58 protein-coding genes, 2 tRNA genes and 1 pseudogene (1 of these 61 only partly in view) are annotated in these 56,445 nt (G+C 69.3%); 34 read left to right on the top strand and 27 right to left on the bottom strand.

Features of this window, described 5'->3' with window-relative positions; translation table 11 throughout:
* The 16 genes from ACF1FZ_RS28205 to ACF1FZ_RS28130 form a co-directional block, all read left to right on the top strand.
* Positions 1–441, top strand: the 3' portion of a protein-coding gene (locus tag ACF1FZ_RS28205) for a hypothetical protein (protein ID WP_391776201.1). It extends 45 nt beyond the left edge of the window; the window shows 441 of its 486 coding nt (coding positions 46–486); its start codon lies beyond the left edge, outside the window; the stop codon is at positions 439–441.
* 8 nt (positions 442–449) lie between these two features.
* On the top strand, positions 450–2,126 hold the full coding sequence (locus tag ACF1FZ_RS28200; RefSeq protein ID WP_391776200.1) for a terminase: 1,677 nt from the start codon (positions 450–452) through the stop codon (positions 2,124–2,126).
* A gap of 19 nt (positions 2,127–2,145) precedes the next feature.
* The gene (locus ACF1FZ_RS28195; RefSeq protein WP_391776199.1) at positions 2,146–3,582 is read left to right on the top strand and encodes a hypothetical protein; all 1,437 of its coding nucleotides are present in this window, start codon (positions 2,146–2,148) and stop codon (positions 3,580–3,582) included.
* Positions 3,575–4,378, top strand: a complete 804-nt coding sequence (locus ACF1FZ_RS28190; RefSeq protein WP_391776198.1) for a hypothetical protein — start codon at positions 3,575–3,577, stop codon at positions 4,376–4,378. The genes ACF1FZ_RS28195 and ACF1FZ_RS28190 overlap by 8 nt, the downstream gene beginning before the upstream one ends.
* Before the next feature lie 60 nt (positions 4,379–4,438).
* On the top strand, positions 4,439–5,182 hold the full coding sequence (locus tag ACF1FZ_RS28185; protein ID WP_391776197.1) for a hypothetical protein: 744 nt from the start codon (positions 4,439–4,441) through the stop codon (positions 5,180–5,182).
* A gap of 18 nt (positions 5,183–5,200) precedes the next feature.
* Positions 5,201–5,602, top strand: coding sequence for a head decoration protein (locus ACF1FZ_RS28180; RefSeq protein ID WP_391776196.1), 402 nt, complete (start codon positions 5,201–5,203; stop codon positions 5,600–5,602).
* A gap of 15 nt (positions 5,603–5,617) precedes the next feature.
* Positions 5,618–6,673: a major capsid protein gene (locus ACF1FZ_RS28175; RefSeq protein ID WP_391776195.1), complete on the top strand. Its 1,056-nt coding sequence runs from the start codon at positions 5,618–5,620 to the stop codon at positions 6,671–6,673.
* Positions 6,673–7,005, top strand: coding sequence for a hypothetical protein (locus ACF1FZ_RS28170; RefSeq protein ID WP_391776194.1), 333 nt, complete (start codon positions 6,673–6,675; stop codon positions 7,003–7,005). Before ACF1FZ_RS28175 ends, ACF1FZ_RS28170 begins: the two co-directional genes overlap by 1 nt.
* A 3-nt stretch (positions 7,006–7,008) precedes the next feature.
* A complete protein-coding gene (locus ACF1FZ_RS28165; protein WP_391776193.1) occupies positions 7,009–7,416 on the top strand; it encodes a hypothetical protein in 408 nt (135 codons plus the stop codon).
* The gene (locus ACF1FZ_RS28160; protein ID WP_391776192.1) at positions 7,413–7,766 is read left to right on the top strand and encodes a hypothetical protein; all 354 of its coding nucleotides are present in this window, start codon (positions 7,413–7,415) and stop codon (positions 7,764–7,766) included. The genes ACF1FZ_RS28165 and ACF1FZ_RS28160 overlap by 4 nt, the downstream gene beginning before the upstream one ends.
* Positions 7,767–7,768: 2 nt before the next feature.
* A complete protein-coding gene (locus ACF1FZ_RS28155; protein ID WP_391776191.1) occupies positions 7,769–8,041 on the top strand; it encodes a hypothetical protein in 273 nt (90 codons plus the stop codon).
* Positions 8,038–8,439, top strand: coding sequence for a hypothetical protein (locus tag ACF1FZ_RS28150; RefSeq protein WP_391776190.1), 402 nt, complete (start codon positions 8,038–8,040; stop codon positions 8,437–8,439). The genes ACF1FZ_RS28155 and ACF1FZ_RS28150 overlap by 4 nt, the downstream gene beginning before the upstream one ends.
* Positions 8,436–8,672: a hypothetical protein gene (locus tag ACF1FZ_RS28145; protein ID WP_391776189.1), complete on the top strand. Its 237-nt coding sequence runs from the start codon at positions 8,436–8,438 to the stop codon at positions 8,670–8,672. Before ACF1FZ_RS28150 ends, ACF1FZ_RS28145 begins: the two co-directional genes overlap by 4 nt.
* Entirely contained in the window at positions 8,669–8,869 is a 201-nt protein-coding gene (locus tag ACF1FZ_RS28140; RefSeq protein ID WP_391776188.1) for a hypothetical protein, read from the top strand. The genes ACF1FZ_RS28145 and ACF1FZ_RS28140 overlap by 4 nt, the downstream gene beginning before the upstream one ends.
* Complete coding sequence (locus ACF1FZ_RS28135; RefSeq protein ID WP_391776187.1) at positions 8,870–9,430, top strand: hypothetical protein; 561 nt, start codon at positions 8,870–8,872, stop codon at positions 9,428–9,430.
* A gap of 113 nt (positions 9,431–9,543) precedes the next feature.
* Complete coding sequence (locus ACF1FZ_RS28130) at positions 9,544–9,900, top strand: hypothetical protein (RefSeq protein WP_391776186.1); 357 nt, start codon at positions 9,544–9,546, stop codon at positions 9,898–9,900.
* 131 nt (positions 9,901–10,031) lie between these two features.
* Here ACF1FZ_RS28130 and ACF1FZ_RS28125 read toward each other — a convergent pair whose 3' ends face one another.
* Positions 10,032–10,256 carry a hypothetical protein gene (locus tag ACF1FZ_RS28125; RefSeq protein ID WP_391776185.1) on the bottom strand — a complete coding sequence of 75 codons (225 nt, stop codon included), beginning with the start codon at positions 10,254–10,256 and terminating at the stop codon, positions 10,032–10,034.
* Positions 10,257–10,349: 93 nt separating this feature from the next.
* Between ACF1FZ_RS28125 and ACF1FZ_RS28120 the strand changes: the two genes are divergently transcribed.
* The 12 genes from ACF1FZ_RS28120 (at position 10,350) to ACF1FZ_RS28065 (ending at position 22,363) form a co-directional block, all read left to right on the top strand.
* Complete coding sequence (locus ACF1FZ_RS28120) at positions 10,350–13,844, top strand: phage tail tape measure protein (RefSeq protein WP_391776184.1); 3,495 nt, start codon at positions 10,350–10,352, stop codon at positions 13,842–13,844.
* Positions 13,844–14,653 (top strand): hypothetical protein, encoded by an 810-nt coding sequence (locus tag ACF1FZ_RS28115; protein WP_391776183.1) that lies wholly within the window; start codon positions 13,844–13,846, stop codon positions 14,651–14,653. The genes ACF1FZ_RS28120 and ACF1FZ_RS28115 overlap by 1 nt, the downstream gene beginning before the upstream one ends.
* A 4-nt stretch (positions 14,654–14,657) precedes the next feature.
* Positions 14,658–15,749 (top strand): DUF5047 domain-containing protein, encoded by a 1,092-nt coding sequence (locus ACF1FZ_RS28110; protein WP_391776182.1) that lies wholly within the window; start codon positions 14,658–14,660, stop codon positions 15,747–15,749.
* Positions 15,746–16,342: a hypothetical protein gene (locus ACF1FZ_RS28105; protein ID WP_391776181.1), complete on the top strand. Its 597-nt coding sequence runs from the start codon at positions 15,746–15,748 to the stop codon at positions 16,340–16,342. The genes ACF1FZ_RS28110 and ACF1FZ_RS28105 overlap by 4 nt, the downstream gene beginning before the upstream one ends.
* Positions 16,343–16,361: 19 nt before the next feature.
* Positions 16,362–16,997 carry a hypothetical protein gene (locus ACF1FZ_RS28100; protein WP_391776180.1) on the top strand — a complete coding sequence of 212 codons (636 nt, stop codon included), beginning with the start codon at positions 16,362–16,364 and terminating at the stop codon, positions 16,995–16,997.
* A gap of 9 nt (positions 16,998–17,006) precedes the next feature.
* Positions 17,007–17,558, top strand: coding sequence for a hypothetical protein (locus ACF1FZ_RS28095; protein WP_391776179.1), 552 nt, complete (start codon positions 17,007–17,009; stop codon positions 17,556–17,558).
* A 62-nt stretch (positions 17,559–17,620) separates the two neighbouring features.
* Positions 17,621–18,532, top strand: coding sequence for an N-acetylmuramoyl-L-alanine amidase (locus tag ACF1FZ_RS28090; RefSeq protein ID WP_391776178.1), 912 nt, complete (start codon positions 17,621–17,623; stop codon positions 18,530–18,532).
* A 9-nt stretch (positions 18,533–18,541) separates the two neighbouring features.
* Entirely contained in the window at positions 18,542–18,772 is a 231-nt protein-coding gene (locus ACF1FZ_RS28085; protein WP_391776177.1) for a hypothetical protein, read from the top strand.
* A gap of 23 nt (positions 18,773–18,795) precedes the next feature.
* Positions 18,796–19,092: a hypothetical protein gene (locus ACF1FZ_RS28080; protein ID WP_391776176.1), complete on the top strand. Its 297-nt coding sequence runs from the start codon at positions 18,796–18,798 to the stop codon at positions 19,090–19,092.
* A gap of 848 nt (positions 19,093–19,940) precedes the next feature.
* Positions 19,941–21,161: a helix-turn-helix domain-containing protein gene (locus ACF1FZ_RS28075; protein WP_391776175.1), complete on the top strand. Its 1,221-nt coding sequence runs from the start codon at positions 19,941–19,943 to the stop codon at positions 21,159–21,161.
* Positions 21,162–21,235: 74 nt separating this feature from the next.
* Positions 21,236–21,496: a hypothetical protein gene (locus ACF1FZ_RS28070; protein ID WP_391776174.1), complete on the top strand. Its 261-nt coding sequence runs from the start codon at positions 21,236–21,238 to the stop codon at positions 21,494–21,496.
* Positions 21,497–21,862: 366 nt separating this feature from the next.
* Positions 21,863–22,363, top strand: a complete 501-nt coding sequence (locus ACF1FZ_RS28065; RefSeq protein WP_391776173.1) for a hypothetical protein — start codon at positions 21,863–21,865, stop codon at positions 22,361–22,363.
* A 42-nt stretch (positions 22,364–22,405) separates the two neighbouring features.
* Here the strand turns inward: ACF1FZ_RS28065 and ACF1FZ_RS28060 are convergent, their stop codons facing one another.
* Positions 22,406–22,645, bottom strand: a complete 240-nt coding sequence (locus ACF1FZ_RS28060; protein WP_391776172.1) for a helix-turn-helix domain-containing protein — start codon at positions 22,643–22,645, stop codon at positions 22,406–22,408.
* Between the two features lie 198 nt (positions 22,646–22,843).
* Here ACF1FZ_RS28060 and ACF1FZ_RS28055 point away from each other — a divergent pair, with 198 nt between their 5' ends.
* Complete coding sequence (locus ACF1FZ_RS28055) at positions 22,844–23,032, top strand: hypothetical protein (RefSeq protein WP_391776171.1); 189 nt, start codon at positions 22,844–22,846, stop codon at positions 23,030–23,032.
* Positions 23,033–23,116: 84 nt separating this feature from the next.
* On the opposite strand, the pseudogene ACF1FZ_RS28050 reads toward ACF1FZ_RS28055, so the two are convergent.
* The 14 genes and pseudogenes from ACF1FZ_RS28050 to ACF1FZ_RS27985 form a co-directional block, all read right to left on the bottom strand.
* Positions 23,117–24,118 (bottom strand): annotated as a pseudogene (locus ACF1FZ_RS28050) (ComEC/Rec2 family competence protein); the annotation flags it as partial.
* On the bottom strand, positions 24,115–24,795 hold the full coding sequence (locus ACF1FZ_RS28045) for a helix-hairpin-helix domain-containing protein (RefSeq protein WP_391776170.1): 681 nt from the start codon (positions 24,793–24,795) through the stop codon (positions 24,115–24,117). The pseudogene ACF1FZ_RS28050 and the gene ACF1FZ_RS28045, both read right to left, overlap by 4 nt.
* Before the next feature lie 751 nt (positions 24,796–25,546).
* Complete coding sequence (locus ACF1FZ_RS28040) at positions 25,547–26,392, bottom strand: DegV family protein (protein ID WP_391776169.1); 846 nt, start codon at positions 26,390–26,392, stop codon at positions 25,547–25,549.
* A 170-nt stretch (positions 26,393–26,562) separates the two neighbouring features.
* A complete protein-coding gene (locus tag ACF1FZ_RS28035) occupies positions 26,563–27,255 on the bottom strand; it encodes a hypothetical protein (protein ID WP_391776168.1) in 693 nt (230 codons plus the stop codon).
* A 179-nt stretch (positions 27,256–27,434) separates the two neighbouring features.
* Positions 27,435–30,308, bottom strand: a complete 2,874-nt coding sequence (gene leuS / locus ACF1FZ_RS28030) for a leucine--tRNA ligase (RefSeq protein WP_391776167.1) — start codon at positions 30,306–30,308, stop codon at positions 27,435–27,437.
* Between the two features lie 883 nt (positions 30,309–31,191).
* Positions 31,192–31,264, bottom strand: a tRNA-Ala gene (locus tag ACF1FZ_RS28025).
* Positions 31,265–31,423: 159 nt separating this feature from the next.
* Positions 31,424–31,657 carry a hypothetical protein gene (locus ACF1FZ_RS28020; protein ID WP_391776166.1) on the bottom strand — a complete coding sequence of 78 codons (234 nt, stop codon included), beginning with the start codon at positions 31,655–31,657 and terminating at the stop codon, positions 31,424–31,426.
* Between the two features lie 441 nt (positions 31,658–32,098).
* A tRNA-Ala gene (locus tag ACF1FZ_RS28015) sits at positions 32,099–32,171 on the bottom strand.
* Between the two features lie 116 nt (positions 32,172–32,287).
* Complete coding sequence (locus ACF1FZ_RS28010) at positions 32,288–32,941, bottom strand: histidine phosphatase family protein (RefSeq protein ID WP_391776289.1); 654 nt, start codon at positions 32,939–32,941, stop codon at positions 32,288–32,290.
* Positions 32,938–33,369: a ribosome silencing factor gene (gene rsfS / locus ACF1FZ_RS28005; RefSeq protein WP_099172529.1), complete on the bottom strand. Its 432-nt coding sequence runs from the start codon at positions 33,367–33,369 to the stop codon at positions 32,938–32,940. The genes ACF1FZ_RS28010 and rsfS overlap by 4 nt, the downstream gene beginning before the upstream one ends.
* Before the next feature lie 60 nt (positions 33,370–33,429).
* Positions 33,430–35,133 (bottom strand): LCP family protein, encoded by a 1,704-nt coding sequence (locus tag ACF1FZ_RS28000; RefSeq protein WP_391776165.1) that lies wholly within the window; start codon positions 35,131–35,133, stop codon positions 33,430–33,432.
* A 19-nt stretch (positions 35,134–35,152) separates the two neighbouring features.
* Positions 35,153–35,770 carry a nicotinate-nucleotide adenylyltransferase gene (nadD, locus tag ACF1FZ_RS27995; RefSeq protein ID WP_391776164.1) on the bottom strand — a complete coding sequence of 206 codons (618 nt, stop codon included), beginning with the start codon at positions 35,768–35,770 and terminating at the stop codon, positions 35,153–35,155.
* A 38-nt stretch (positions 35,771–35,808) separates the two neighbouring features.
* On the bottom strand, positions 35,809–35,970 hold the full coding sequence (locus ACF1FZ_RS27990) for a hypothetical protein (protein ID WP_359472215.1): 162 nt from the start codon (positions 35,968–35,970) through the stop codon (positions 35,809–35,811).
* An 84-nt stretch (positions 35,971–36,054) separates the two neighbouring features.
* Positions 36,055–36,207: a hypothetical protein gene (locus ACF1FZ_RS27985; RefSeq protein ID WP_391776163.1), complete on the bottom strand. Its 153-nt coding sequence runs from the start codon at positions 36,205–36,207 to the stop codon at positions 36,055–36,057.
* Positions 36,208–36,317: 110 nt separating this feature from the next.
* Between ACF1FZ_RS27985 and ACF1FZ_RS27980 the strand changes: the two genes are divergently transcribed.
* On the top strand, positions 36,318–37,463 hold the full coding sequence (locus tag ACF1FZ_RS27980) for a M48 family metallopeptidase (protein ID WP_391776162.1): 1,146 nt from the start codon (positions 36,318–36,320) through the stop codon (positions 37,461–37,463).
* Here ACF1FZ_RS27980 and ACF1FZ_RS27975 read toward each other — a convergent pair.
* From ACF1FZ_RS27975 to proB, 5 genes are all read right to left on the bottom strand, one after another.
* Positions 37,396–38,517 (bottom strand): hypothetical protein, encoded by a 1,122-nt coding sequence (locus ACF1FZ_RS27975; protein WP_391776161.1) that lies wholly within the window; start codon positions 38,515–38,517, stop codon positions 37,396–37,398. The genes ACF1FZ_RS27980 and ACF1FZ_RS27975 overlap by 68 nt on opposite strands.
* Positions 38,518–38,919: 402 nt before the next feature.
* Positions 38,920–39,528 (bottom strand): hypothetical protein, encoded by a 609-nt coding sequence (locus tag ACF1FZ_RS27970; protein WP_391776160.1) that lies wholly within the window; start codon positions 39,526–39,528, stop codon positions 38,920–38,922.
* Positions 39,529–39,603: 75 nt separating this feature from the next.
* A complete protein-coding gene (locus ACF1FZ_RS27965) occupies positions 39,604–40,887 on the bottom strand; it encodes a glutamate-5-semialdehyde dehydrogenase (RefSeq protein ID WP_391776159.1) in 1,284 nt (427 codons plus the stop codon).
* A 161-nt stretch (positions 40,888–41,048) separates the two neighbouring features.
* Positions 41,049–41,534, bottom strand: coding sequence for a hypothetical protein (locus tag ACF1FZ_RS27960; RefSeq protein ID WP_391776158.1), 486 nt, complete (start codon positions 41,532–41,534; stop codon positions 41,049–41,051).
* Between the two features lie 129 nt (positions 41,535–41,663).
* On the bottom strand, positions 41,664–42,782 hold the full coding sequence (gene proB, locus ACF1FZ_RS27955; RefSeq protein ID WP_391776157.1) for a glutamate 5-kinase: 1,119 nt from the start codon (positions 42,780–42,782) through the stop codon (positions 41,664–41,666).
* A gap of 295 nt (positions 42,783–43,077) precedes the next feature.
* Here proB and ACF1FZ_RS27950 point away from each other — a divergent pair, with 295 nt between their 5' ends.
* Complete coding sequence (locus ACF1FZ_RS27950) at positions 43,078–44,502, top strand: polysaccharide pyruvyl transferase family protein (protein WP_391776156.1); 1,425 nt, start codon at positions 43,078–43,080, stop codon at positions 44,500–44,502.
* Positions 44,503–44,532: 30 nt separating this feature from the next.
* Here the strand turns inward: ACF1FZ_RS27950 and ACF1FZ_RS27945 are convergent, their stop codons facing one another.
* From ACF1FZ_RS27945 to rplU, 6 genes are all read right to left on the bottom strand, one after another.
* Complete coding sequence (locus tag ACF1FZ_RS27945; RefSeq protein WP_391776155.1) at positions 44,533–45,759, bottom strand: glycosyltransferase family 2 protein; 1,227 nt, start codon at positions 45,757–45,759, stop codon at positions 44,533–44,535.
* 250 nt (positions 45,760–46,009) lie between these two features.
* Positions 46,010–48,202 carry a hypothetical protein gene (locus ACF1FZ_RS27940; protein ID WP_391776154.1) on the bottom strand — a complete coding sequence of 731 codons (2,193 nt, stop codon included), beginning with the start codon at positions 48,200–48,202 and terminating at the stop codon, positions 46,010–46,012.
* Positions 48,203–48,338: 136 nt separating this feature from the next.
* Positions 48,339–49,838 carry an SDR family NAD(P)-dependent oxidoreductase gene (locus ACF1FZ_RS27935; RefSeq protein WP_391776153.1) on the bottom strand — a complete coding sequence of 500 codons (1,500 nt, stop codon included), beginning with the start codon at positions 49,836–49,838 and terminating at the stop codon, positions 48,339–48,341.
* A gap of 276 nt (positions 49,839–50,114) precedes the next feature.
* A complete protein-coding gene (gene obgE / locus ACF1FZ_RS27930) occupies positions 50,115–51,551 on the bottom strand; it encodes a GTPase ObgE (RefSeq protein ID WP_391776152.1) in 1,437 nt (478 codons plus the stop codon).
* A gap of 141 nt (positions 51,552–51,692) precedes the next feature.
* A complete protein-coding gene (rpmA, locus tag ACF1FZ_RS27925; protein ID WP_014045902.1) occupies positions 51,693–51,950 on the bottom strand; it encodes a 50S ribosomal protein L27 in 258 nt (85 codons plus the stop codon).
* Between the two features lie 14 nt (positions 51,951–51,964).
* Entirely contained in the window at positions 51,965–52,285 is a 321-nt protein-coding gene (rplU, locus tag ACF1FZ_RS27920) for a 50S ribosomal protein L21 (protein WP_018551604.1), read from the bottom strand.
* 356 nt (positions 52,286–52,641) lie between these two features.
* Here rplU and ACF1FZ_RS27915 point away from each other — a divergent pair, with 356 nt between their 5' ends.
* The 3 genes from ACF1FZ_RS27915 to ACF1FZ_RS27905 all read left to right on the top strand — a co-directional run bounded on the left by ACF1FZ_RS27915 (position 52,642) and on the right by ACF1FZ_RS27905 (position 56,309).
* Positions 52,642–53,253 carry an acyltransferase gene (locus tag ACF1FZ_RS27915; RefSeq protein ID WP_391776151.1) on the top strand — a complete coding sequence of 204 codons (612 nt, stop codon included), beginning with the start codon at positions 52,642–52,644 and terminating at the stop codon, positions 53,251–53,253.
* Positions 53,254–53,424: 171 nt separating this feature from the next.
* Complete coding sequence (locus ACF1FZ_RS27910; RefSeq protein WP_391776150.1) at positions 53,425–55,017, top strand: hypothetical protein; 1,593 nt, start codon at positions 53,425–53,427, stop codon at positions 55,015–55,017.
* A gap of 110 nt (positions 55,018–55,127) precedes the next feature.
* On the top strand, positions 55,128–56,309 hold the full coding sequence (locus ACF1FZ_RS27905) for an acyltransferase family protein (RefSeq protein ID WP_391776149.1): 1,182 nt from the start codon (positions 55,128–55,130) through the stop codon (positions 56,307–56,309).
* Positions 56,310–56,445: the final 136 nt, after the last annotated feature.

Below are 56,445 nucleotides of genomic sequence, written 5' to 3'. Positions count from 1 at the left end.
AACGCCGACGCGATCCCGCAGACCGTACTCAGGTGGGAGCGCGCCGAGCCGCCCGCCCTGCCCGACTTCACAGTCGAGAAGGGCGAGCAGCTCGTCGAGTTCCACTGGCCTGAGCGCACCCGCGAGTGGTGGCAGATGTGGATCGACAGCCCGCAGGCCGAGCACTTCGGTACGTCCGATTGGCAGTACCTGCTCGACACCGCCCTGATTCACGCTCGGCTGTGGCGGGGTGATCTGTCGGCGGCCGGCGAACTGCGATTGCGCGTTGCGGCGTTTGGTGCGACGCCGGCGGACAGGGCGCGGCTGCGCATGGTGTTCGCCGAGGCGGACGGCGCCGACGGTGGCAGCGGCCGGTCCGGGGGCCCGTCGGCTCGTGAGCGGTACGGGGCGGCGAAGTTGCGGTCACTGCCTGGTGGGAAAGCGGCGACTGCCGAGGAGTAGGGGGCGTCATGCCGTGGCGCGGCCCCGAGTTCGAGGGCGAGCGCCCGACGCTCGGGTACTACGTCCTCGACTGGATGATCGAGAACCTCGCACAGCCTGGCCGGGACGACGGGTCTCCGTTCATCCCGACGCAGGAAGAGGCCGACTTTCTGTGCGATTTCTACGAGCTGCACCCGGTGACCGGCAAGCGGATCGTTCACCGGGCTCTGCTCTCCCGCCCCCGCGGGTGGGGTAAGTCACCGTTCGTCGGGGCGATCGCGCTCGCCGAGGCGTGCGCCGACGTCGTTCCGGACGGGTTCGACGCGTACGGCGAGCCGATCGGCCGGCCGTGGCACTCAATCCGTACGCCGCTCGTCCGTATTGCCGCGGTGACCGAGCAGCAGACCGACAACACGTGGGTGCCGCTGCTGGAGATGGCGCGTGGCAGATCGCTGTCGACCGACTACGGGCTCGATGTCCTCGACACCGTGATCTACCTGCCGCGCGGGCAGGTCTCCCCGATCACGTCCTCAGCGACGAGCGCGAAGGGTGACCCCGCCTGTTTCGCGTCGCTCGACCAGACGGAGGAGTGGAAGGAGTCGAACGGCGGCGTCCGGCTCGCGAAGGTGATGCGGTTCAACGCGGCCAAGTTGGGCGGCAGCATCATCGAGACGCCGAACGCTTTCACCCCGGGCGAGGGGTCCGTCGCGGAGAACTCGGCGGCCGACTACCAGGCGATCATCGACGGCCGGTCGAAGGCGCGCGGAATCCTGGTCGACCACCGGGAGGCGCCGCCCGAGACGGACATGACCGACGAGGAGTCGCTCGTCGCCGGCCTGCGGTACGCGTACGGGGACAGCAGCGATCACCCCGACGGGTGCGTGCTGCACGATCCGCCGTGCGCGCCGGGATGGTCGCCGATCGAGCGGCTCACGTCGGAGTTCTACGACACGTCGAACGAGCCGCAAGACTTGCGTGCCGACCTGCTGAACCAGATCACCCACGCCTCGGACGCGTGGCTGTCGCAACCCGAGGTGCGCGCGGCGACCGACCTCGGCCGGGCGGTCGAGCACGGAGAGCGCATCGTGCTCGGTTTCGACGGGTCGCGGAAGCGGTCGCGCGGCGTGACCGACGCGACGGCGCTGATCGGCTGCCGGCTCAGCGATGGGCACCTATTCGAGATCGGGGTGTGGGAGCAGCCGAAGGGGTGGAAACCCACTGCCGACGCCCCGAAGGAGGGGTGGCAGGTCCCGGTCGTCGAGGTGCTCGCGCGGGTTCACGAGACGTTCGACCGGTATGACGTGATCGGGTTCTACGCCGACCCGGCGAAATGGGAGTCTCACGTCGCGGACTGGGAGGCGGCATATGGGCCGCAGCTGCTCGTGCAGTCGACCCGGAACCATCCGATCGAGTGGTGGATGACTGGCGGTCGCAGCACGTTGATCGTGCGGGCGCTGGAGAAGTTTCACACCGCGTTGACCGAGCGCGAGCTCACCCTCGACGGCTCGTCGGCGCTCGTGCGGCATCTGCTCAACTCCCGGCGGCGCAAGACGCGGTCGGGGATCCAGATCATGAAGGCGAACCCCGACAGCCCCGACAAGATCGACGCGGCGGTGGCCGCAGTGCTGGCGTGGCAGTGCCGCCTCGACGCGATTGCCGCCGGCCTCGCCGTCGAGGTCGAGGAAATGGGCGGCTACACGTTCTGACAGCCCGAGAGGGGGCGACGTGCTCGACGAAACACCGGAGATCGACAACCCCGACTTCTGGCTGCTGCGCCTCGGCCGGCGGATGCGCAAGCGCGAGAGGCTGCTCGACGAGTGGTGGCGCTACTACCGGGGCCGGCCGCCGCTGCCGGAGCTGCCGAAGAACGCGCAGCAGGCGTTCCTCGACTTTCAGCGCAAGGCCAGGACGAACGTCTGCCAGCTGATCGCGAACGCGTCCGTGCACCGGCTCACCGCGCTTGGCGTGACCGGCCCGGACGGCGAGCCGGACACCCGGGCGTCGCTGTGGTGGCAGAAGAACCGGCTCGACTCCCGGCAGAAACTCGTGTGGCGGGTCGCCATGTCGCAGAGCGTCGGGTACATGCTCGTCGGCGAGCACCCGACCCGGACCGAGGAGAACGGGCGCCCGTCGCCGCTGGTCACGGCCGAGCACCCGCGTGAGTGCATCGTCGAGTACGACCCCGAGACCGGTGAGCCGCTCGTCGGGCTGAAGGCGTACCACTCCGATATCGACGGTTACGGCTACGCGGTCGTGTTCTTCGACGACACCCGATTTCCGTACAAGACGAAAGAGCGGTGCGGGCGGCGCCTGCCGTGGGGACCCGATTCGTGGGTGCCCGTCGGCGGCGACCAGGGCGAGCAGCACGACCTCGGCATGCTGCAGCTGGTCGAGTTCGCCCGCATGCCGGACCTCGGCGAGGATCCCGAGCCGGAGTTCGCCGGGGTCACGGACATTCAGGATCGACTGAACCTCGGTGTCCTGAACCGCATGGCGACATCGAGGAACGCAGGGTTCCCTCAGAAGTGGATCAAGGGTCACAAGTTCGCGAAGAAGGTAGATCCCACGACCGGGCTGCTCACGGTCGATCAGCCATTCGTGCCCGGCCCGTCGGCAATTTGGGTCAGCGAGGGCGAGAAAGCCGAGTTCGGGCAGCTTGCCGCCGCCGACCTGAGCGGGTTCTTGAAAGAGCACGAGTCCGATGTGCGCGACGCCCTGATCCTGTCGCACACCCCCGCGTACTACTACGCCGGGCAGCTCGTGAACATCAGCGCCGACACGATCGGCGCGCTGGACATCCTGCACGTGGCCAAGATGCGCGAGCACATCAGCGCGTTCGGCGAGGGCCTCGAAACGGTCATGGCGCTCTGTGCGGCGCAGGCCGGGGTACCCGAGGACTACACCGAGGCCGAGGTGCGGTGGGCGAACCCGGCACATGCCTCGCTCGCCGTCCGGGCCGACGCGGCAACGAAGTTCAAGAGCATCGGGTACCCGCTCGACGTCATCGCCGAGGAAATGGGCGAGACGCCGGCCACGGTCCGCAGGATCACGGCCGGCGCGGCGTCGCAGGCGCTGCTCGCCGCCTCGCTGCTCCCGGCCCCGGGCGCAGCGCCCTCGGCGGGCAACGTCCCGGACGACGACGGCGGGGTGCCCGGTGGGTGAGGCGCTGCAGGCTGCTCTCACCGAGCGGTACGACGCACTGTCGGGCTCGCTGCGCGACCGGCTGATCTCGTTCGTCCTGTCCGCATTCGACTCGCTCGGGGACTACCGCGACGCCGACGCCGTGGTGTTCATCGAGCGGGTACTGCCGGTCGTGCTCGGTGTGCAGCAGAAGATGGGACAGATCACCGACGCGTACCTGTCGACGATGATCGCGGACATGATGGGCGGTGCTGCGGCGCCGGCCGGGATGGCGATTTCGGAGGAACTGCGCGGGGTGCCGCCGGGCGAGGTGTACAGGCGTCCGTTCGTCCAGATGTGGACGGCACTCAGCCGCGGGCACGACTTCGTAGACGCGGTGGGGCAGGGCCGTACGCGTCTGCTCAGCATCACCGAGACCGACCTGCAGCTCGCCCGCACGCACGCCGCGCAGCAGTCGATGCAGCGTGGCGGTGTTCGGTTCTTCCGCCGGCGCCTCACGAGCGGGCGGAACTGCGCGCTGTGCACGATCGCCTCGACGCAGCGGTACCGGGTCGAGAACCTCATGCCGATTCACCCGGGCTGCCACTGCAAGCCGGAGCCGCTGCCCGGCAACCGGGATCCGGGGCACGTCATCGATGAGCAGCTGCTTAAGGATGCGCACGACGCGATCGCCCGGGACTTGGGCGAGTCCGACCGCGGCGGCCGCTCCCCCGACTATCGCGACGTGATCATCACGCGCGAGCACGGCGAGTATGGCCCTTTGCTGGCCGTCCGCCGCAACAACTTCACCGGCCCGGACGACATCCCGGCCGCGTGATCGTACGGCGCCGACACGGCGCACCTCTTGCTCACCCACCCCGACACGGGAGACACCACCATGCGCATGCGCACCCTGCCCCGTCATGCCCGGACCGGGCAGACCGCCGTCGGATGGCGTAAGCCGCGGCCCGGCGAGCCATCGACCGGGCTGTTCCCGGTGTGGCCGATCCTCGGTGGCGCCGAGGACGACGACGACAGCGGCGCCGATCCGGAAGACGACCAGGACGACAGCGACGACGACGAGCCCGACACGGACAAGGACGTCGACAAGGTCGACCACAAGGCCGAAGCCGAGAAGTACAAGGCGCTCATGCGCAAGCAGGAAGCGCGGGCCAAGACGAACGCGGCCGCGGCGAAGGAACTCGCCAGGATCAAGCGCGAGGGAATGAGCGACCTCGACAAGAAGGTCGACGAAGCGGTCGCAGCAGCCCGAGCCGAAGAGCGTGTGAAGAGTGGCGTGCGGGTGGCACGGCAGGCGTTCCTCGCCTCGGCATCCGGCCGGCTGGAGAACGCGAAGGACGTCGCCGACGAGCTCAACCTGAAGAAGTACGTCGATGAGGAGGGCGACGTCGACGAAGACGCGATCGCCGAGCTCGTCGACAAGCTTGCCCCGAAGAAGTCCGGCAAGGACGACGCCGACCAGGACGACGCCGAGCGCGACACGCGCCGCCGCCGCCGGCCGGGGAGCAGCTACCAGGGCGCGCGCAACGGCAGCGGGCGCAGCAAGGACAAGCGGGGCAGCGCAGCGGACGGGGTCTCTCTGTACGAGGAACTCATCGGCCCGCGCACCTCGAAGAGCTGACACAAGGAGATACCGAGCATGAACCTGCAGCAGACGGTTCGCACGTTCGGGATGGACGATCAGTCGTGGCTCGGCAGCGAGCACGGTACTCGGGCGACCGAGTCGTGCACGCTCGACGTCTCGACGTTCACCCCGGCGACGCACTACCCGGCCGGATTCTTCAAGAGCGGTGTGCCCCTCGGGCTGATCACCGCAACGAAGAAGTACGGCCCTTACGACGGCGCGGCAACCGACGGCCGCGAGACGCTCGTCGGGCACCTGTACGCCGCGGTCGGGGCACCGGCCGACAACACGATCGACGTCGCCGCCGCGATCCTCACGCACGGCAAGGTGCGCATCTCGCGCCTGCCGGTGCCCGCTGCGGTCGACGCCGCCGGCCGCGCCGACGTCGCCGGCTCCATCCGCTACCTCGACAACTGAAAGGGGTGATTTGACATGAGCTGGGTTCTCGACACGCAGTACATCACTCCGGAAGAGCTCACACCGCTTACGCGAGTCGCCCTCGCCGAGCAGCAGGTGAACGCGTTCACCCTCGCTCGGTGGCTGCCGAATGTCGTGCTCGACGACATCGTGTACTCGTACCAGAAGGGCGGGGAGGGCGGTCTCACCGAGACCGCGGTCTACCGGTCGTGGGACACCGAGTCACGCATCGGGCGCCGCGAGGGCGTCTCGGACGTCATGGGCGAACTGCCCCCGATCAGCGAGAAAATCCCGCTGAACGAGTACGACCGGCTGCGTATCCGCAACATGGACGACGACGACCCGATGCGGCGGCTGATCGCCCGGGACGCGAACCGCATCGCGTCGAAGATCGCCGCCCGGTTCGAGGTCGGCAAGGGGCAGGCGCTCGCCGACGCGCAGTTCACGATCAACGAGAACGGGGTCGACCTGCCGCCGGTCGTGTTCGGCCGTAAGGCGGAGCACTCGGTGACGGCCGCGACGCTGTGGACCGACCACGCGAACGCGACCCCGATCACCGATCTCGAATCGTGGGTGCAGACGTACATCGACACCAACGGTGTCCCGCCCGACCGCATGCTGATGCCCCGCACGGTGCTCAGCGACATGCGGCAGTGCGACCAGGTCGTGCGGCAGGTATTCCCGCTCGCCCCGGCCGGCTCGGCGCCGATGGTCTCTGTCGAGCAGCTCAACACCGTGCTGTCCGGAATGGACCTGCCGCCGATCGAGATCAACGACGCGCGGGTGAGCGTGGATGGCGTCGCAACCCGGATCATGCCGGCGAACGCGATCGTGTTCGTTCCGGCCCCGGGTCCCACGGACGCAGCGCAGCCGAGCGACCTTGGCGGGTTCCTGCTGGGGACGACCGCCGAGGCGCTGGAGCCCGAGTACGAGTCGGTCGACGGGCGTGCTGGGATCGTCGCGGCGACGTACAAGACGAAGGAACCGATCCGGCTGTGGACGCACGCGGCGGCGGTCGGCATGCCGGTTCTGCGCACGCCGAACCTCACCTTCAAGGCGGTGGTGCGCTGATGAGCGGCCGCAGGCTGAATACCTTCGTGCACGTCGGTGGTGTGGCGTACGGACCCGGCACCGATGTGCCGCCCGAGGTCGCCGAGAAGATCGGCGCACACGCATGGGAGTCGGCCGACGACCAGGACGACGGGGCTCAGGTCGGGTTCGAGGACCCGACGACACCGCAGCCGCCGGGTGACGAGCCGCCGGCCCGGTCCGGCCGCGGGTCCGGTATCGACGCATGGCGGAAGTTCGCCGAACAGAGCGGTGTCGAGTACGACACCGACGCGAGCCGCGACGAGATCATCGCGGCGTGCGAGGCGGCTGGCATCGTCGAGCGGGAGGAGTAGGCGATGGCGGCGGCGTTCGCGACGGTCGAGGACTACGAGAAGCGCGCCGCCGTCACCCTCGCCGGGGCCCGGCGCGAACAGGTCGAGGTCTACCTGGAGGACGCGTCGGCGCTCATGCGCGGGAAGATCCCGGCCGGGCACACCCCGGACCCGGCGACAACCAGGGCGATCGCCATCGCGGTGACCCGTCGGGTCATTGCGAACGGGGGCGGGTACCGGCAGCGCACGATCGGGCAGTACTCCGAGACGCTCGGCGAGAACGGCGGGCTCTACCTCACCGCCGACGAGATCGACCAGCTGCAGCCCGAGGACGCCACCGACCCGGACGCGGACGCCGCGTACACGGTCGAGCTCGTCGACAGCGCCGGGTGGCGGGACGATCCGGCGGACTTCTGCCGGCGGCTGCTGTGATCCCCGACGATCTGCTGCCGCACCTCCTGGACGTTGAGCACCCGGGCCAGACAACGGACCGGTACGGCAATACGGTCGACGACTGGTCGACCTCGACGCACTCGGCGGTACAGGGGTGGATGCAGCAGAACACCGGGGCCGAGGACGGCGAGCAGCGCAACGCGCAGATCGGCGAGTGGCTGCTGCTCTGCAACCCGTGGACCACCGGCGGTGACTCCCTCACCGTGCACGGTGCGGACCGAGTGCACTGGAACGGGCAACAGTTCGAGGTGATCGGCCCGCCCGGACCGGCATACGAGCCGGCCGCACTGCACCACTACGAGATCCGGCTCAAGACAGTGGAGGGGTGAACATGGCGAACAACGGCTTTCGGATCGTCCCCAACCGGCGGGCGGTCGCCCGACTGCTGACGGCACCGGGCACCCGGCGGGTGATCGAGGACAAGACTCGGGAGGTCGAGACCGCGGCGATCCGGGCGGCCGAGCCGGACGCCGGGCAGTTCCGCACGGACGTCACCGAGGAACCGTCGCGTGTACGTGGCGCCGTGATCGGCGACTACGCAACGTCGGATCCGGCCGAGTCGCGGCGGGCGCTGCTGCGCGGGCTGGAGGGCGGCAGGACATGAGCGCCCCGCCCGTCGCCATGCCCGATGCGGTTGCGGTTGTCGGTGCGTGGCTGCGGGCGCGACTGACCGCCCGCAGCATTACGGCACCGGTCGGCTCGATGGTTCCCTCACCGCGGCCGCCCCGGTTCGTCCGGCTGGAGAGGATCGGCGGCAGCACGCACTCGATCGTCACCGACCGGCCGCGCCTCGACGTGCATTGCTGGGGCGCCGACGAAGCAGACGCGCACGACCTGATGCAGGTGTGCCGGGCCGAGCTCGGCGCAGCCCGTGGACCCTTTGCCGGTACGACATTCGCCCGCCCTGCGACGAGCGGCCCGCAGTGGCTGCCCGACAAAGTCTCGGGGCAGGCCCGATACGCGTTCACGTACGACGTGACGCTGCGAGGTGAGGCGCTGTGAGCGACAAGCTGCGGATCGCCCGCGAGGTCCGGGTCGAGCGGCACGGACAGATCGCCCGACTGTTCATCGAGGGCGCCGAGTTCCCGTTTCACATCGCGGCCGACGACCCGATCGTTATCGGGCCGATCTCGGGCGACGACATGCCAACAGTTCGGTTCACCGTGTTCGCCGAACGCATCAACGTGATCAACGACTTCACCCCGGAACCCGACGACCAGGAGAAGAACCCATGAAGGTGACGTTCGCCTATCCGCGGGTGACCGCGGACGGTGCCGAGCACAAGCCCGACTCGACCGCCGACCTCGACGACGCCGAGGCGAAGGAACTCATCCGGGACGGGTTCGCCCGCCCCGCCGACAAGTCGACCCGCGCGCAGCCCAAGCCCGCCGCCACCGGCGGCCGGGCCGACCCCAAGGGAAGCGAGAAGTAAATGGCCGGCGACACCGATAACCCGAGGCTCTGGGAAGGCGCCGACTTCTACGCCGCCCCCGTAGGCACGACCGCCCCCACAGACGTCGTTGCGGCACTCGACGAGGGTTGGCTCGCGGTCGGTCTGCTGTCCGAGGACGGGGCGAGCGAGTCCCGTGACCAGGACTCGACGGACCACTACGCGTGGGGCGGCAAGCTGGTCCGCACCACGAAGAGCAAGCACAAGAGAACCATCAAGGTCACGTGCCTCGAAGACAATCTGGTCGTTTTCGGGCTCGTGAACCCCGGCTCGACGGCGACGACCACAGACGGAGTGACGACCCGAATCGTCAAGGTCCCGAAGACGGACCCGCGGGCGTTCCTGCTGGAGCTGCGCGACGGCGAGATTACGAAGCGCAGGATCCTGCCGAAGGGCGAGGTGTCCGAGGTCGGCGAGATCCCGATGTCCGATTCGGCGCTGACCGCGTACGAACTCACGATCACGATCTACCCGGCGGCCGACGACACCCTCTACATCGACATCACGGACGACCCGCAAGCCGCGGTCCCCGTCACCCCCTGACGGCGCCCGCGGGCACCGCCACATTCCGGCGAGCGGCCCGATCTGCGCGGGTCCGGGCCGCTCGCCTCTCTCCTGTCCCATGACCCGCGCACGCACGAAGGAGACCCGCGCCCATGACCACTCAGCAGAAGACTGCCCCGGCGAAGCGGCGGCCGGACGACAAGCCGTTCGACTTCAACCTCGACGCCGTCGCCTCCGAAGTTGACCTGACCCCGTTCGTCTTCCAGTACAAGGACCGTCGGTGGACGTTCGAGCACATGCAGGCGCTCGACATCATGCCGCTGATCGAGTCGGCGCAGCACGGCGACGCGTCCGCCGTGATCGGCACGTTTCGCGAGGCGCTCGGCAAGCAGTGGCCCGACTTCCAGAAGGCCGGCCTGCCGCAGTGGAAGGCGCAGGCCCTGTTCGACGCCTATCAGAAGCACTGCGGTATGGAGCCGGGGGAATCGCCGGCCTCGCCCGCCTCCTGACGGAGCACGGCGAGGCTGTTGAGGCGGACCTGCGCGAGCACTACGGTGCTCGCCTCTCAGACCTGTTCCGGCGGGACAGCACAGGGGGGTCACTGCTGACCTTGAGAGAGCTCGGGGTGCTGCTGCGGCAGCTACCGGGCAAGGCGCGTACACGGCTTGCCCTCGGTGACCGTGACGGCCTGTGGGGCCTCACCGAGCAGCTGCAGGCCGCAGAGATTGACACGCTGCGCATCGCAAATTGGCAGCGTGCGAACGCCGGAAAGAAGGAGCACGAGCAGTCGCCGCGGCCCGAGCCACTTGAGCGACCAGGCGTACAGGGCAAGCGGCGCATCACCGCTGCCGAGCTGCTCGCTCACCGGGAACGCACCCGCTCCCACGCACCACCCGCGGCCGCAGCATGACGTGCGCGACACCGCCCAACCCATCGAACGGAAAGGGCGGTGTCGCTCATGACGACTGCGGTCGAGGTCGGCGTCGGGTACGTGTCCGTTGTTCCGTCGGCTCGAGGGTTCGCTGCCGACCTGCAGCGGCAGATCGGCCGGCCGACGGTGCAGGTCGGTGCGCAACTCGGCGAGCAGAGCGGCGCCGCTGCTGGCCGGGGCATGCTCAGCAGCTTCGGCGGGATCGTGAAGGGCGGGCTCGCCGCGATCGCGGTCGGTGGCGCTGCGGTGTTCGGTGCTGCGTTCGGGCAGGCGCTGGAGCAGAACAAGAGCAACGCGCGGCTGGCGGCTCGGCTCGGGCTCGACCCGAAGGAGTCGCAGCGGCTCGGGAAAATCGCGGGTTCCGTGTTCTCCAAGGGGTACGGCGAGTCGATCGATCAGGTCAACGACTCGCTGCACACCCTCGCGCAGAACGGCGTCGTCGCGATCAACGCGCCGCGCAAGCAGATCGAGGGGCTCACTAAGAGCGCGCTCAACCTGTCCGAGGCGTTCGGCGTCGACGTCAGCGCCTCGGCTCGGGCGGCCGGGCAGCTCATCAAGACCGGCATGGTCAAGGATGCCAAGGGCGCGTTCGACCTGATCACGGCCGGGTTCCAGTCCGGGGCGGACAAGAGCGAGGATTTCCTCGACACCCTGAACGAGTACGGCACCCAGTTTCGTGACCTCGGGCTGAACGGGGCGCAGGCTGTCGGGCTGCTGACGCAGGGACTCAAGGCAGGCGCCCGTGACGGCGACATCGTCGCCGACGCGCTGAAGGAGTTCGCGATCCGCGCGAAGGACGGATCCGAGACCTCCGCCGCCGGGTTCAAGGCGATCGGGCTCAACGCCGCGCAGATGACTGCCACGTTCGCGAAGGGCGGCCCCAGTGCGGCCGCCGGGCTCGATCTCGTCCTGGACAAGCTGCGCGCCATGCCGGACCCTGCCGCACGGTCGCAGGCCGCGGTCGCATTGTTCGGGACGCAGGCCGAGGATCTTCAGGGCGCGTTGTTCTCTCTGGACCCATCCAAAGCGGTTGGGGCGCTGGGCCGGGTCGGCGGCGCTGCCGACAGTATGGGTAAGACCCTGCACGGCAACGCGACGAACTCGTTCGAGGTGTTCAGACGCACCGTGATGCAGGGGCTTGTCGAGTTCATCAACCGCAACGTACTGCCCGCAGTCGTCGCAGTCGGAACCTTCCTGACCACATACATCCTGCCCGCCCTGCAGACCGTCGGCGCCGGGATCGAGACGTGGCTGCTCCCCGCCCTGGTCGGGGTCGGGGCTGCGTTCGCCGCGGGTGTCGGATGGGTGCGCGAGTACGGCGCGTGGCTGCTGCCGCTCGGCGTGGCTGTGGCCGGTCTGACGATCACGATGAACGCGTCGGCGATCGCGACCGGTGCGGTCACCGCAGTGTTCTCGGTCTATCGCGGAGTGATCCTCGCGGCGGCCGCCGTCACCCGTGGGTACGCGATTGTGCAGGGGCTGCTCAATGCCGTGATGAGCGCGAACCCGATCGGGTTGATCATCACGGGTATCGCGGCGCTCGTGACGCTGCTCGTTGTCGCGTACCACCAATCGGACACGTTCCGGTCGATCGTGCAGGGCGCCTGGGCAGGCATCCAGGCCGGGTTTGCGGCTCTGTGGTCGTTCCTGCAGCCTGCGTTTGCTGGGCTCATGACTGGCCTGCAGGCGATCGGCGCCGCGGCGGTGTGGCTGTGGTCGACGGTGCTGTCGCCCGTGTTCGGGTTCATCGGCACGGCCGCACGAATCCTCGCGACGGCGGTTGTTGTTCTCGCGGTTCTGCCGATCGTCGCAGCGGTCAAGATCCTCGGTGCGATCTTCGGGTGGCTGTGGTCGGCCGTGTTCTCTCCCGTGGTCGGTTGGATTGTCGCCGGGGCGCAGATTCTGTGGGCGGGGGTGAAGCCGCAGTTTGATCTTTTCATGGCCGGCGTGCGGATGCTTGGCACCGTCGGTCTGTGGCTGTGGCGTTCCGTGTTCTCGCCCGTGGTCGGGTGGATCGTCGGCGGGGCCCGCCTGCTGTGGGCCGGTGTGCAGATACAGCTCGGCTATTTCATGGCCGGCGTGCGGGCACTCGGAGCAGTCGGTACATGGCTGTGGCGGTCGGCGCTCAAGCCTGCTTTCGACGCAATCAGCGCCGGGGCGAAGTGGCTGTACGACAAGGGGCTGAAGCCGCCGATCGAACTCGGCAAGACCGCAGCTAAGGCGCTGGGCTCTGCGTTCACGACGGCAAAAGACACTATCGGTCGCGAATTCGGGAAACTGTCCGGACTTGCGAAAAAGCCGATCAGCTTCATTGTGAACACGGTCTATAACGGCGGCATAGTTCCTACGTGGAACCTTGTAGCGAAAGCGTTCGGCGCACCGCCCTTGGACAAAATCAAGGGGTTCGCGGTCGGCGGTCCAGTGCATGGCGCGGGTACCGAGACGAGTGATGACGTTCCCGCGTGGCTGTCGAAGAACGAGCACGTGTGGACGGCGCGTGAGGTGCGCGGCGCGGGCGGCCACGGGGCAGTGATGTCTCTGCGTAAGTGGGCAGCAGCCGGCGGATCGGACAGCGCGCCGGGGTTCGCGAAAGGTGGCGGGCTCTTCGACTGGATCGGCTCGACCGCCTCGAAGGGCCTCGACTTCGCGAAGTCTGGCGTGTCATGGCTGAAAGACGGAATGAAGGCATCGGCAGTCGCCGGGCTGAACTCCGTAGTGAAACCGCTGATCGAGAAAATCAGCGGCTCGGCATCCCTCTACCGAGACATGGTCACCCGGATCCCCCGGAAAATGATCAACTCGATCGTCGGGTACTCGGGCAGGGCCGACAGCAAACTCGAAGCGGCCGGGATCGGTGGAAAGGGGTTCGCGGCCGGTCTCTCCTGGGCGCGTACGCAAGCAGGCAAGAGATACCAATGGGGAGGGAACGGAAACCCGAGTTGGGACTGCAGTGGGCTCGTGTCCGCTGTCGAATCCGTGATCAGGGGCCAGAAACCTCACCGCAGGTGGGCTACCGGGTCATTCAGTGGGGCGACTGCCCCGGCCGGGTGGGTGCTCGGCGCCCGCTCGCCCTATCAGATCGGCATCACAAATTCCGGTGTCGGACACACAGCCGGAACGATCAACGGTGTGAACATCGAATCGCGCGGCGGCGACGGTGTCGTTATCGGTTCGCGTGCCCGGTCGTATGCGGATTCCCTTTTCACCCACCGCTACGGTTTTAAATACGATTCCGGTGGCTGGCTGCAGCCCGGGGCCACGATGGCTGTCAACGAAACCGGCCGTCCCGAGGCGGTCCTGACCGCCCCGCAATGGGAATCGGTGGCAGCTCAGGTGACCGCAGCTAACGCGGTCGCATCCGCTGTCCAGTCGCAGGCATCCGCCGCCGGACAGCCCAGATTGGAGGGCATCAGGGTGCACGTCTATGTCGGTTCCGAGGAACTCAGCCATATCGCGCGGGCCGAGGTCTACCGGGCCAATGGGCAGCTGCTGCAGATCCTGGACGCAGGAGGAGGCCAGTAATGGCGATCACGGCCACCGCGGCAGCCGTTGAATCATCGGCGTCGGTGACGCTCACCCTGACCGGTCTGCCGCTCGGCTACCTCCTGCGGGTGCGGCGGGTGCTGGCGTCGACCGGCGCCCGCACCCCGGTACGCGGCCCGGCCGGGCTACTGGACGGGGCCACCACGATCACGTCGGCGTTCATGGTGCTCGAGGACTATGAGGCGCCGCTGGGGGTGGAGGTGTCGTATCTCATCGAGGCGACGTCTGGCAGCACCGTTCAGTCGTATCGGACCGACGCTGTCACCGTTCCCCACGCCGACCCCGACATGGCGTGGCTCAAGGACCCTGCCAACCCGCAACGCAACGTGCAGATCATGGTGCAGCGTCCCCCGGACTGGCAACGGCCGATCGAGCAGGCCAAGCACCGGGTAGCCGGGCGCCGCAACGCGGTGATTCTTTGGGACGTCCGCGGGGGGCGCGAGGGCGATCTGACTGTGTTCACACGGACCGACGCAGAGCGCGAGGTGCTGGGCCGGCTACTGGACTCCGGGAATGTCCTGTTGTGGCAGGCCACACCCGGCATGGGCGTCGACGATACGTACGTATCGGTCGGACCGAGCGCCGAACCGCGCATCGCCCCCGACGCCCGGGACCCATGGCGGTCATGGACGCTGCCACTCGTCGAACAGGACATGCCGACCACCATCGGTGTCAACGGCTCCGGCAACCGCACCTGGGCCGACGTGGTTGCCGAGTTCGACACCTGCACTGACGTCATGGACACCTACGCCACATGCGAGGACCTGCTGCTCGACTGGCGGAGGTGAGGCGGTGTACCCGGTTTCAGCCCGGTTCCTGGCCACCCTCGCTCAGTCCCACCGCCCCGCCTTCAAGGTGACCCTGCTACGCACCGATGGGTCATCCGCTTCTCTCGCGCACACCGGCGGCAGCGTGGCCGTGGACTGGGCGCAGGCCATCAGCCGCACGTGCACGGTCACCAGCGCGGACACCAGCCTCATCCCATCGAGCGAGGCGGACGAGTTGGCCACGTACGGGGCCCGGCTGCGGATCGAGCGTGGCATCGCCTACAGCGACGGCACCCAAGAGCTCATCCCGCTGGGGATGTTTCGGCTCGACACGGCAGGCGGAGACCCGCTCATGGGCCCCGTCACCCTGACCGGCAAAAGCCTCGAGATCGTCATCCAGGACGACGCGTTCACCGTCCCCTACCGGGCCTCGGGCACGGTCGTCACCGCGATCACCGCTCTGGTGCACCGCTCGCTGCCCGGCGCTGCGATCTCGTCCCGGATCACCGATGTAGCAATCGGTCCCCGTACCTGGGACGTGGCCGCCGACCCGTGGGCCGCGGTGCAGGAGATCGCAGCCGCCGCCGGCGCCCGCTGCTACACCGACGCCGACGGCGTGTTCGTCATCGCCCGGTTGCCGGACCTGCTGACGACTCCGCCCGTGTGGGAGGTCACCGCGGGCGAGGGCGGCGTGTACATCACCGGCGACCGCAGCATGTCCAGCGCCGGCGTCCACAACGGAGTCAGGGCCGCCGGTGAGAACACGGAGATGAACGCAGCCCCGGTTTCCTACCTGGCCACCGACAACGACCCCGCCTCGCCGACGTACTGGAACGGCGCCTACGGGCGCCGGCCGACGTTTTACAGCAGCAGCACTCTGACCACGGTGTCCGCGTGCCAGGCGGCTGCCGAACTGCAGCTGGCCGCCGGCCGTGCGCCGAACGCTCGGGGAAATTTCACTTCCCTGCCCAATCCCGCGCTGGAGCAGTGCGACGTGTTGCGAGTCGTTTACCCGGACGGACGCCGCGAGCTCCACCAGGTCGCCGCGTTCACCGTCCCCCTCACCATCTCCGGCGATTTCCCGATCAGCACCATCAGCGCGAAGGAGGACACGTGAGCGCTCCCGAGCTCCGCGACCTGGCCGCAGGCCTGCGCCGTCACGCGGTGCGCTCCGGCAAGGACGAGCCGACCGTGGCCGGCGCGGACTGGCGAATGGCCACCGTTGCCACCGTCAGTACGAGCGGCACCATCACCACGACGGACGGCATCACCGCCCGTCGGGCCGCCATCTACGAGGCTCCGCAGGTCGGGGACCGGGTCCAGCTCGCCCGCTCCTCCAGCGGCAGTTGGGTCGCCGAGGGACGGCTGACACCGACCAGCGGCGATGGCTGGACGGCCCCGGCCCTGGCCTCCCCCTGGTCCAACTTCGACTCCGGCTACCAGAGCGCCCGGTACCGCCTGTACGCCTGTGGCGACGTCGTCATTGAGGGGGTTGTAGGCACCGGCGCGACCAGCGTGACCGGCACATCGGCCCTCTTCACTCTGCCCGCAGGCTGTCGGCCGACAGCCACGCAGATGGTCGCGCAGGTCATGAACGGCAACACACCCCGGCAACTCACGATCAACAACCTCGGCCAGGTCCGCTTCGTGAACCTGCCCGCCGGCGCCATTTCCTTCATCACGATCAACGCCCGCTACTCCACCCTTTGATGATCGCCAAGGAGGCACCGTGTCCGCACCGGACGCGTACGGGCAGGGAATCCTCATCACGCAGGAGACCGACCCGCCCGACATCCCCACCACCGCGCGCAATCTCGCGGCTGGGCTCGTCCCGCGCAGCGTCATGCGGTTCACGTCCGCATCCGCCCGCGCCGCCGCCCTGGTCGGCGACTCCGCCCCCGTAGAGGGAATGGTCAGCTACCTCGCCGACGTCAACCGGCTGTACGTGTACACCGGGGCGGCGTGGACGGAGATCGCGACTCGTGGCTACGGATCCGCGACGCTCATCTCCTCCACCGCGCAGACCTCGGCGGAGATCAGTACCGGGCTGGCCGTGACGATGGCAACGAAGGCCTCCACCGCCTACCGGATGACGGTGTCTGGGCTGCTGCGCTCCACTCTCGTCAATGACCGTGTCGACCTGATCATCCGCCGTGGCACCACCACCGCCGGGCTGCAGGTCGGCGGCGCCGTGCATTTCACGACCGTTGCGACCACCGGGGAGTCCGTGAGCGGCGTCGGCACCGACACGCCGGGCGCCGGTACCACCACGTGGACCGTTTTCCTCTCCGGTGTCGGCTCCGGTCTCGTGGACCTCACCGCCTCAACCGCGTTTCCCGCCCTCTTCACCGTGACCGAACAGTAGGAGCACCCTGTGCCTGACCTGATTGCCCTGCCGCCCCTGTCCAACGAGAATCTGATGAGCACAGCCATCCCGATCGACCTGTCGTCCGCCACACCGAAACCCTTGTACCGGCTGATTACGGGCCCGCTGTCCCCGGGCGAGCAGCTGGACATCACCGCAGACGCGCGGGTCTCGAACGCAGCCGGGTACCCGGGCGGCACCCGATACACCGTCGGTGTGGGCTGGCACCTGTGGCGCTACACCTACGTCGGTGCCGGAGCCAGTACCGGCACGTGGACCCGCATCGGCCACTACTCGGGCAGCAACGTCACCGCGGACACGCACCATCTGGACCTGCACATCAATCGCCATTACACGATCCCGGACGACTGGACGCCCGGCGACCGGATGGCCATAGTGCTCCAGGCTGACGCGCATTCCACCGCGTGGAAAGCCAACGGCGGCAACGACACCCTGACTGTGGATTCCGGGTACGGGCAGCTGATCGTGCGCCCCTGGGTGACCGCACCGGCCCCGCCCGAGCCGGAACCCTGCACGTGCACCTGCCAGCCGACCGCCTGACCCACCCCGACCACCCCCGCCCCGACCACCAGGCCGGGGCTTTCGCACGTCTGGAGGCCTCAATGGCCACACCGCTGTCCGCTGAACGCCTGCTGAGAGCCCTGCGGGACGAGGGCCTGACCATCGTCCAGGTCGGCAACTGGCGCGCCCACAACCGCAACCAGAAGGGCCCGTGGGGTGAGGTCTACGGAGTGATGATCCACCACACCGTGACCCAGGGGACCGCCCGCACGGTCGCCATCTGCCGTGACGGGTACTCGGGCCTGCCCGGTCCGCTGTGCCACGGTGTGATTGCGAAGGACGGCACCGTCTACCTCGTCGGCCACGGGCGTGCCAACCACGCGGGCCTGGGCGACGACGACGTGCTGCGCGCCGTCATCGCAGAGAAGAGCCTACCCGCCGACAACGAGACCAGCACCGACGGCAACCGGCACTTCTACGGCTTCGAGTGCGAGAACCTCGGCGACGGCAAAGACCCGTGGCCCGCCGTCCAGCTCGAAGCGATCGAGAAGGCGTCGGCCGCGATCTGCCGGGCGCACGGGTGGAACGACCGCTCTGTACTCGGCCATGCGGAGTGGCAGCCGGGAAAGGTCGACCCGCGCGGGTTCGAGATGGACGTGATGCGCGGCCGGATCGCCGCCCGGCTCGGCACGAAGCCGTCGAAGCCGTCGCCGAGGAAGCCGGTCGTCGACCTGTCCCAGCTCGTCGCCGCGGCGCGTTCGAACCCGGCGAAGGCCGGCACTCCGGTGACGTACTCGGGTGTGCGGATCGTCGAGACCGCCCTGGTCGACGCGGGCCTGCTCAGCAAGAGGTACGCCGACGGGCACTTCGGCACGACCACGGTGGCCTCCTACGCCAAGTGGCAGCGCTCGGCCGCCGGTGGCCGCTATCGAGGTACGGACGCCGACGGCATTCCCGGCAAGGCATCCCTCACCGCGCTCGGCAAGCGGTACGGCTTCACCGTCACCAACTAGGAGAACACCATGCAGAAGCTCCCCTTCGACATCCTTGAGCGCGCGGGCTGGACCGGCGCACAGGCTGCCCTCGGCGCGGCCGTGACCGAGCTCGCCGACATTCCCCTCTGGTGGGCGGCCCCGGTCGCCCTGACCTTGGCCGCGGCGAAGGGCTGGGTGGCTGGGCGCCTGGGCCGGAAGGGCACCGCGTCCACGCTGCCCGCGACCGCCGACCCGGCGTCCCACCCGCGCGCCGTCTGACCTGACCTGAACGGGAGCACACCATGCCCGACGAGCCGACCCCCGGGGAGATGGTCCGCCGCCTGGAGGACCGGCTCGCCGATGTCCGCGAGGACCTGCAGCAGGCCATGCGCCGCATGGACGAAAAGGTCGACCAGAAGCTGTACGACCTTCGGCACGAGGCGCTCGGCGCCCGCGTGGCATCGCTGGAGACCCTGCGCGAGAAGGACGCCGAAAAGCTCGTGGCCACCCGCCGTTGGCTGATCGGCGCCGTGCTGATACCGCTGATCGGCGTCGTCATGCCCGTCATTCTGCTACTCGCTCAGGGGGCCGGGTCATGAGCCGTACGGCACTACGAACGGAGGAACGAAAGCGGCGCCGGGGCGATGCGCTCGCGGTCGCTGGGGCCGTCATCCTCGGCATCATCCTTGCCGGGATTTTCCTGAGCATCCGACATCTGCAGGTCGAGCTGACCGACGCCAACGTCGCTCGCGACCAACTCGCGGCGCAGGTCCAGCGGCTCGGCGCGTCCCCGGTTGCCGGTCCGCCCGGCAGCCGGGGCGAGTCGAAGAAGGGCGATCGGGGGGCGACCGGCCCCGTAGGCCCGTCCGGTCCGCCCGGTGCTCCCGGCCCGGTGGGCCCAACCGGTCCGGTAGGACGCGTCGGCCCCAGTGGTGACGATGGGGCCGACGCGATCGGAGTACCTGGCCCCAGCGGGGCGCCGGGCGCCGACGGGCAAACCGTGACCGGTCCTGCGGGGCCAGCTGGTCCGGCAGGACCCGAGGGCGCCGCCGGTCCTGCCGGACCTCCCGGGAAGGACGGGGCGCGCGGACCGGCTGGGCCAGCCTGCCCGGACGGGTACAGCCTGCAGCCCCCGGCTGATGATCCGGATGCGCTGGTGTGTCGGCGCGACGGGGCACCCGCCCCTGAGCCGTCTCCGGAGCCTGGCCCGCTCGCTCTGGACCCGAGCCGCAGACAGTACCCCTGAATTACACCGCCTCTGTCTGGCCATCCGGCCGGGCAGGGGCGGTTTCGTCATGTCCGGACAGGGAGCGACCCCCGCCGGACGGGGGGCCGGCGAGGGTCGGTGAGTGCTCCCATACGGGGCAGTTCCGAGTATGACCGACACCGGGCACAACGCGCAGTCGTACTCTGGGTATTGAGTGCTCTCACCCATCAAGGGGAATCCATGATCAACCCAACTGTCATGACCAGCGGGGAGCGGATCAGGTACTACCGCCTCAAGACCGGCAAGTCACAGGCTGCTCTCGCCGGGCTCGTCGGCCGCTCCGAGGATTGGCTCAGCAAGGTCGAGCGCAACGTGATCGCGATCGACTCGGTCAACATGTTCACCCGACTGGCCCGCGAGCTCGGCCTCGACAATGTCGGCGACCTAGTCGGCCCGGCCATCGACCTAAGTCTCGTCGGCCCTGAACACCCATCGGTCCCCGCCATCCGGCGGGCACTGAACACACCACCGTCGCACCTCGGGCTCGGTCTGCCCGGCGACGCTCTCACCGCGCAGCAGCTCGACGAGCGGGTCGTCGAAGCGTGGGGCGTGTACGAAACCGAGCGCACCCGGTACGCGCCGGTCGGCGACATGCTGCCCGGACTGCTCGCCGAGGCGTACGCCACGATCCGCGTGTCGAGCAGCGAGGACGAGCTCGATGCCACTCGGGCTCTCGTGTCGCTGCTGCACCTGCACCAACTGTTCTTGCGGCGGGTAGGCGAGCGAAAGTTGTCGCTGCGCGCCGCGGACCGGGCAATGCAGATCGCGGACGACACTGGCGACCCGGCACTAATCGCCGCTTCCGTCTGGAACGTCTGCGGCACCCTCACGAGTGCCGGCGAGGTCGCCGAGTCCCTCGACCTCGCGCGACAGACGATTGCCCACTGCAGGCCCGGCGAGAACGCATCACCCGAGCACCTCTCGGCGTACGGGGCGCTGCACCTCGCCGCCGTGATCGCCGCCGTCCGGGACAGTAAAGCGCCGACGGCGTGGGACATGCTGCACGCCGCCGACGACGTCGCCGCCCGGCTCGGTGTCGACGGCAACCTGTTTCACACCTCGTTCGGGCCGACGAACGTGCGCATGCACGGCGTGCACCTCGCGGCCGAGGAAGGCGACGCCGTCGAAGCTCTGCGGCTCGCCGACAACGTCGAGGACAACCCGGCGCTGCCACTGGAGAGGCGCACCCGGTACATGGTCGAGGTGATGCACTCGCACCGCCGGACCGGCGATGATTTCGGGACTCTGCACGCACTGCGGCAGATCATGGATGCGTCGCCCGAGGAGATCCAGTATTTCCCGCTCGTCCGCGAGGCAGTGCAGTCACTGCTCAAGCGGCCGCGGCCGATGATGCGCCGTGAACTTCACACGATCGCGGAGCACGTCGGCGTACTCGCGTAGACGCACCCGGAACCCGAGGCGACCCGGAAAATTCTTCCGGGTCGCCTTCCCATTCCCCTTCTACCGTCCGTGACATGACGATGACTCAGCGACGGCGAGGGGTGCCCGTGACCGCGAACCCCCGCCAGGGCGTACGGGTACAGCGGTCAGCAGCCTTACGCCGTACCGAGGCCGGGCGCATCGCCCTGCCGCTCTCAATCACCCAGAACGGTAAGCGCCTCGCCGACAGCGAACTCGTGATGACCTGCGACGCGGCCGCCGAGCTGTACGCGGAACTCGGACGGGTGCTCGCAGAGGCCGGGCACCCGGCGGGAGGTGCGGCGCCGTGTCCGTGACCGCCCGCCCGCTGCCGCCCCTATCCACGCTCACCGAGGCGCAGCGCCGCGGCGCCGACTGCGCGTTCTGCGCAACGCCTCTCCGTAACCGCGCGTGGGTCGATCTCGGCATGAGGCGTCGTACCGAGTACGGCCAGGTGATCACTCTGCACCCGCGACGTTGTGCCGCTGCCTGCCGATCCGGGGGTGCGAAGTGATCACCCTGTCGAAGCTCAGCGACGCCCCGGCACCCGACGATGCGTACCTGATACACATCGGGCACCTGCGCGCCTGCGCACGCTGCGCCGATCGGGTCGGCGGCTGCCCCAAGGGGAAGCATCTGCGCCGTGCTGTGGCGTCGGCCCGTTCGATGGCTCGGGGGTCACGATGACGACCGCTCTCCCGATTCCAACCCCGACGCCGGGGCTGATTGCCTCGTTGAACGCGCACACGGCACTCAACCCCAACGCACAGGGACGCACCTACGCGTCACTGCTGCTCACGCACCCGGCGCCGCAGTTCGAGGACGTCGACCGCGCCAAGGTCGAGCGCCTCATGCTCGGCGTTGCCGAGGCCCTCGGCGCGGTCCCGGCCGTACTGCCCGCCGGCACCGGCCGCGCCCCATCGTTCTCCGTGGACCGCGTATCGATCGCACCGAGCGGCGAGACCCTGGTGCATTTCAACGGCACCCCGTGGCAGATGCGCGTCGCCCGGTCGCCGTCCTGGTCGCGCGTGATGGCTGGCATCGGGCAGGTGCTGCTCGTCGTCGGGCTCGACGAACTCTCGCCGGTCGCATCGGCCGCCGAGATCGACGAGTACATCGAGAGCGCCGGCGAGGCTGGTCGGCTGTACGCGACGGTCTCGTCGGTGGCTGACCGGCGCCCCTGATCGAGTGCCCGGCGGTTGACTCCCTGTATCACCGCCGGGCCCTCACTCCCCAACGAGTTCAGCGAGCGGCACACCGAGAGCCGCAGCGATGCGCATGAGCGTGTCGATCCGTGTGCTGACGTGCCCCTGCTCGATGCGGTTGATCGTCTGCCGGTCCGTGCCGGACAGCTCGCCGAGCCTCTCCTGCGACAGCCTGCGGGACGTTCGTGCGGCTCGTATGCGCGTGCCGATCAGCCGGCGGTGGGCGAGTACCCACGCGGGGGGCGGTTCGGTCGGCGGCACCTGTCCACGGTTGCCCGCTCAAGATCGTTTGTCTGTATCAGATACCGTACATTCCCGGGATGCGGAATTAGATATTCATTCGAGCACTCGTTCGAGTGATACTGATGCGTACCGCTTGAACGATGAACCTCTCACATGATCCGCTCTGGGCTGACTGCCGAGTAAGGACCACGAGCATTCCCAGATAGGTGATACCGAGTGCCCCCCGACCCGACCGAGCTCACCGCCGCGCAGCGCGCTGCCGTTGATTTCGCACGACAGGATCTCGCCGAGGCCCGCTCAGCAGACCTCGCCGCCCTCGGCGAGGCCGGGCTCATCCTCATGGTGGAACGGCTGCGCGGTCGGCTCGACGAGGTGCTCACCGTGGTCGACGAGATCGCGAAATAGCCCTCTGCGCGCGCAGACGCCGGGCGTCGCCGTCGACACCCCCTCGCCACCTCGGTATATCTCTCTACGTAACCCACCTCCTTATGACAGGTTGGCGCCCGACACAGCGAGCAGATGAGTGAGGTCGGTGGCCTTGAAGGCGTCCTGCAGGTCAGGTGGGACCCGGGAGGTGTCGCCCACGACCAGCCCTGGCAGGAGTGCCCGCGCATCGGAGTCGAGCCCCTCGGTGGCCTCCCGCAGGCCGGACCGGAGGTGGCCCGCGACGCGTTGGACGAGGGTGGGGTCCTCGGTGATCCACGGCGGGTCGTCCGCAGCGGTACCGAGGACGGCTGCGATGCGCTCACCCCCATGGCGCGGGGGCGCGAGCCGTCCGCTGATGCGGAGACCTGTCGAGGGCAACAGCCGCTGCCACCGCACCGTCGCGTTCCCCGGGGCGACCATGACGAGCACCGGCGTGCGGAGTTCGGTGACCGTACCGTCCGGGGCGGTCAGCCGATCGACCTCGGCGTCCAGAAGCAGTGACACGGGTGTGCTGTGGTCTCCCCGTACTCGCGGCCGGGTCCGCCGCGGATCGGATGTGACGGTCACCTCCGCTTCCACCTGTGTGTACGACTGAGCCAGTCCGGGGACGGGGCCGCTACGGACATCCGCGCCATGAAACCCGGCCGCCGCAGCCCCGGCCGCCGCACAGAGCAGCACCCCTGCCGCGGCCGTGGTGCGCGTGCTTATGCGCCGGGACGGCCTCGGCGCCCCCAGGACCCCGCCCGCAGGGCCTGCCGGGCCCCCCTGAACCGCCGGCTCCGCGCCCCGGGGTCCTCGCGTCACGACTCGGTGGGTGGCGAGGAGGCCCAGACCGGCGCATACACAGAGGACCGCCCCGGCCGCCACCCACCGGCCCGGCGCTCCCAATGCCAGGACGGCCGCGCCCCAGGCCGCCAGGGCGGGTGGGACCAGCCGCAGATCGGCCGGAGCTTCCTGCCGCGGGTCGGCAGCCCCCAGCCGCCGTCCCGAATCCGTGTGGACATCAGGGCCGTCCGTCGTGGGGGCGTCAGAACCGTTCATCGTCCGGGCGTTCGGTCCGCTCATGGCCTGACCAGCGGCCGGAGGTCCGCAAACCGGCGGTCCCCGATGCCGTCGACCTCACGGAGCTCGTCGACCGAGCGGTAACCTCCGTGCTCGGTGCGGTAGTCGATGATGTGCTGAGCAAGCACCGGTCCGACACCGGGCAGGGTTTCGAGTTGCTCGACAGTGGCCGTGCCGAGGCTCACCGGCGCCGTCGGCCCTGCGGGTCCCGGCGCGGCGCCGCCTGTCCCCGCACCCCCCACGGGTAGCGCCGCGGCGGGCAGGCCCACCGCTACCTGTTCACCGTCCGTCAGAACACGCGCGCGGTTCAGGCCGGTGACCTCGGCACCTTCGCGGACACCACCCGCGGCGCTCAGGGCATCCGCGACCCGGGAGCCGGCGGGCAGATGCTGGATCCCCGGCCGGCGCACCTTGCCGCTCACATCGACCACGATCTGTCCGGGGGGTGCGGTGCCGGCCTGCGGTCCCACCGCCGGGCCAGGTACGCTGCCGGGCGACTGAGCGTCCGCGGGCCCTGGCCCGCCCACCTGCACCGCGGCAGCCTCCGCCACTCGGTCGGGTGCGCGTACGGCCTCGGGGCGAGCCGACCAGAAGTGCGTCGCCGCGAATACCGCAGCCCCGACCAGGACAACGGTGAGCGCGGCGAGCGCCCGTGGCTCCAGTCCGCATCGCAGCTGCACCCACAGGGGTAACCGATCACGCAGAGCAGGACCGGCTTCTCGCCACCACCGTGGCCGCACGGCCGGTCCGCCGGACGCCCCATGGTGGAGGGGGAGTGACGGCCCGGCCTGCGAGGCCGCCGTGGATCGCGCTTCCGGCCCCGGCCTGGGCAGCGGGGCCGCTGCCCAGGCCGGGGCCCCGCGGACAGGTGCGGCTCCATCGGACAGCGCCGCAGCCGCGCCCGCCGCAGTCGAAGTCGCGGTCGCCGGCCGGTCGACGGCCATCAGAGCGTCCGCCCGGAGCCGGGAAGCTGCCGCGCTCCCGGCTTCCGACCCGCGCACAGCGCGCCGCCGCCCGCGCCGGGCGCCGGACGCGGCACCGGGTGAGGTGCCGGCAGCTCCGCCGGGGCGGACGCCGGGCCTGCACCGGGCCCGCCCCGCCGAACGGGACCCGCGGGACACACGATGTGCGGCACGGTGCGTGGGTGGGCGCGGGGGCGGATCCATGGCTGCATGCGCACGCAGGTCCGTGCGCCGAAGTACGGTCGGATCCACGGCTGCATGCACGGTCAGGTCCACGCGCCGCAGCGTGGACGGGTTCGTAGCACCGCTCGTCAGGATCTGCCGGTCAGCGGCACGGCTGGACGTGGAAAACGTTCGGGAGGTCATGCCTCACGACGCTAGACACTTCCGCGAGGATCTGCCGGCCTGCCCCAATTTCAGTGGATAACTCGCTAGTTGTGGATAACCGCATCACCCTTCGGAGTGGTGTTCAACGTGGTGCGACCACCGCTCCCAGCAGCCCCGGCCCGGTGTGCGCGCCGATCACCGCGCCCACCTCGCTCACGTGCAGATCGACAAGCCCCGGGACCCGCCCCCGCAGTCGCTCCGCCAGCCGTTCGGCCCCGTCAGGGGAGGCCAAGTGGTGTACGGCGATGTCTACAGCCCCCGTGCCCGCCTGCGCGGCAACGATCTCTTCGAGCCGCGCGATCGCTTTGGAGGCCGTTCGCACCTTCTCCAGCATCTCGATCCGCCCGCCGTCGAGTTGAAGCAGCGGCTTGACGGCCAGGGCTGACCCCAGCAGTGCCTGGGCGGCGCCGATACGCCCACCCCGGCGCAAGTAGTCCAGCGTGTCGACGTAGAAGAACGCAGACGTACCCGCCGCCCGCTTCTCCGCCGCTGCGACCGCCTCCTCCAGGCCGCCGCCCGCCCCGGCGGTTTCGGCCGCAGCGAGCGCGCAGAACCCCAGGGCCATGGCCACCATGCCGGTGTCGACCACACGCACCGGCACCGGCGCGTCCTTCGCGGCGAGCACGGCGGCGTCGTACGTGCCGGAGAACTCCGCCGACAGGTGAAGGGAGACGATGCCGGTGGCTCCCGCCTCGGCCACGGTGCGGTAGGTGGCGGCGAAGACTTCCGGGCTGGGCCGCGACGTGGTCACGGAACGCCTCTTCTGCAGGGCCAGCGCCAGCGACCGGGCCGAGATCTCCGTGCCTTCCTCCAGGGCCTGATCACCCAGGACGACGGTCAGCGGCACCGCGATGATGCCGTGCCGTTCCATCGTCTGGGGCGGCAAGTAGGCCGTTGAATCGGTGACGATCGTGACATGGCGGGACATGAGCCGGAGGTTACCCCCCGCGAGAGGAGCACGGCAGCCCGGGACCTGTCTGCCGATCTTTCCCGGCCGGCCCGGTACCCCCGCTCGGCCTGTCCGGGACTCACCGGAGGCGCTCAGGACGCATCGAGCGCCACCGCGGTTGTGGCCTTCCTCTCCGCCGGCGCTGCGCGTCAGTTCGTGGTCTCCGGCCTGGCGGACTTCTGCCACGGATGGTCCGTGCGCAGCCGCGGGTCCGGAGGCGTGAGCGACGGCGGCGTCTTTTCGTCGACCGGTCCGCTCCACTCGTGTCCGGCCGTCTCCCTCTGCGCCGTCGGCTCCTCGGCCGTCCAGTGCCGCAGAGCCCCGGCCTCCAGGTCGATCTGCGCGTTGAGCGCGGCCAGATCGTCGCCGGCGAACTGTTCGGCCCGGTCACGCGCCGCCCAGCGCAGCGATTCCGCCGAGTGTGTGATGCGTTCCGTGCGTTCCCTCAGGCTCGGCATCAGCCGGGCCACCGTTGCCCGGTCCGGTTCGCGTTCCAGCCTCTTGAGGTCGTTGTCGAGCTCGTGGCCATGGGCACTCAGGCGCTCGAAGAGCCCCAGCGACTCCGAGAGGGAGGCGTCCTGCACCACCCCCGCGTCGAGCACGTCCTGGGTAGCCCGCATCGACGTACGAAGCTTCAACCTCAGCTGCGCGAGCTCCCCCGGCACGCCCGGCTGACCGTAGCTCTTGGCCCTCAGCGTGGTGTCCTCCACGGAGCGGCGTGCCTGTGTGATCGTCCGGTCCACACCGCGCTTGGCCGCGCGCACCGTCTTCACGCCGGCGTACACCCCGAGCGCCATGAGCGCCACGAACAGCAGCGTCAGGATCAGGATCACGGCTTCCATGAACGCCCCTCGGTTGTCGAATCGGCTGCCCGTGTGCGGTCGCCCCTTCTACCGTAAACGGAACGGGCAGGCCGAGGGTTCCGCAGGAACCCTCGGCCTGCCCGTAGGGGAAAGCCCTGACACATCCGGCGCGGACCGCCCGGCACCATCACCCGGACGCCCGAACGCCTCGGCCGGCGTTACGCGGGGACGATGTTGACCAGCTTCGGCGCCCGCACGATGACCTTACGGATCCCGGCCCCGCCCAGTGCGGCGACGACGTTCTCGTCGGCCAGGGCCAGCGCCTCCAGCTCCTCGTCCGAGATCGACGGGGAGATCTCCAGACGCGCCTTGACCTTGCCCTTGACCTGCACCACGCAGGTCACGGTCTCGTCCACGACGTACGCCGGGTCGGCTACCGGGAAGTCCTGGTGCACGACGGACTCGGTGTGGCCCAGCCGACGCCACAGCTCCTCCGCCACGTGCGGCGCCAGTGGTGCGATCAGCAGCACCAGCCGCTCGGCGACCGACCGCGACAGCGGCCCGCCCGCCTTCGTCAGGTGGTTGTTCAGCTCGGTGACCTTGGCGATGGCGGTGTTGAACCGCATTCCTGCCATGTCCTGGCCGACACCGTCGATGGCCTTGTGCAGCGCACGCAGTGTGTCCTCGTCCGGTTCCGTGTCCACGACGGTGACCTCACCGGTCTCCTCGTCGATGACATTGCGCCACAGTCGCTGCAGCAACCGGAACTGGCCGACCACGGCCCGGGTGTCCCAGGGACGCGAGACGTCCAGCGGCCCCATGGCCATCTCGTACAGCCGCAGGGTGTCCGCCCCGTACTCGCCGCAGATCTCGTCGGGCGTCACGGCGTTCTTCAAGGACTTGCCCATCTTGCCCAGGACGCGGCTGACCTTCTCGCCGGCGTAGTAGTACGCCCCGTCGCGCTCCTCCACCTCGGCGGCCGGGACCGCGATACCGCGGCTGTCCCGGTAGACGAAGGCCTGGATCATGCCCTGGTTGTACAGCTTGTGGAACGGCTCGGCGGACGAGATGTGCCCCAGGTCGTACAGCACCTTCGACCAGAAGCGGGCGTACAGCAGGTGCAGCACCGCGTGCTCGGCACCTCCGACGTACAGGTCGACGCCGCCGGTCGGCTGCCCCTCGCGCGGTCCCATCCAGTACTGCTCGACCGCCGGGTCGACCAGTTGCCGGTCGTTGTGCGGGTCCAGGTAGCGCAGCTCGTACCAGCAGGAACCCGCCCAGTTCGGCATGGTGTTGGTCTCACGGCGGTAACTCCGCAGGCCGGCGCCGTCGCCCAGGTCCAGGGTGACGTTGACCCAGTCGGCGTTCCGGGACAGCGGGGTCTCGGGCTGCGTGTCGGCATCCTCCGGATCGAAGGTACGCGGCGAGTAGTCCTCGACCTCGGGCAGTTCCAGCGGCAGCATCGACTCGGGCAGCGGGTGGGCGATGCCTTCCTCGTCGTACACGATCGGGAAGGGCTCTCCCCAGTAGCGCTGGCGGCTGAACAGCCAGTCCCGCAGCCGGAAGTTGACGGTTCCCTCACCCACGCCGTGCGCCTGCAGCCACGCGGTGATCTTCGCCTTGGCCTCGACGACGCCCAGGCCGTCCAGCGAGATCTCCTCGCTGGCGGAGTTGACCAGCTTCGCGTCGTACGAGCTGAAGGCGTCCTCCCAGGTGGAGGCATCCGTGCCACGGCCGTCCGACGGCTCGACGACACAGCGCACCGGCAGTTCGAAGGCACGCGCGAAGGCGAAGTCACGTGCGTCGTGCGCCGGTACGGCCATGATCGCGCCGGTGCCGTAGCCCATCAGGACGTAGTCGGCGATGAAGACGGGAACCTTCTCGCCGCTGACCGGATTGGTCGCGTAGGCCCCGGTGAAGACACCGGTCTTGTCCTTGGCCTCCGCCTGCCGCTCCACATCGGACTTGGCCGCGGCCTGCTTACGGTACGCGGTGACGGCCTCGGCCGGGTTCGCGTGGCCGCCCGTCCACACCGGGTGGGTGCCCTCGGGCCAGGCCGCGGGGATGATCCGCTCGACCAGCTCGTGCTCGGGCGCCAGCACCATGTAGGTCGCGCCGAACAGGGTGTCCTGGCGGGTGGTGAAGACGGTGATGTCCCCGGCTCCGTCGACGGGGAAGGCGACGCGAGCACCCTCGGAACGGCCGATCCAGTTGCGCTGCTGCAGCTTGATCGCCTCGGGCCAGTCCAGCCCGTCCAGGTCGTTCAGCAGCCGGTCCGCATAGGCGGTGATGCGCATGTTCCACTGACGCAGCTTGGCCTTGAAGACCGGGAAGTTTCCGCGTTCTGAGCGGCCGTCGGCCGTCACTTCCTCGTTGGCCAGCACGGTACCCAGTCCGGGTGACCAGTTGACGGGCGCGTCCGAGGCGTATGCCAGGCGGTACTGCCCCAGGACGTCGGCGCGGTCGGCGGCGCTCAGCGTGCCCCACTCGCGGCCGTCGGGGACCGCACGCTCACCGCTCTCGAACTGGGCGATCAGTTCAGCGATCGGGCGCGCCCGGTCGGCCTCGGTGTCGTACCAGGAGTTGAAGATCTGCAGGAAGATCCACTGGGTCCACTTGTAGTAGTCCGCGTCGATCGTCGCGAACGAGCGTCGCTTGTCGTGGCCCAGGCCCAGCCGGCGCAGCTGGACCTTCATGTTCTCCATGTTGGCCTCGGTGGAGGCCCTCGGGTGCGTGCCCGTCTGCACGGCGTACTGCTCGGCCGGCAGTCCGAACGCGTCGAAACCCAGGGTGTGCAGGACGTTGTGTCCGGTCATCCGCTGATGGCGGGCGTAGACGTCGGTGGCGATGTAACCCAGCGGGTGCCCGACATGGAGACCGGACCCCGAAGGATAAGGAAACATGTCCATGATGAACTTCTTCGGCCTGGCGGTCAGCTCCGGATCGCCCGCCAGATCACCGGCCGGGTTCGGTGCCTCGTACGTCCCCTCGGCGTCCCAGAAGTCCTGCCAGCGTGCCTCGATGTCGGCGGCCATCGCTGCCGTATAGCGGTGCGGCGCGGCCACCTCGGCCGCGGTATTCGTCTCGCTCATGATCCTCAAAGCTCCATCGATCGTCATCTGCCGGCGCCCACGTCTACGGACACACGTCTACGGAAACGAAAAATCCCCTCGCACAGGAGGGGACGCCGCGCCGAGTCCGACCAGGCATTCTCACCGGCCGGGAATGATCAGCGCGGCTCGCTAAGCAGAAGGCGTACGGCACGCATGGCGTCAGGGTACCGCACGGGCCCGGACCGCGGCCCGGCGCTCGCCCGGCCGGGAAGCCGCGTGGGGCCCGCCGCATCCGAAGCTGGTCAACACACCGTCCGCGCGAACCTCCTCCATGCCGCACGCGCCATGAGAACTGCTCCGCGTCGCTGTCCCTGTCAAAGCATGAGCCCCCATCCCGTACCAGCCGGTAACCGACGCCTCGGCTTGCAGCGACAGGACCACCCTTCCGGACCATTCGGAGTCGCCCCTAGGAAGTCTCATCTCAGGACACCCCTCCCCTCCGTGAGCCCCAGCCCTGGAACGGGGCAAGGGAAAGCCTGCCAGCCGCAAGGGCACCCCGCTCCGCTCCCCGGAGCCCATGGTCTCCGGGGAGGCGCCGGCCCCGCCCTGCCGTCGGGCCACCGTGAGCGGGCGGCGGAGCCCGGCGCGACCGGAAGCCCCGGCCCTCCTTCCCGGCACGGAGGCCTGCGCACAGGCCGCCACCCGGCTCGGCTCCCTGCGTGCCGGGCGCCCCGGCCTGGCCGGTGCGCCCGGCACGGTCCTGCTGACGGCCTCCGGGGCGGTGGCACGCCTCACTCCCGAGCGCCCCGTGAAGAACCCTCGGCAGCGGACTCGGCTGAACCGCACACCACCCCGGACCACAGAGGTGACGGACACGACAAGAAGCGGGTCACCCGATATCGGATGACCCGCTTCTTCACTGTGGAGCTAAGGAGAATTGAACTCCTGACCTCCTGCATGCCATGCAGGCGCTCTACCAACTGAGCTATAGCCCCGTGCTGTCCGCCGCCCGGTTTCCCCGGCGACATCGAGAACATTACACGGTCACACCGGCCCATCAAAAATCGTTTCCACTCTGTCCGGGTATGAGTGGTGGACGACGCCCTGACCAGCGGCTGCTCCGGTGGTGAACATCCTGCTCGGAGGGTACGACGTCAGGCGGTGGCGAAGGAGTAGAACCTCTTGAGGGTGCAGTGATCCTCCAGGAGCCGACCGTAGATGGGCTCCCCTTCGAGCTCACGGTACGTCTCGATGGGGTCGCCTTTTATGATCAGCGCCCGCGCGCATTCCTCGCACCAGTACTGGAACTCCGCGTTGACGGGGTCCATGTCCCTGACGATGGGCGTACCACTGCCGCACCAGTCGCACTTCCGCCTGTGTGCACCCATCCGGTCAGCTCCGAGGGCGGCCGCAGGCCGTGCACACGAAGGGGTCCTCCTGCGAGGCGCCGAGGGAACGGGGCGTGATGGAGCGGCGGGCGGTGACGGAGCCATGGATCGCGGTGAGGGCAAGGGGCGGTCCCGGGGCCCGTACACGGCTCGCAGGCATCGCGCTCCCTCCCGATCGGTACGTCGCCCCCTCCGGCGCTCCGATTCTGCCATGCCCCCGCAAGGGGGTCAGCCCGACGACCTCCCCGACGTCAGCCTTTGCCCTGGAGGGAGCCCCCCGGGCCGGCCGGCCCGTCTGCGAAGAAGGCACCGGAGTGCCCCGTCCGCCCTCGCTCCCAGGCGGGCAGGGCAGTTGAGGCATGAACCGCGCGGTCACCGCATCGACTCCGCACAATCGGCCAAAAAAAATCCCGCCCCCAGCCGGGGACGGGATCTTGCCTGTGGAGCTAAGGAGAATTGAACTCCTGACCTCCTGCATGCCATGCAGGCGCTCTACCAACTGAGCTATAGCCCCGCTGTCCGCTGTGTTTCCCTGCGTTTCCGCGCTGCGAACAAGAAGAACTTTAGCCTGCGACGAGCCGGAAAGCGAAATCCGGCCCCCGCCGCCCGGAGAGTGCCTCCGGGTGCCCGCTAGTCGTCGTCCCCGAGCACCGGTTCGGGAAGTGTCCCGGCGTTGTGCTCGAGCAGGCGCCATCCACGCGCGCCCTCGCCCAGCACGGACCAGCAGCAGTTGGAGAGCCCGCCGAGCCCCTCCCAGTGATGGGCCTCGAGCCCGAGCAGCCGGCCGATGGTCGTCCGGATCGTGCCGCCGTGGCTCACGACGACGAGCGTGCCGGCGTCGGGCAGCTTGCCGGCGTGCTCCAGGACGACGGGCGCAGCTCGGTCGGCGACCTCGGTCTCCAGCTCGCCACCACCTCTGCGGACCGGTTCACCGCGCTTCCACGCGGCGTACTGCTCGCCGTACTGACCGACGATCTCCTCGTGCGTGAGGCCCTGCCAGGCGCCCGCATACGTTTCCCGCAGTGCGGAGTCGTGTGCGACGTCGAGGCCGGTGATCAAGGCGAGCTCCTGTGCCGTGGCCGCCGCCCGCCGCAGGTCGGACGCCACGATCGCGTCCGGCTGCAGCGAGGCGAGCAGCCTGGCGGCGCGGCGTGCCTGGCCGACACCTGTCTCGGTCAGCTCGATGTCCGTGGAGCCCTGGAAACGGCGCTCCAGATTCCAAGCCGTCTGGCCATGCCGCCAGAGGACGATCTTGCGGCCCCGGCCGCTACGGCTGCCGTTCAGCTCTGGTCACCTTCCGTGCCGCCGTTGAGCTGGGCGTGCTCCTCGGCCTTGCCCCGGGTCTTGAGCGCGTCCTCGGGGAGGGCGATCTCGGGGCAGTCCTTCCACAGCCGCTCGAGCGCGTAGAACACACGCTCCTCGCTGTGCTGTACGTGGATCACGATATCGACGTAATCGAGGAGGATCCAGCGGGCGTCGCGGTCGCCTTCGCGGCGTACCGGCTTGGCGCCGAGCTCCTTCTGCAGCCGCTCCTCGATCTCGTCGACGATCGACTTGACCTGGCGGTCATTGGGAGCCGAGGCCAGCAGGAAGGCGTCGGTGATCGACAGCACGTCGCTGACGTCGTAGGCGATGATGTCGTGCGCGAGCCGGTCGGCCGCCGCCTGGGCGGCGGCGTTGATGAGCTCGATGGAGCGGTCCGTGGCGGTCACATGCAGGCTTTCGTCGGCGGTCAGATCAACCTCTAGGGTCTCACGGACCGCCGACAGCCCTTACGACGTCTGCTCAGGGATCTTGTAGTTCTGTCCCAGGACGACGGACACGTCGGCGTTCGCCGCGGGCTCGCCCTTCTTCACCGAGCTCTCCGGCAGGCCCAGGGTCTTGGCGACCTCGATCGCCTTCGCCCTGTCCTCCGCGGCCCCGTGGAGCACCTCGGACGACGCCGCGGCCTCCGCCTTGCCGCTGTCGACGAAGGCATAGCCCCCGTTGACGAGCTGAATCCTGGCGTACTCCGTACCCTTTGTGTTCCCCGTGGCGTTCTTGATACCGACACGCACGGCGGCGCCCTGCTCCGGGGCTCTCACCTTGCCGCCCAGGACGTCCTTGACGACGTTCTCGGTGGCCTTGTCGGTGAGTGTTCCGTCGCTCTGGACCGGGAGCAGTTCCGTCTTGTAGTCGCCCACCTTGGCGTGACCGGCGAGCTTCGCCAGTGAGGCGCCCAGGTCCTGCTCGGGCAGGGACGGGTCGAGGATCTGCGCAAGGGTCTCAACGGTCACGGTCGCGGCTTCGGGGTCTTCCGACAGCTTGCGCAGCACGCTGCGCATGACCTGCCCGAAGCGCATCAGCTGTTCGGCCTCCGGCTCACCCGGGCCCCGGTAGGTGGCGTACGCGACGGCCGCCGGCCCGCTCAGCGTCTGTGCCTCGCCCTTGCTCACGAGCGGCGAGGCGCCCTTCTCGGAAGCGGGCACATCCGTGTCGGTGTCGACCTCGATGTTGCCCACCAGTTCGACGAGGTTCTCGAGGTACGGGGTGTCGAGCCGCCAGGTACCGCTGATGCTGGTGCCGAGCAGGGTGTCGATCGCCTCGCGGGTGCCGGTGGACCCGTCGTCGTCGACGGACTCGCCGAGCGTGGTGGTGGACCCGTCGTCCGCGGCCACGGCCAGCGAGTTGGGGAGCAGGACGGTGGTGCCCTGCCCGGTGGTGACGTTGTCGACGAGCAGCGCCGTGGAGGTGCCACCCTTCTTGGTGTTGTGCAGGTGGACGACGATGACGTCCCGCTTCTGCGGGCCGGTCGCCGCGTTGCTCCGCTCGTCGCTGCCGGAGGTTCCCGGAATCTTCCCGGCGAACCAGAGGTAACCCGCTCCGCCGACGACCACGAGAGCCACGACGACGATCAGGGCGATCATCCGGTTGTGCCCGCGCCGGCGTGCTTCCTCGCGCCGCTCGCTGCGGCTCTCGGTGAACTTCAGCCAGTCGATGACGTCTTCGGAGTCCTCGTCGGGCTCCTCGATGAAGGCGAACTGCTCGGTGCCGTAGTCGCCGTCGGCTCGGCGCTGCCCCGGAACGGCCGCGGCGGCCGCCGGTTCGGGATCGCGCCGCTGTTCCGGAACCGGTGGTGCCGGTGCGGCGGCGGTCGGCGCCGTAGGGGCCTGGGGCGCGCTCCACTGCTGGGCGGTGTCGTCCACGGCGGGCTGCCGACCGGTGCCGTAGCCGTACGCGCCGTCGTCGTACCCGTACCCCTGTTGCGTCTGCTGCTGGGCGTGCTGGGCGGTGTACGGGTCGTAATCCTGCTGCGCACCGGCGTACGGGTCGTAGCCGTAGCCCTGCTGCGGCTGCCCGTCCTGCTCAGGCTGTTGCTGGGCATAAGGGTCGTACTGCTGTTGCCCCTGCTGCTGGTAGACCGGCTGCCCGTACTCGTCGTAGCCGATGATCTGCGGCTGCTGGTACGGGTCGTACGGGTTCTGTCGGTCGTTCACAGGTGCCCCTCTCCGTGGCTCATTCGCCGCGGTACAGCTGGCGCTTGTCGATGTAACGGACGACACCGTCCGGCACCAGGTACCAGACCGGATCTCCCTGCTCGACCCTGGCGCGGCAGTCCGTGGACGAGATCGCCAGCGCGGGCACCTCCACCAGCGAGACACCGCCCTTGGGCAGCCCGTCGTCCGTCAGCAGGTGGCCGGGCCGGGTCACGCCGATGAAGTGGGAGAGCGAGAACAGTTCCTCGGCGTCCCGCCAGGTCAGGATCTGGGAGAGGGCGTCGGCGCCGGTGATGAAGAAGAGGTCCGCGTCGCCGTGGACCGTGCGCAGATCCCGCAGCGTGTCGATCGTGTACGTCGGCCCGCCGCGGTCGATGTCGCTGCGGCTGACCGAGAACTGCGGGTTGGACGCCGTCGCGATGACCGTCATCAGATAACGGTCCTCGGCCGGGGAAACCTGCTTGTGGCTCTTCTGCCAAGGCTGCCCGGTCGGGACGAAGATGACTTCGTCGAGGCGGAAGTGGGCGGCCACTTCGCTGGCCGCCACCAGGTGTCCGTGATGGATCGGGTCAAAAGTCCCGCCCATCACTCCGAGTCGTCGTTTGGCGCGGCCGGTAGGCACTTCCTGCTGTCCCATGCGCGCAGACCCTACTGGCACAGTTGTTCGCCTCTGCCTCAGCGGTCCCGGTTGAAACGGGTGGTGATCCACAGCAGGAGCATCAGTGCGACGAACGCGCCGATACCGGTGAGGTACGGGCTGAGGCTTTCGTGGTTACCACCCTGCTCGCCTTCGGAGGCGAGGGTGACCAGCTGGTGCGCGGTGCTCGAGAGGCTCATCTTCTGCAGGACCTATCCATCGGGAATCAGGAGGGAGACGTCGCCCACATCGTATGCGGGCGCCACGGGCACGCTCACGCCGACTCAGTCGTTGTTGTCGTCGTTGCGGTATCCACGCAGCAGGAGCCAGGCGAGCAGGGCAGCTCCGACGAGTGCGGCGAGCAGCACGACGCGGAGCGTGCTGCCCGGCCCCTGGTCCTCGGGTACGGCGACAAGCATGACGGCGGTATGCGGCATTCCGGGCGCTCCTCAAAGTTATCCACAGCCCCCCGCGCACCGTAGCGCCAGCGCATACGCTGGCTTTTGTCAGGGGGACGAGCAACGTCTCGTACGAACAGGGGGCATCCATGACCGACACCAGTCACGAGAACGTGCCGAGCAGGCACCGCAAGCGATTCCCGGGCATCTCGTCGCGTGCCTACGAACATCCGGCGGATCGCTCGGCCCTGGTGGCCCTGCGCAAGCTGAGTGGTTTCGACACGGTGTTCAAGGCGCTGAGCGGTCTGCTGCCTGAGCGCAGCCTGCGGCTGCTCTTCCTGTCGGACTCCGTCCGGGTGAGCGACGCCCAGTTCGCGCATCTCAACGACATGTTGCGGGACGCCTGTTACATCCTGGACCTCAAGAAGGTCCCGCCGATGTACGTGAACCAGGACCCCCAGCCCAACGCCATGTGCATCGGTCTCGACGAGCCCATCATCGTGGTGACGACCGGGCTGGTGGAGTTGCTCGACGAGGAGGAGATGCGGGCCGTCGTCGGCCACGAGGTGGGGCATGCCCTCTCCGGGCACTCGGTGTACCGCACGATACTGCTCTTCCTCACCGGTCTGGCGCTCAAGGTGGCGTGGATTCCGCTCGGCAACATAGCGATCATGGCGATCGTGACCGCGTTGCGCGAGTGGTTCCGCAAGTCGGAGCTGTCCGCCGACCGGGCCGGGCTCCTGGTGGGGCAGGACCTGCGTGCCTCGATGCGCGGGCTGATGAAGATCGCCGGCGGCAACCATCTCCACGAGATGAATGTGGACGCCTTCCTCGCGCAGGCCGACGAGTACGAGAAGGGCGGCGACCTCCGCGACTCCGTACTCAAGATCCTCAATGTGCTGCCCCGGACGCATCCGTTCACCACGGTCCGGGCGGCCGAGCTGAAGAAGTGGTCGGAGTCCCGGGACTTCCAGCGCATCATGGACGGCCACTACCCCAAGCGCGACGAGGACCAGGACACGTCGGTGACGGACTCCTTCCGTGAGTCCGCGGCGCATTATGCCGACACGGTGCGCACCAGCAAGGACCCGCTGATGAAGCTCGTCGGTGACATCGCGGGCGGTGCGGGCGACCTGGGAGGCAGGCTCCGGGACAAATTCACCGGCGCGGGTGGCGGGAGTGCGGGCGGTGGGGGCGCGGACAGGGGTGGCGCCCCGTCCTCGGGCGCTACGGACGGCTCCGAGGGGACGTGGCGGCGTCCGGACCCCGAGGAGGGTCCTGAGTCTGCGAGCTGACGGACAGCGTGCCGCAGAGAGCGGCCGTGGGCACGCCCGTGGAATAAGGGTCGGTGCCTGTGGGGCCCCGGCCGTCCGCCTGCTCGCCTGCGAGCAGCGGGCGCAGAGCTCCCGTCGTCTCCGCTGAGCACGCCTGCGGGCCGGCCTGTACGTAGGCGCTGCGGACCTCCAGCCGGTGCAGCCGGATGTCTTCCCGGTCGAGCAGGAAGTGCAGGACGCGTCGCACGCTGAAGAGTGAGGCTCCGTCGGCCCGGTGGGGGCCGGACACGGCGGGCCGCAGCACGTACGTGAAGGTGTGGTCGGACACCACCTCCAGGGTGTCCGCCCCTGCCTCCGTGTACGAGAGGGTGCCGTGGACCCTGATGTCGGGGTCGGCCAGTTCCGCCTCGGCCGGGTCGAAGCGCACCAGCCAGCCGGTAGCGCTGTGCTCGCCGTCGTCAGCCGGCGCGTCCATGCTCTTGTCGAACTGCGCTGTCTGGTCCGGATCGAGGAGCCGCCCGACCGGCCGGACGACGCCCCCGGTGAGTACGTCGGGGTCGAGGGAGGAGCTCACCAGGTAGTCCTTGACCGTGGTCAGGGCGAGGGTCACCTGGCTGTCCGAGAAGTTTTTCGTCCGCCGGACGGACGGAAGGTTGATGCCCGAAGCGCCGGAACGGTGCCCCGCGGCCGGGCCGTCGTCGAGCAGCGACTCGGCGGTCCCTGCCGGCACGGCGCCCCGGGGGGCGAGTGGGATCACCGTGGCCCGGAGCGGTTCGGCACGTCTGCCGACGGGCGGCGGGTAAGGGTTGCGGAAGCCGATGTAGGCGGCGGTCGCGAATGCGAGCGTGATCAGCACGACGAGGGCGATACCGGCTCTGGAGCGATGTCGGCGGGTGCCTCGGCCGGGGAGGGATCGTACGGCGCGTGCGTGTTCCCCCATACGCTCCTGGGCAGAGAACTCCTGCAGCCGGGCAGCACGGACGAACGATTCGTCGAAGACGAGTGAGCGGTACTCGTCCTCCCCTCCCGAGGGATTCTCGGGCGGTCCTTCCGGTGGTTCTCCGCGGCCTGTCATGACTTCTCCCGATCTCCGCGCCACTGGCGGGGCTGGCGCTGGGATCCACCTCAGCTCATCGGCATCGGGCGGCCCTGTCCGTCACGGGTTCGGCACATGGACGAGTAGCTGGCCCTCGTCCCGGGGACAGGGACGGGATGAGGGGGCAAGGGGTCATATCTTCAGATTGGGTCGATCGTCATCAAGGTAAACGCCCTGCAGGTGGGCGCGCAGGTGGAGCGCGGCCGGGAGGGCTGCCAGGAGGGCAGCTGGGAAGCACGCGATCGTGCCACCGGCTCAGCGGCCTCGGCCGCCGAAGCCCACCTTTCCGGGCCTCCGCCTGCCCGAGCGTCATGAGGGCCGGGCCACCACGGCCTCGAAGGACTCAGTGTTCACCGGGCTCCACCCGCACCGCGGGGCGGATCAAGGCGTACGGGGAACCGCGGAAACGCCGGGGCGGGAGTGACCGACCGGGGAGGAGGGGGCCGCGTCCGGCTTGTCGACGCCGCTGGTCGCCGGCGGCGGCACCTGCCGCTCATTCGCCGCGCCGCGGTGGGCGGCGCTGAAGGCCAGTGCCACCATCCCGATCCCCATGAGCAGCGCGAGCAGCCAGGCGACCGGGCGGTGCCAGCGAGCCGTGCCCCGGTACGGGCGCAAGGAGCCGCCATGACGCCCGTAGGGGCCGTTGTCGTCCTCGTAGACGCCATCGGGGCCATCGGGGCCCCGGGAGCCGCCGAAAGCTCTCTCGGGGCTGTATGCGCCGTCCGGGCCGTAACCGTCGCCGTAGTGGTCGTCGTCGTAGTGGTCGCCGTCCGGGGCCCCGCCGCCCGAGCGCGCCCTGGACGCCTCTGCTTCGGCGCGGGCCTGCGCGGCGGCCAGCAGACGCTCGGCCGCGGTGGGCTCGTGGACCTCGGCGGATCGGACGAAGTCCTCGTCGAACACCACGGAGGCGAAGTCCTCGTCCGCGCCCCCGCGGTCGTCGTCGGGCTCCCAGCCGTCCGGGAACGGCCTGCCCCCCACGTCGTCCGGCACAGCTTCAGCGTAGCCGCGGCGGAGCGTTTTGGGCAGGGAGCCCCCGGACTCACCCGTCCCGGCGCGAGCACCCGGCTAACGGATGTGGCCGTCGCCGGTGACGATGTACTTGGTCGACGTCAGTTCCGGCAGCCCCATCGGCCCCCGGGCATGCAGCTTCTGCGTGGAGATGCCGATCTCGGCACCGAATCCGAACTGGCCGCCGTCCGTGAAGCGCGTCGACGCGTTCACAGCGACCGTGGTGGAATCCACCAGCTGGGTGAACCTGCGGGCCGCCGCCTGCGAAGTGGTGACGATCGCCTCGGTGTGGCCGGAGGACCAGAGCCGGATGTGCGCCACGGCGGATTCCAGCGACTCCACGACCGCGGCCGCGATGTCGTACGAGAGGTATTCGGTCTCCCAGTCCTCCGGCGTGGCCGGTACGACGGTGGCCTTGGACCCCTCGGCGTACGCGAGCACCCGCTCGTCGCCGTGTACCGTCACCCCGGCCCCGGCCAGCGCCTCCAGGGCCAGAGGGAGGAATTCCCCGGCGATGTCCTTGTGGACCAGGAGCGTCTCGGCCGCATTGCACACGCTCGGGCGCTGGGCCTTGGAGTTGACCAGGATCTCGACGGCCATGCCGGGATCGGTCTGCGCGTCGACGTAGACATGGCAGTTGCCGGTGCCGGTCTCGATCACGGGGACCGTCGACTCCTCCACGACCGTGCGGATCAGTGAGGCGCCACCGCGCGGGATCAGTACGTCGACGAGGCCACGCGCCCGCATCAGTTCGCGTACCGAATCACGGTTCTCCCCCGGGACGAGTTGCACGGCGTCCGCCGGGAGACCGGATCCGCCGACCGCGTCGCGGAGCACCCGAACGAGCGCGGTGTTCGAGGCGTAGGCCGACGAGGATCCGCGCAGGAGCACCGCGTTGCCCGACTTCAGGCAGAGCGCCGCGGCGTCGACCGTCACATTGGGCCGGGCCTCGTAGATGATGCCGACCACCCCGAGCGGCACCCGCACCTGACGCAGGTCGATGCCGTTGGGGAGGGTGGAACCACGGACCACTTCGCCGACCGGGTCGGGCAGGGCCGCCACGTCCCGCGCGTCCGCGGCGATCGCACGGATCCGCTCCGGGGTGAGGGTGAGCCGGTCGACGACCGACTCGCTCGTCCCGCCCTCCCTCGCCTTCGCGACGTCCTCGGCGTTGGCCTCGACGATCTCGCTGGTGCGCACCTCGAGTGCGTCCGCGATCGCCAGCAGAGCGCCGTCCTTCGCCGCGCGCGGGAGTGGCGCGATGTCGTCGGCGGCGGCGCGTGCCCGGTAGGCGGCCTGGGCGACCGGGGACATGTTGTCGTACGGCGAAAGCGTGGTCATGCCCGCAGGGTAGTGCGCATACTGCGGGCATCCGTCACGTATCCCGTCATGCGAGACAGCCGTATCGCATGCTGTGCACTCCCGCTCGGTGAGCCCGGTCTACGGGTGGACCCCGGCGGTCAGCACGGTCCGTACAGGCGCGCCCGGGCATGTACGGCCGGTCAGTACGGGTGCACCCCGACGGGTGCGGCCGGGGGCGGGCCGTAGCCCTCGGCGACACGCAGGTGGTAGGTCTCCCGGTCGATGACCTCCAGGCCGACGATCTCCCACGGCGGGAGCTTCGCGCTGGAACGGTGTTCGCCCCACAGCCGCAGCGCCACAGCCGCAGCGTCGTGGAGGTCCCGGGCTTCTTCCCAGTAGCGGATCTCCGCGTGGTCGTTGGCGTACCGGCTGGTCAGCAGGAACGGATGATCGTGCGCCAGTTGTTCCAGTCCGCGCCTGACCTCCTTCAGCGGCGTCTCGCTGCCGGAGACGCTGAGGGTGATGTGCCACAGCTTGGAGCGGATCCGCTCCTCGTCCGTCACCACCGGTTCCTGCTCGACGGTCTGGTCAGGGGGCGTGTCGACGTAGTCGGCTCCCGCCCCGACACTGGTCAGGGCACGGCTGCCCGTTCCGCGGGGCAGCGCCCCCGGGCGCGCTCGTCTCACCGGCGGCCTCCTGTGAATGCGTAGCTGTGCTGTCCCCTTCGGTTCCCGTGACAAAGTTGACCAGCCCGGGGCCGGGCGTGGGGCGGTTTTCGTGAAGGTGTCCGCTCGAAGGCTGGACTTTCAGCCGCTTCAGGGGGCCGGGTGCGGTGTGAGGACGACGAGATCGTCCCTGTGTACGACTTCGCGCTCGTAGGCGGGGCCCAGTTCGCGGGCGAGGTCGCGGGTGGACCGGCCGAGCAGCTGGGGGATCTCCTTGGCGTCGAAGTTGACGAGTCCGCGGGCGACGGCCCGGCCGGCGGGGTCCCGCAGCTCGACCGGGTCACCTGCGGAGAACTCGCCCTCGACAGCGCAGATGCCGGCGGGCAGCAGGGATGTGCGCCGCTCGACGACGGCGCGCACGGCTCCTTCGTCGAGTGTGAGGGCGCCCAGCGGCGTCGAGGCGTGGGCCAGCCAGAGCAACCGGTCGGCCGAGCGGCGCCCCGTGCGGTGGAAGTACGTGCCGGTGTCGCGCCCCGCGAGGGCGTCGGCGACATGGCTCGCCGAGGTGAGGACGACCGGGATTCCGGCAGCGGTGGCGATCCGGGCCGCCTCGACCTTGGTGACCATGCCCCCGGTCCCGACACCCGCCTTGCCCGCGCTGCCGATGGTGACGCCCTCCAGGTCGGCCGGTCCGCTCACCTCCGCGATGCGAGAGGTTCCGGGCGTACTCGGATCTCCGTCGTAGAGGCCGTCGACGTCGGACAGGAGCACCAGAAGGTCGGCATGGACCAGATGGGCGACCAGTGCGGCGAGCCGGTCGTTGTCCCCGAAACGGATCTCGTCCGTGGCCACCGTGTCGTTCTCGTTGACGACGGGGAACGCACCCATTTCCAGGAGCTGGTCGAGCGTGCTGTAGGCGTTGCGGTAGTGGGCACGCCGACTGGTGTCGTCGGAGGTCAGGAGCACTTGCCCGACCCTCACGCCGTAGCGGGCGAAGGACGCGGTGTAGCGGGCGACGAGCAGCCCCTGGCCGACACTGGCCGCGGCCTGCTGCCGGGCGAGGTCCTTGGGCCTGCGTACGAGCCCGAGCGGAGCGAGGCCCGCCGCGATGGCACCACTGGAGACGAGGACGATCTCGCGCTCCCCGCCGCTCCTGACCTTGGCGAGTACGTCGACCAGGGCATCGACCCGGTCGGCGTCAAGCCCTCCTGCCGCGGTGGTGAGCGAGGAGGACCCGACCTTGACGACGATCCTGCCGGCCTCGGTCACACCCGGCCTCCGGCCCGCGCCGCCCCCGGGGGGTGTGCGGAAGGTGTCTTCGGATGCCCCTGCCGCGCGTTCGGATTCCTTTGCCCCTGACACGTACGCCCGTCCCCATCACGTCGTCCTGCTCGGTTCTCCTCAATCTACGCGAGGGGCGGGGCCGGCACCGCGCTGTCTCAGCTGCTGTCATCACCGGGGAGGCACTGCCTGGAACCGACTGTTCCGAGGCGCCCTCCGACGTGCCCCAACGGAGTCATTTACGTAATCTCCACCCCCCATTCATGGGGCTACCCTCTATTGCGTGACAGATGAACCCACCCGCCCGAGGCGCATTCTTCTCAGATCAGGCAAAAGCCCCTTCGATGTGGCTTCGCTCGAACAGTCCCTCCACAGAGACGTCTTCGCCACCAACGCCGGCAACCTGATCTTCAGCGACGCGGCGCACAAGATCCTCACGACCCCACGGGCAGAGGTCTTCTCGAACGGCATCCGGACGGATCCGTCGGCGGCCGGTCGCATCAACGAAGAGTTCGACGTATTCGTCGTACCCCTGGCGAACGCGTTCCGTCCGACCTTCGAGCGGCCCCTCAAGCGGATGACGCAGTTGATCAAGAAGCTGCGCATCCCCGTCGTCGTCCTGGGGGTCGGCGCGCAGGCCGACCTCAAGTACGACGCGGCCCGGCTGAAGCCGATGGAGCCGACCGTCAGGGAATTCGTCACCGAGGTGCTCAACCGCAGCGCGTCCATCGGCGTGCGGGGCGAGTTCACCGAGCAGTACCTCAAGAACATGGGCTTCCGGGACGTCGAGGTCATCGGGTGCCCTTCCATGTTCATGAACGGTGAGACGTTCACGCTCGAGAAGAGGGCCGGGTCGCTCACCACGGAATCGCGCGTCTCGGTGAACGGATCGCACAGCGCCGTACGTTCGCACGGTCTCGACGCCATCATCCGTCAGGCCCACGAGCGTTATCCGCACCTGCGGTTCGTCGGGCAGAACCTCCTCGAGGCCCAGCTGCTCCACTGGCGGGAGACGTCGAACCCGATCGGCGCCCAGACCTCGATGCCCACCCATCCCTCCCACCCGATGTACCGCGAGGGCAAGGTCCGCCTCTACGTCGATCCGGCCACCTGGATCGACGAACTGCGTGCTTTCGACTTCTCGTTCGGATCGCGCATCCACGGAAACATCGCGGCGCTGCTGGCCGGCGTCCCGAGCACCGTGCTCTGCAGCGACTCCCGGACCCTGGAGCTCTGCCGGTACTTCGGCATTCCGCACCGCAAGATCTCCGAGACACCCAAGAACATCGACCCCGCCGAGCTGTACGAGGCGGCGGACTTCGGCGAGCTGGTGAACGGCCACAAGGAACGCTTCCTCCGCTTCACCGGCTTCATGGAGAGGAACGGCCTGGAGAACACTTTCCACCACGGCGACAGCGGCAAGGCCTTCGAAGCGCAGTTGTCCAAGCTCGCTCTTCCGCCCGCCGTCCGCCCGTGGACGGACTCCGACCCCGATTCGCTGAGCAGCCGCTTCAGCTGGATGCAGAGCCGGATGGAGGAGCTGGCCGCACAGAACGCCCTGCTGCGCAGCCAGCTCGAGAAGAAGGCCGGCCAGGTCAGCATCAAGGTCCAGGCCGGAGAGGGGGCGGCCGCGTGGCCGTCCGCCTACCGTCGGGCCCGCCGTGTGGTGGGACGCCCGGTCCGGAGGCTGCTGCGCCCCGAGCAGTAGCGAAGACGTCCACTGCCGCCCGCATCCGCCTCAGGTCTTGTGGGCACGGCGCGGTATGTGCAGGCCGGCGGACCGGGCCGTCCTGCGCGCCTTGCCTGCCAGCCGTCGCAGGAAAGCGGCAGTGGACTGACGCCCCGGTACGTCGATCCGCTTACGTCCGATCCGTTCGGGCACGGTCACCTCGTAGGCCGACAGAGGCAGCACGCCCTCCCCGAAGTGGGGGTAGGTCAGGTACAACCGGCCCCGAAGACCCTTGCGGACCGCCCGGGGCTCCTTCTTGTCGCTCATGAACCGCAGGACGTCCAGGAGCAGGTCGAGCCTGCCCTGGGAGAGACAGACCAGCCGGAGCCGCTCGTGGACCTTGAGGCGACGGGCCAGACCCGGTGACCAGTAGTTCTCCAGCAGCGGCGCCGCCAGTTCCATCTTCTTCCTCCGCACCTCGTCGGACTGCCGCAGCAGAACGGGGCCGAACTGCGGGAGCAGTGTGATGACGAACGGCCGGACCATCAGCACGTCCCGCTTCGGCCCCGGCGGCACGTGGGCGGCGATGAGCCCCGCCAGTGCCCGGGCCGAGTCGAAGCGCAGCACGTAGCTGCCGCTCTTGGTCACGTGCTTGCCGTCGTCCCGGCCCACCAGGTAGTAGCAGGTGTAGTCGGCCACGACGGAGACGCCGTTGCCCCGCAGATACGCCTCCATGGTGAAGAGCGCGTCCTCACCCGTCTTGAGGCTTTCGTCGAAGGTCATCCCGAGGCGGACCAGGAGATCCCGTCGGAACAGCTTCTGGGCACTCAGGGTGAATTTGATGTTGGAGGAGTAGAGGTCGGCCCGCTCGACCGTCTGCTTCCACATCGACTTCGCCGCACCGCGGTTGACGCCGACGACCTTCCCCAGCACCACATCGGTACCGGCCCGGTCGCCCATCGCGACCATGCGTTCCAGCGCTTCCTCACCGAAGTAGTCGTCCGCGTCGAGGAAGAAGACGTACCTGCCGCGGGCGAGGCCGATACCGCGGTTGCGCGGGCCGCTGGGACCACCGGAGTTCTCCTGGCGCACGACACGCATGTCGATGGCGGTCCGGGCCGCGAACTCCTCCAGGTACTCCCCCGTGCCGTCGGTCGATCCGTCGTCTACCGCCACGATCTCCATACGTCCGGCCGGAAGCGTCTGCGCCTCCACCGACTCCAGGCAGCGGATCAGATAGGGCATCGCTTGATAGGCGCCGATGACGACGGTCACATCTGGTGCGCTGCTGCTCATCTCTCCCCGGTCCACGCATATTCACACTGATCAGGAGAAACGACAGAACGACGACACATGGCGTGCTCCAGGCACGAACACGCCGAACGGCCCGTACGTTCCCTCCCTGAGGGGAGACGGACGGGCCGTCGAGTAGGTTGCGTCGCGAACCGGACGACTTCCGAACAACTGAATGACAGCTGGATCACACCTGGCTGTCAGCTCCGCATCCGGCCGACGCCCTCACTTCTCGCCGTCGGCCGGCATGCGGTCAGCGGAGCGCCGAAGGACCCGCGCCGATACCCGCGTCGGTGTCCGGGGCGGCCGCCACGTCGGGATCGACCGCGGCCTCCGCCTCGGCGACGATCTCCGCCAGTCCGTCCCCGGCGCCACTGGACGCGGCCTCGAGGTCGGGAAGCGGAGCGGGCGCCTGCTCACCCAGACGCTGCGCGACACCCGCGTTGCGGGCCTCGGCCTTGGCCGCGAGGGCGCGGACGGCGGCGTTGAACTGCTCCATGGAGGTGGGCTCGTCCGGCCCCAGCAGATAGCTCTTCAGCTCATGGCGGGCTCCGGCCAGCGAGTCCGCCGCCGGGTCGGCGACGGCACGCAGCAACTCGTCGATCTCCTCCGCGCTGTTGGAGAGGATGAAGGCCGCCCGTACAGCGGTGTTCTGGCGCTTGAACTCGTCCGCACCGACCTCGGCCGAGTCCGTCACCGCATACGGCTTACCGCTCGCGATGAAGTCGGACACCACACTGGAGATGTCCGAAACCATGGCGTCGGACTGGTTGAAGCAGTCGTACAGCTTCGGCTGCGCGCCGGCCACCGTCCTGTGCTCCCACCAGCCGAAGGAACGCCAGTAGGCGTCGTTCCACTCGGCCCTCAGGGTGGCGATCTCGGCCTGGCGGGCCGGGTCGGCGAGCGCGACCCGCGACTCCTCCGACTCGTCCCCCCCGGCCCGCCCGGGCTTCGCCAGCTCCGCCAGACGGGCCGCGATACGGGTGAGTTCCGCCTTGGCCGCCTTCTGCCCGGCGGCGGCGGCCGAGGCCTCCTTCGCCCAGCGCGGGTCGGCGGCGCGCTCCTGCGCGGACTTGGCGACCAGGGCCTTGATCCGGGCGTCGACGGCTTTGGCCTTGGCGCTGCGGATACCGGTGAAGGGGTGCGGCTTGTAGATGACCCGGACCGGGCTGTCGGCCGTCAGCAGCCGGCGGACGATGTTCTCACCGGCCAGCAGCAGTGAGGTGTTGCCGGGGTTGTCGTCCCAGCCCTCCCAGGTGGGGGCGTACAGCACCGTCGGGACGGGGTTCTTCGTGGTGCCGGTCCAGCTCCGGATGGGGGCCAGCTGCGGCCGCCCGACCTCGACGATGTCCTCGTCGCGGACGCCGACGTCGGCCAGGGCGTAGCGGTCACGGCCCGCGCGGCCGGCCGTCCACACCTCGTCGTACACCTTGGAGTACGGGTTGACGCTGGCCAGCTTGTCGCTGTCGCCGTGGCCGATGAACACGTGTTTCATGGTCGGGACACGCAGCATGTGGATGTTCTTGCCGACGTTGGCCGGATACAGGCACACACGGACGGTGGAGAAGTCCATGTTCATCAGGTGGGTGCCGGCCGGCACGCAGACCACGGGTACGGAGGTGTCCGCGAGCTGCGGGACCAGGTTGCGCTCGCGCATGATGATCAGCGGCCGCCCCTCGACGGCGGCCATGGTGTCGAGCCACATGTTGCACTGGTACGCGGACTCGTTGGAGCCGGAGAAGTAGAGCACGACGGTCGGCTGGTACTCGCTCAGCCAGGTGTCCAGGGCCTTCAGCACGGCGGGGGCCGACGGTGCCCGCCGGCTCCGGCGCAGGTACGGGACGAGGAGGGCGTTGTAGCCGACGGCTGCCAGCAGGGTCGCCGCGGCGCCGATGTACCCGATGAAGTCCTCACCCGTACCGGCGGCGACCAGGACGCCTGCCACCGCGGGGAGGTCGAGGTGGAGCATCTTCTCGCTGGAGCGGTGCAGCAGCGCGCGCGGCGGCGCGTCGGGGATGCGGACGGCGTGCAGGTCCACGTTCCGGGTCACGATCGGCAGACTGCGGCGCAGCCGGATCAGCGTCGTCAGCGCGCCGTGCGGGGCCTGGAGACCGTAGAAGAGGAGGAAGCACGCGACCGCCGCGTAGAAGAGCGGTTCCTCGGCGAGGTCCAGCCTGGCCAGCAGCAGAATGATCATCAACTGGCGGAGCAGGAAGCGGATGGGCAGTCCCGCCCTCACCTTGCCGAGCCGGTTGAGCAGATAACTGCCGCGCTGGTGCAGATACCAGTCCGCGAGGTAGGTGACAGCCGTGGCCGCCGCGAAGAACCAGAGGTCGGGGAGGAGGGCGGCGACCATGACACAGGGATACCCCAGCGTCATCAGTATCGCTGCCAGCAGTTCTGACCGACTGCCCACACGGGCCAGGCGAATGACTGTCGAAATCACGAAGAACCTGCTCCAGGGGGTGCCGGTTGTTTCACGTATAGAGGGAAATGTGAAGATGCGGCTTCACGCACTCGGGCCCCTGATTTCACCTTTCGGCAAATCCAGAGGCCCGTAAAAGTACATTTGTGAAGAATTATTACACATCTTCCTGACGGTCCAGGACCGAGGCCAGCGCCTGCTCGAAGCCCGAGGCTTCGGCGGCATCACGGGTCGGGTCCTGCTGCCGCACGTCGATGACGTGGCCCGTCATCGCGGACAGGAGGACGTCCAGCGAGGTGCGCGCCACGGCTTCGGAGGAGAGCAGCGAACCTTCCGGCTCCTGGCCGAACGCCTTCGTCCGCATGGGGGTCGCGGTGCGCTCCGGGTTCACGCAGTTGACCCTGATGCCCTCGCCCGCCCACTCGTCGGCCAGCGCCTGCGTGAGGTTCACCATCGCGGCCTTGGTGGAGGAGTAGAGGCTGTACTCGGCACGGCCCCGGGTGTAACTGCTGGAGGTGTAGAGCAGCAACTGCCCCTGGGTCTCCGCCAGGTACTTGTACGAGGCCCGGGCGATCTGCACGGGCGCCAGGTAGTTGACGTTCAGCGCTTCCTGGATCGTCGTGTTGTCCGTCTCCGCCAGCTTGCCGATGCGCAGTACGCCCGCGGTGTTGATCACGTAGTCGACGCGGCCGGTCTCGGCGTACGCCTTGGACAGCGCGTCGTCGATGTGCTCCGGGTTCTCGACGTGCGTACCGGTGGTGGAACGGCCCAGCGCGTACACGCTGGCGCCGTACTGCTCGGCCAGCGTGGCGATGTCGGCACCGATGCCGTACGACCCGCCGAAGACGACCAGGGTCCTGCCCGAGAGCAGCTCGCGGTAGGCGGCCTCGTCGGCCTGGCGGGGTGCGGCGGTGGAGGCCAGCTGGAAGAGCTTGTCGGTGATGAAGACGTCGACCGGCTGGGTCACCTTCATGTTGTACTCGTCGCCCGCGACCACGTAGATAGGCACGTCGGGGAGGTACCGCAGGACGACCGAGCAGTCGTCGGTCGCCTGGAAGTTCGGGTCACCCGCCGCGACCTCGTACGCCTTGCGGATCGTGGAGAGCTTGAACGCCTGCGGGGTCTGGCCGCGGCGCAGCCGGGACCGGTCCGGGACGTCGGTGATGAACTCGCCGTCCTCGCCGTGGGTGCGGGTCACGATGATCGTGTCGGCGGACGGGATCGCCACGTCGACCGCCTGGTAGCGGTCCAGGGCGTCGACGCAGTCCTTGATGACGCGCTGTGACAGGAGAGGGCGGACGGCGTCGTGGAAGAGGACGTTGCGGTCCTCACCCTCGGCGAGTCCCTCACCGAGGGCCGCGATGGCGCGCTCGGTGGTCTCGTTCCGGGTGCTGCCGCCCTCGATGATCCTGCTGACCTTGGTCAGCCCGGCCTTGGCGACGATCTTCTCGACGTCGGGCACGAAGCCGGGCGCCATCAGCACGATGACATCGTCGATGCCCTCGGCGTTCTCGAAGATGCTCAGCGTGTGCTCGATGACTGCCTTACCGGCGATCTTCAGCAGCTGCTTGGGGATCGACAGGCCCACACGCTGACCGGTCCCGCCGGCGAGCACGACCGCTGTGGTCCGGGGCTTGGCTTCATGCGGCACAGACACAGACGACCTACCTTGCGATGACAGGGGGGAACAGTGTGATGGTCGCACTCTCCGTGACCGTCTCGCAAGGTGGACGTTTACCGGCGCTCGCCTCTGGGAAACCCGCAGTTCACCGCCTGGCCAGGCGGATCAGGCCCGTCACGCCCGCATCCGGAGTGACAGACTCCACAGACGTGTCACGCAATTTGCACACGGCCGACCGCCGCACTGCCCGCCACCTGGCAGTTCTCTGTGAACACGGGCGCCCCCGCCGCGCGGGGGCGCCCGGCGCGAGGGCTAGAAGGGGTCGAACTCGTCGTACTCGCGCTGCGCGGTTTCGGCCTCGGACTCGCGCTCGCGGCGGCGCTGCGCAGCGGGGCGGGGAGCCTCCAGGCGGTGGTCCTCACCGCGACGGCCCAGCATCTCGGCTCCGGCGGCCATGGTCGGCTCCCAGTCGAAGACGACCGCGTTCTCCTCAGGCCCGATGGCCACGCCGTCGCCGGCCTGGGCGCCCGCCTTGCGGAGCTCGTCCTCGACGCCGAGACGGTTGAGCCGGTCGGCGAGGTAGCCGACGGCCTCGTCGTTGTTGAAGTCGGTCTGACGGATCCAGCGTTCGGGCTTCTCGCCCCGCACACGGTAGATGCCGTCCTCCTCCACGGTCACCGTGAAGCCGGCGTCGTCGACGGCCTTGGGCCGGATGACGATCCGGGTCGACTCCTCCTTCGGCTTGGTGGCCCGCGCCTCGGCGATGATTCCGGCGAGGGCGTAGGAGAGCTCGTTGAGGCCCTTGTGCGCGACGGCCGAGACCTCGAAGACGCGGTAGCCGCGCGCCTCCAGGTCGGGGCGGATCATGTCCGCGAGGTCCTGGCCGTCCGGGATGTCGATCTTGTTGAGGGCCACGATGCGCGGGCGGTTCTCGAGGCCGCCGTACAGCCGGAGTTCCTCCTCGATCATGTCGAGGTCCGAGACGGGGTCCCGGTCCGACTCCAGTGTCGCGGTGTCCAGGACGTGCACCAGGACGGAGCACCGCTCGACGTGCCGCAGGAAGTCCAGGCCGAGGCCCTTGCCCTCGCTCGCGCCCGGGATGAGCCCCGGGACGTCGGCGATGGTGTAGACGGTCGAACCGGCGGTGACGACGCCCAGGTTGGGCACGAGGGTCGTGAACGGGTAGTCCGCGATCTTCGGCTTGGCTGCGGAGAGTGCCGAGATCAGCGAGGACTTGCCCGCACTCGGGTAACCGACGAGGGCGACGTCGGCGACGGTCTTGAGCTCCAGGACGATGTCCCGGCTCTCCCCCGGTTCGCCGAGCAGCGCGAAGCCGGGCGCCTTGCGGCGGGCGGAGGCGAGCGCGGCGTTGCCGAGGCCGCCGCGGCCGCCCTGGCCGGCGACGAAGGTGGTGCCCTGGCCGACCAGGTCGGCGAGGACGTTGCCGGCCTTGTCGAGGACCACGGTGCCGTCCGGGACGGGCAGCACGAGGTCCTGGCCGTCCTTGCCCGAGCGGTTGTCACCCGCGCCGGGCTGGCCGTTCGTGGCCTTGCGGTGAGGGTGGTGGTGGTAGTCCAGCAGCGTGGTGACGGACTGCTCGACGACGAGGATCACATCGCCGCCACGGCCGCCGTTGCCCCCGTCGGGGCCGCCCAGCGGCTTGAACTTCTCACGGTGCACGGAGGCCACGCCGTGGCCTCCGTTACCCGCGGCGGCATGCAGCTCGACGCGGTCCACGAAGGTGGTCATGGTTGAGGGCCTCCAGGTACTGCGGAAAAAATACGGGAATGTCTCTTGACGTAACGCGCCGAGGGCGGACCCGCTTCCCCGATTACCGGGAAAGCTGAGATCCGCCCTCGGAAGGTGCTGTGTCGTTCGGCCGTGCCTGACTCAGGCGGCGACGGGAACGATGTTCACGACCTTGCGGCCACGGTGCGTACCGAACTCCACCGCACCGGCGGTCAGCGCGAACAGCGTGTCGTCGCCGCCACGGCCGACGCCCGTGCCCGGGTGGAAGTGGGTACCGCGCTGGCGGACCAGGATCTCACCGGCGTTGACGGCCTGACCGCCGAAGCGCTTCACGCCGAGCCGCTGAGCATTGGAATCGCGCCCGTTCCGAGTGGACGATGCGCCCTTCTTGTGTGCCATGTCTCCTCAGTCCCTTACTTCGCAGCCGCGGGGATACCGGTGACCTTGATCGCCGTGTACTGCTGGCGGTGACCCTGGCGACGGCGGTAACCCGTCTTGTTCTTGTAGCGAAGGATGTCGATCTTCGCGCCCTTGTGGTGGTCCACGATCTCGGCCTGGACCTTGATGCCGTCCAGGACCCAGGGGTCGCTGGTCACGGCGTCGCCGTCGACAACGAGCAGGGTCGAGAGCTCGACCGTGTCGCCAACCTTGGCGGTGGGAATCTTGTCAACCTCAACGATGTCGCCGACAGCAACCTTGTGCTGGCGACCACCGCTGCGCACGATGGCGTACACGCGGATCTCTCTCTCACTCGGAACGGATCCCCTGATGCCAGCCGCCCGCGCGGGCCGGGGCCCGCGACAGTCCGGAAGGATGAGCGGCCTCCCCCGGGGACGGATCACCGGGAGGGATGTGCTCAGGGGGTAGGCGCACAGAAACACGCCGAGGGTCAAGATTACGGGGCGGGATGCGGGGGGTCAAACCGGGTGCCGTCGGCCTGCGCACGGAACGTCACCGTCCCGCGCGGCCGGCCGCTTCGTCCCTCGGTCCGGGGAGCGGGGCCGTCGGCCGTGTCAAGTACCGCCTGCCCCGCGCACGGCGCGGGATCGTATGCTCGCCGGGCAAGTCCGCTCTCCGGAAGGCGCACCACGTGAACTACAGAGTCCAGCCCACCGCCCAGGTCGACGACAGCGCCGAGATCGGTGCCGGGAGCAGTGTCTGGGAGCTCGCGCAGATCCGCGAGGGAGCCAGGCTCGGCGAGGGCTGCGTCGTGGGCCGCGGTGCCTACGTGGGCACGGGTGTGCAGATCGGCGACAACGTCAAGCTGCAGAACTACGCCCTGGTCTACGAGCCGGCCGAGCTCGGCGACGGCGTGTTCGTCGGTCCCGCCGTGGTCCTCACCAACGACCACAACCCGCGCTCCGTCGACCCCGAGGGGAAGCAGAAGCGCGGCGGGGACTGGGAGGCCGTGGGTGTGAAGGTCGCCGAGGGCGCTTCGCTCGGCGCACGGTCGGTGTGCGTCGCGCCCGTACGGATCGGCCGTTGGGCCATGGTGGCGGCCGGCGCGGTGGTGACCAAGGACGTCCCGGACTTCGGCCTGGTCGTGGGAGTACCGGCCCGCCGTGTCGGCTGGGTGGGCCGTAGCGGTGTCAAGCTCGTCGAGCGTACGGGCGAGCCCGGCGTCTGGGAGTGCCCGCGGACGGGCGCTCTGTTCGACGAGGCCGGCGACGTCCTCACCGAGCGCGTCGCCGGAGCACTCTGAGCACAGCGGGAACGAGGGACGTCCGGCGCCTTTGTCACGATGCCCATGGGCTTGGGGCAAAGGTGCCTGAGACCGGTGCGGGAGCCTCCGTACCGATGAGGGATCACCCTTCCGTTACCCCGGCGGAGCCCGTACGGTCCAAGTTCCTGACTCCGACCGTGGAGCTTCGTTGTGCAGACACCGCGCCTCTCCGAAGAACGACTCGTCGGCCTCGCACGCTGGGCCACCGGCCGGATGGCACGCGTCGAGAAACCGGTCCTGGCCGAGAGGGTCCTGGGGGTGGCGGGCCACCGCATCCGAGATCCCCGGACCAGGGCCGACGTGCTGACGGAGGCCGCGGAGGCCAGGTTGCGGCTCGGTCACCTGCCCCGCCACCTGACACAGGCCTACGCGGCGGAACTGGAGTGCGCCGACGGGCACCACAAGGCCGGGCGCCGCAAGGCCGCCGCCGCGTCGGCCGCCAAGGCGCTGATCCTCGCCTTCCACCGGGTCGCCCACCTCGACGGCCTCACCTCGCCGCTCGTCACCGAGCCGGCCCGGTTCACCGCTCCCCTGCGCCGCAGCCGCGTCCTGCGGGCGTTACGGGCACCGCGCGGCCGTGAGGCCCCGGCAGCCGCCCCGCCGACGGACCGGCCGATGCGGCTGCTCGTCGTGCACAGCGCGAACGACAATTTCCTGCCGGTGATCCTGAACCACTACCGGGAGCACCCAGGGGTCGACGTACGTGTCCTGAACACCGCGGCCGACCCGGTGACGGCCCCGCTCGCCAAGGGGCTGGGCCGGATGATCGCCTGCGGCATCGGCGTCCGGAGCGCTTACGCGGAGCAGACGGAGCAGGCCCTGCGTCCCCACTTCGACTGGGCCGATGTCGTCCTCGTCGACTGGTGCACCACCGCTGCCGCGTTCCTCACGCTCGTCGATCCCGGCACGGCCCGGGTGGTGGTGCGGCTGCACAGTTTCGAGACGTTGAGTTACTGGCCGCACCTGGTGGACTTCTCCCGCGTCGACGATCTGGTGTTCGTCAGCGAGCATCTGCGGGACCTGGCCGTGGCGACGCTGCCCCGGCTCCTGGAACCGGGAGCTCCGGTCACCCATGTCATCGACAACGCGGTCGACCTCACCCGCTTCTCCCAGCCGAAGGAACCCGGGGCGCGGTTCACCCTCGGCCTCGTCGGCGTCGGGCAGGTCGCCAAGGACCCCCGCTGGGCCCTGGAGGTGTTACGCGTCCTCCGCCGGCAGGACGAGCGCTACCGGCTGCGCCTGATCGGAGAGCCCATGGACCCGGCCGCCGGCCCGGCGCTCGACCGTTACCGCACGGCGTTCGCCGCTGAACTGGAACCGCTCGTCGCTGCCGGTGCGGTGCACCTGAGCGGCCACACGGACGATGTGTCCGCCGAGCTGACGGAGGTCGGGCTGGTACTCAGCACGTCCGTCCGCGAGAGCTGGCACCTGGGCCTGGTGGAGGGCGCTGCGAGCGGCGCGGTCCCGGTCGTCCGGGACTGGCCGTTCTTCGCGGGCCGCCCGCACGGAGCCCGTTCGATGTTCCCCGGCGCCTGGGTCGTGTCCACGCCCGCGGAGGCCGCCGCGCGGATCCTCGCGGTCAACGAGACCGAGGACAGCTGGCTCAAGGCCGGGCACGAGGCCTCCGAGCAGGCAGTCTCGGCCTGGGACTGGAGCACGGTCGGCCCGCGTTTCGACGCTTTGCTCTCCGCCCCTTCCTCCCGGGCCCCCGCTCGGCGGGCGGTTCGGACGAACGCGGAGTGACAGCGTCCGGCAGGGCACCGCGGACCCTGGTCACGGCCCGCTCGTACGGTCTTTAGGATGACCGGGCACGGTACCCCTTCGAGGTGCCCGGTAAGCCTGGCGAGGCCGACATGTCCCGAACCGAGGTCCAGGCGCCCAGCCGTCAGGTTGTCGCCGTCACAGCCGCGCAGGAAGCCCCCAGGGCCCCCGCGCCACGGCTGCACGCCCTGGACGCGCTGCGGGTCGTCGCCGCGCTCGCCGTGCTCGCCTTCCACTTCACCGGGGTGGACGCTGCGACGAAGGCCAACTGGGGTGTGAATCCCAAGGAGTTGTTCCCGTGGCTCTTCCCGGTGACTTCCTACGGCTCCTACGGCGTCCAGCTCTTCTTCCTGATCAGCGGCTTCGTGATCTGTCTGTCCGCCTGGGGCCGCACCCCGGGGCAGTTCGTCCGGGCCCGGTTCCTGCGGCTGTTCCCCGCCTACTGGTTCTCGGCGGCCGTCGCGTTCGTGGTGTGGCGTGCTCTGCCGGACGGTTCGCGCACCGGCCCCAGCATCAGTGAGTCGCTCACGAACCTCACCATGCTCCAGGTGCCCCTGTCCGCCCAGCACCTGGTGGGCGCGTACTGGACCCTGTGGGCCGAACTCACCTTCTACCTGATCTTCCTCGTGGTGATCTGGAAGGGCCTCGACTACCGCAGGGTCAGCGTCTTCTGCTGGCTGTGGCTGCTGGCGAGCGTCCTGATCCAGCAGAAGGACAACCAGGTCCCGGTCCTCGGCATCTTCGCCCAGCCGCTCAACACCGCTCTGTTCGTCGGCGGCATCGCGATGTACCTGATGTACCGCTTCGGGCCGGACCTCAAGCTCTGGGGTCTGCTGGCCGCGAGCTGGCTCGTCATGCAGAGCGACCTGGTCCAGCACGCCGACGGTCTGCGCCATGACCGGGGGATGGACCGGCACCCCTACATCGCCCTGGCGCTGGTGACCGTCTTCTACCTGCTGGTGCTGGCCGTCGCGCTGCACAAGCTCGACCGGATCCACTGGTCCGGGTTCGTCACGCTGGGCGCGCTCGTCTACCCCCTCTATCTGCTGCACGAAGAGCTCGGGTGGGCGCTGATCCGGAACCTGTACGGGCCCCTCGGCGCCTGGCCCACGCTCCTGGTGACCACAGCCGTCATCCTGCTGTCGGCCTGGCTGCTGCACAGGCTGGTGGAACGCCCCTCGCAGCGCTGGCTGCGCGCCCGGCTGGAGCAGGAGGCCCGCCGGTCGGCGGACAGGGAGAGGGGCAGGGACAGCGCGGAGCGTACCGCCGTCTGACGCCCCCGCCCGGCTGGGAACGGCTGAGGGCCCCACCCGGTGCTTGGGTTCAGGGGGTCGTTGCAACACCGCCTGGTTTTAGGTGGTGAGTAGATCACGCAGACGCTCGGCTGGGGTCTCCCAGCCGAGCGTCTTG

Origin of the sequence: Streptomyces sp. NPDC014623 (assembly GCF_043088245.1) — a bacterium.
Lineage (GTDB): Bacteria > Actinomycetota > Actinomycetes > Streptomycetales > Streptomycetaceae > Streptomyces.
The sequence above is the reverse complement of the archived record's forward strand: the minus strand, read 5'-3'. Positions and strand labels throughout refer to the sequence as shown.

Bases quoted from the DNA above. Each gene is read 5' to 3' on its own strand.
- ACF1FZ_RS27990 (WP_359472215.1), bottom strand. From the start codon at position 35,970: ATGAGCCTCTCGAGCACCGCGCACCAGCTGGTCACCCTCGCCTCCGAA.
- ACF1FZ_RS28135 (WP_391776187.1), top strand. From the start codon at position 8,870: ATGGCCGGCGACACCGATAACCCGAGGCTCTGGGAAGGCGCCGACTTC.
- ACF1FZ_RS28175 (WP_391776195.1), top strand. From the start codon at position 5,618: ATGAGCTGGGTTCTCGACACGCAGTACATCACTCCGGAAGAGCTCACA.
- obgE (WP_391776152.1), bottom strand. From the start codon at position 51,551: ATGACCACCTTCGTGGACCGCGTCGAGCTGCATGCCGCCGCGGGTAAC.
- ACF1FZ_RS28200 (WP_391776200.1), top strand. From the start codon at position 450: ATGCCGTGGCGCGGCCCCGAGTTCGAGGGCGAGCGCCCGACGCTCGGG.
- ACF1FZ_RS27965 (WP_391776159.1), bottom strand. From the start codon at position 40,887: ATGACCACGCTTTCGCCGTACGACAACATGTCCCCGGTCGCCCAGGCC.
- ACF1FZ_RS28180 (WP_391776196.1), top strand. From the start codon at position 5,201: ATGAACCTGCAGCAGACGGTTCGCACGTTCGGGATGGACGATCAGTCG.
- ACF1FZ_RS27980 (WP_391776162.1), top strand. From the start codon at position 36,318: ATGACCGACACCAGTCACGAGAACGTGCCGAGCAGGCACCGCAAGCGA.
- ACF1FZ_RS27945 (WP_391776155.1), bottom strand. From the start codon at position 45,759: ATGAGCAGCAGCGCACCAGATGTGACCGTCGTCATCGGCGCCTATCAA.
- ACF1FZ_RS27905 (WP_391776149.1), top strand. From the start codon at position 55,128: ATGTCCCGAACCGAGGTCCAGGCGCCCAGCCGTCAGGTTGTCGCCGTC.
- ACF1FZ_RS28035 (WP_391776168.1), bottom strand. From the start codon at position 27,255: ATGGAAGCCGTGATCCTGATCCTGACGCTGCTGTTCGTGGCGCTCATG.
- ACF1FZ_RS27985 (WP_391776163.1), bottom strand. From the start codon at position 36,207: ATGCCGCATACCGCCGTCATGCTTGTCGCCGTACCCGAGGACCAGGGG.
- leuS (WP_391776167.1), bottom strand. From the start codon at position 30,308: ATGAGCGAGACGAATACCGCGGCCGAGGTGGCCGCGCCGCACCGCTAT.
- ACF1FZ_RS27975 (WP_391776161.1), bottom strand. From the start codon at position 38,517: ATGACAGGCCGCGGAGAACCACCGGAAGGACCGCCCGAGAATCCCTCG.
- ACF1FZ_RS28165 (WP_391776193.1), top strand. From the start codon at position 7,009: ATGGCGGCGGCGTTCGCGACGGTCGAGGACTACGAGAAGCGCGCCGCC.
- ACF1FZ_RS28065 (WP_391776173.1), top strand. From the start codon at position 21,863: ATGACGACCGCTCTCCCGATTCCAACCCCGACGCCGGGGCTGATTGCC.
- ACF1FZ_RS28170 (WP_391776194.1), top strand. From the start codon at position 6,673: ATGAGCGGCCGCAGGCTGAATACCTTCGTGCACGTCGGTGGTGTGGCG.
- rpmA (WP_014045902.1), bottom strand. From the start codon at position 51,950: ATGGCACACAAGAAGGGCGCATCGTCCACTCGGAACGGGCGCGATTCC.
- ACF1FZ_RS28150 (WP_391776190.1), top strand. From the start codon at position 8,038: ATGAGCGCCCCGCCCGTCGCCATGCCCGATGCGGTTGCGGTTGTCGGT.
- ACF1FZ_RS28020 (WP_391776166.1), bottom strand. From the start codon at position 31,657: ATGGGTGCACACAGGCGGAAGTGCGACTGGTGCGGCAGTGGTACGCCC.
- ACF1FZ_RS28075 (WP_391776175.1), top strand. From the start codon at position 19,941: ATGATCAACCCAACTGTCATGACCAGCGGGGAGCGGATCAGGTACTAC.
- ACF1FZ_RS28090 (WP_391776178.1), top strand. From the start codon at position 17,621: ATGGCCACACCGCTGTCCGCTGAACGCCTGCTGAGAGCCCTGCGGGAC.
- ACF1FZ_RS28120 (WP_391776184.1), top strand. From the start codon at position 10,350: ATGACGACTGCGGTCGAGGTCGGCGTCGGGTACGTGTCCGTTGTTCCG.
- ACF1FZ_RS28140 (WP_391776188.1), top strand. From the start codon at position 8,669: ATGAAGGTGACGTTCGCCTATCCGCGGGTGACCGCGGACGGTGCCGAG.
- ACF1FZ_RS28155 (WP_391776191.1), top strand. From the start codon at position 7,769: ATGGCGAACAACGGCTTTCGGATCGTCCCCAACCGGCGGGCGGTCGCC.
- ACF1FZ_RS28070 (WP_391776174.1), top strand. From the start codon at position 21,236: ATGACGATGACTCAGCGACGGCGAGGGGTGCCCGTGACCGCGAACCCC.
- ACF1FZ_RS28185 (WP_391776197.1), top strand. From the start codon at position 4,439: ATGCGCATGCGCACCCTGCCCCGTCATGCCCGGACCGGGCAGACCGCC.
- nadD (WP_391776164.1), bottom strand. From the start codon at position 35,770: ATGGGACAGCAGGAAGTGCCTACCGGCCGCGCCAAACGACGACTCGGA.
- ACF1FZ_RS28040 (WP_391776169.1), bottom strand. From the start codon at position 26,392: ATGTCCCGCCATGTCACGATCGTCACCGATTCAACGGCCTACTTGCCG.
- ACF1FZ_RS28115 (WP_391776183.1), top strand. From the start codon at position 13,844: ATGGCGATCACGGCCACCGCGGCAGCCGTTGAATCATCGGCGTCGGTG.
- ACF1FZ_RS28085 (WP_391776177.1), top strand. From the start codon at position 18,542: ATGCAGAAGCTCCCCTTCGACATCCTTGAGCGCGCGGGCTGGACCGGC.
- ACF1FZ_RS28130 (WP_391776186.1), top strand. From the start codon at position 9,544: ATGACCACTCAGCAGAAGACTGCCCCGGCGAAGCGGCGGCCGGACGAC.
- ACF1FZ_RS28080 (WP_391776176.1), top strand. From the start codon at position 18,796: ATGCCCGACGAGCCGACCCCCGGGGAGATGGTCCGCCGCCTGGAGGAC.